General features: G+C 75.7%; 51 protein-coding genes and 1 pseudogene. 26 read left to right on the top strand and 26 right to left on the bottom strand.

The annotated features are described in order from the left end of the window. The first annotated feature begins 64 nt into the window (after positions 1-64). The 3 genes from ABT238_RS25915 (at position 65) to ABT238_RS25905 (ending at position 3,699) form a co-directional block, all read left to right on the top strand. Positions 65-808, top strand: coding sequence for an alpha/beta fold hydrolase (locus tag ABT238_RS25915; RefSeq protein ID WP_350793661.1), 744 nt, complete (start codon positions 65-67; stop codon positions 806-808). A 136-nt stretch (positions 809-944) separates the two neighbouring features. Continuing rightward, a complete protein-coding gene (locus ABT238_RS25910) occupies positions 945-2,405 on the top strand; it encodes a dihydrolipoyl dehydrogenase family protein (protein ID WP_350793654.1) in 1,461 nt (486 codons plus the stop codon). A gap of 169 nt (positions 2,406-2,574) precedes the next feature. Beyond that, the gene (locus tag ABT238_RS25905) at positions 2,575-3,699 is read left to right on the top strand and encodes a WD40/YVTN/BNR-like repeat-containing protein (RefSeq protein ID WP_350568532.1); all 1,125 of its coding nucleotides are present in this window, start codon (positions 2,575-2,577) and stop codon (positions 3,697-3,699) included. Positions 3,700-3,750: 51 nt separating this feature from the next. Here the strand turns inward: ABT238_RS25905 and ABT238_RS25900 are convergent, their stop codons facing one another. Beyond that, complete coding sequence (locus tag ABT238_RS25900; RefSeq protein ID WP_350793645.1) at positions 3,751-4,203, bottom strand: hypothetical protein; 453 nt, start codon at positions 4,201-4,203, stop codon at positions 3,751-3,753. Between the two features lie 192 nt (positions 4,204-4,395). On the opposite strand from ABT238_RS25900, the gene ABT238_RS25895 reads away from it, so the two are divergent. Next, a complete protein-coding gene (locus tag ABT238_RS25895) occupies positions 4,396-5,175 on the top strand; it encodes a GNAT family N-acetyltransferase (protein ID WP_350568535.1) in 780 nt (259 codons plus the stop codon). A 31-nt stretch (positions 5,176-5,206) separates the two neighbouring features. Here ABT238_RS25895 and ABT238_RS25890 read toward each other — a convergent pair whose 3' ends face one another. Further along, positions 5,207-6,055 carry an EamA family transporter gene (locus ABT238_RS25890; RefSeq protein WP_350568537.1) on the bottom strand — a complete coding sequence of 283 codons (849 nt, stop codon included), beginning with the start codon at positions 6,053-6,055 and terminating at the stop codon, positions 5,207-5,209. Positions 6,056-6,136: 81 nt separating this feature from the next. Here ABT238_RS25890 and ABT238_RS25885 point away from each other — a divergent pair, with 81 nt between their 5' ends. Together ABT238_RS25885 and ABT238_RS25880 are read left to right on the top strand one after the other, a co-directional pair. Next, on the top strand, positions 6,137-7,000 hold the full coding sequence (locus ABT238_RS25885; protein WP_350568538.1) for a MurR/RpiR family transcriptional regulator: 864 nt from the start codon (positions 6,137-6,139) through the stop codon (positions 6,998-7,000). Positions 7,001-7,139: 139 nt separating this feature from the next. After that, complete coding sequence (locus ABT238_RS25880) at positions 7,140-8,174, top strand: LacI family DNA-binding transcriptional regulator (protein ID WP_350568539.1); 1,035 nt, start codon at positions 7,140-7,142, stop codon at positions 8,172-8,174. A gap of 47 nt (positions 8,175-8,221) precedes the next feature. Here the strand turns inward: ABT238_RS25880 and ABT238_RS25875 are convergent, their stop codons facing one another. From ABT238_RS25875 to ABT238_RS25855, 5 genes are all read right to left on the bottom strand, one after another. Next, positions 8,222-9,523 (bottom strand): FAD-dependent oxidoreductase, encoded by a 1,302-nt coding sequence (locus tag ABT238_RS25875; protein WP_350793616.1) that lies wholly within the window; start codon positions 9,521-9,523, stop codon positions 8,222-8,224. A gap of 120 nt (positions 9,524-9,643) precedes the next feature. Beyond that, entirely contained in the window at positions 9,644-10,687 is a 1,044-nt protein-coding gene (locus ABT238_RS25870; protein WP_350793609.1) for an ABC-2 membrane transporter-related protein, read from the bottom strand. Continuing rightward, entirely contained in the window at positions 10,684-11,619 is a 936-nt protein-coding gene (locus ABT238_RS25865) for an ABC transporter ATP-binding protein (protein WP_350793599.1), read from the bottom strand. Before ABT238_RS25865 ends, ABT238_RS25870 begins: the two co-directional genes overlap by 4 nt. Positions 11,620-11,637: 18 nt before the next feature. Further along, positions 11,638-12,084 carry a GntR family transcriptional regulator gene (locus ABT238_RS25860; protein ID WP_350568543.1) on the bottom strand — a complete coding sequence of 149 codons (447 nt, stop codon included), beginning with the start codon at positions 12,082-12,084 and terminating at the stop codon, positions 11,638-11,640. 87 nt (positions 12,085-12,171) lie between these two features. Continuing rightward, positions 12,172-13,668, bottom strand: a complete 1,497-nt coding sequence (locus ABT238_RS25855; protein WP_350793584.1) for a DUF2079 domain-containing protein — start codon at positions 13,666-13,668, stop codon at positions 12,172-12,174. Positions 13,669-13,849: 181 nt separating this feature from the next. On the opposite strand from ABT238_RS25855, the gene ABT238_RS25850 reads away from it, so the two are divergent. Further along, positions 13,850-14,908, top strand: coding sequence for a fatty acid desaturase family protein (locus ABT238_RS25850; protein WP_350568546.1), 1,059 nt, complete (start codon positions 13,850-13,852; stop codon positions 14,906-14,908). 45 nt (positions 14,909-14,953) lie between these two features. Here ABT238_RS25850 and ABT238_RS25845 read toward each other — a convergent pair whose 3' ends face one another. Next, the gene (locus ABT238_RS25845) at positions 14,954-15,466 is read right to left on the bottom strand and encodes a GNAT family N-acetyltransferase (RefSeq protein ID WP_350793571.1); all 513 of its coding nucleotides are present in this window, start codon (positions 15,464-15,466) and stop codon (positions 14,954-14,956) included. A gap of 88 nt (positions 15,467-15,554) precedes the next feature. On the opposite strand from ABT238_RS25845, the gene ABT238_RS25840 reads away from it, so the two are divergent. Next, positions 15,555-16,679 (top strand): DUF4034 domain-containing protein, encoded by a 1,125-nt coding sequence (locus ABT238_RS25840; RefSeq protein ID WP_350793559.1) that lies wholly within the window; start codon positions 15,555-15,557, stop codon positions 16,677-16,679. A 67-nt stretch (positions 16,680-16,746) separates the two neighbouring features. Here ABT238_RS25840 and ABT238_RS25835 read toward each other — a convergent pair whose 3' ends face one another. Beyond that, entirely contained in the window at positions 16,747-17,073 is a 327-nt protein-coding gene (locus tag ABT238_RS25835) for a rhodanese-like domain-containing protein (RefSeq protein ID WP_350568551.1), read from the bottom strand. Positions 17,074-17,159: 86 nt separating this feature from the next. Between ABT238_RS25835 and ABT238_RS25830 the strand changes: the two genes are divergently transcribed. Then, positions 17,160-17,774, top strand: coding sequence for a TetR/AcrR family transcriptional regulator (locus ABT238_RS25830; protein WP_350568553.1), 615 nt, complete (start codon positions 17,160-17,162; stop codon positions 17,772-17,774). A 7-nt stretch (positions 17,775-17,781) separates the two neighbouring features. Here ABT238_RS25830 and ABT238_RS25825 read toward each other — a convergent pair whose 3' ends face one another. Beyond that, entirely contained in the window at positions 17,782-18,147 is a 366-nt protein-coding gene (locus ABT238_RS25825) for a YybH family protein (RefSeq protein ID WP_350793539.1), read from the bottom strand. Positions 18,148-18,339: 192 nt separating this feature from the next. On the opposite strand from ABT238_RS25825, the gene ABT238_RS25820 reads away from it, so the two are divergent. Beyond that, on the top strand, positions 18,340-18,714 hold the full coding sequence (locus ABT238_RS25820) for a YciI family protein (protein ID WP_350568556.1): 375 nt from the start codon (positions 18,340-18,342) through the stop codon (positions 18,712-18,714). Between the two features lie 95 nt (positions 18,715-18,809). Next, positions 18,810-20,084, top strand: a complete 1,275-nt coding sequence (locus ABT238_RS25815) for an RNA polymerase sigma factor (RefSeq protein WP_350793881.1) — start codon at positions 18,810-18,812, stop codon at positions 20,082-20,084. Positions 20,085-20,105: 21 nt separating this feature from the next. Here the strand turns inward: ABT238_RS25815 and ABT238_RS25810 are convergent, their stop codons facing one another. Then, complete coding sequence (locus tag ABT238_RS25810; RefSeq protein ID WP_350568557.1) at positions 20,106-20,621, bottom strand: MarR family winged helix-turn-helix transcriptional regulator; 516 nt, start codon at positions 20,619-20,621, stop codon at positions 20,106-20,108. A gap of 152 nt (positions 20,622-20,773) precedes the next feature. On the opposite strand from ABT238_RS25810, the gene ABT238_RS25805 reads away from it, so the two are divergent. Further along, the gene (locus ABT238_RS25805; protein ID WP_350568559.1) at positions 20,774-21,556 is read left to right on the top strand and encodes a dioxygenase family protein; all 783 of its coding nucleotides are present in this window, start codon (positions 20,774-20,776) and stop codon (positions 21,554-21,556) included. Positions 21,557-21,572: 16 nt separating this feature from the next. Here ABT238_RS25805 and ABT238_RS25800 read toward each other — a convergent pair whose 3' ends face one another. Continuing rightward, a complete protein-coding gene (locus tag ABT238_RS25800; protein WP_350568561.1) occupies positions 21,573-22,232 on the bottom strand; it encodes an NAD(P)-dependent oxidoreductase in 660 nt (219 codons plus the stop codon). Positions 22,233-22,371: 139 nt separating this feature from the next. Between ABT238_RS25800 and ABT238_RS25795 the strand changes: the two genes are divergently transcribed. Beyond that, positions 22,372-22,962 carry a maleylpyruvate isomerase N-terminal domain-containing protein gene (locus tag ABT238_RS25795; RefSeq protein ID WP_350568562.1) on the top strand — a complete coding sequence of 197 codons (591 nt, stop codon included), beginning with the start codon at positions 22,372-22,374 and terminating at the stop codon, positions 22,960-22,962. 30 nt (positions 22,963-22,992) lie between these two features. Here the strand turns inward: ABT238_RS25795 and ABT238_RS25790 are convergent. The 3 genes and pseudogenes from ABT238_RS25790 to ABT238_RS25780 form a co-directional block, all read right to left on the bottom strand. After that, positions 22,993-23,364, bottom strand: a pseudogene (locus ABT238_RS25790) (VOC family protein); the annotation flags it as partial. A gap of 39 nt (positions 23,365-23,403) precedes the next feature. After that, positions 23,404-23,940: a GNAT family N-acetyltransferase gene (locus ABT238_RS25785; protein ID WP_350568566.1), complete on the bottom strand. Its 537-nt coding sequence runs from the start codon at positions 23,938-23,940 to the stop codon at positions 23,404-23,406. Beyond that, positions 23,937-24,395 carry a group II truncated hemoglobin gene (locus tag ABT238_RS25780; protein ID WP_350568567.1) on the bottom strand — a complete coding sequence of 153 codons (459 nt, stop codon included), beginning with the start codon at positions 24,393-24,395 and terminating at the stop codon, positions 23,937-23,939. Before ABT238_RS25780 ends, ABT238_RS25785 begins: the two co-directional genes overlap by 4 nt. Before the next feature lie 233 nt (positions 24,396-24,628). On the opposite strand from ABT238_RS25780, the gene ABT238_RS25775 reads away from it, so the two are divergent. Further along, entirely contained in the window at positions 24,629-26,161 is a 1,533-nt protein-coding gene (locus tag ABT238_RS25775) for an AMP-binding protein (protein ID WP_350793493.1), read from the top strand. Positions 26,162-26,179: 18 nt separating this feature from the next. On the opposite strand, the gene ABT238_RS25770 is transcribed toward ABT238_RS25775, so the two are convergent. Continuing rightward, complete coding sequence (locus ABT238_RS25770) at positions 26,180-26,953, bottom strand: LuxR C-terminal-related transcriptional regulator (RefSeq protein ID WP_350568569.1); 774 nt, start codon at positions 26,951-26,953, stop codon at positions 26,180-26,182. A 231-nt stretch (positions 26,954-27,184) separates the two neighbouring features. Here ABT238_RS25770 and ABT238_RS25765 point away from each other — a divergent pair, with 231 nt between their 5' ends. Continuing rightward, a complete protein-coding gene (locus ABT238_RS25765; RefSeq protein WP_350568570.1) occupies positions 27,185-28,015 on the top strand; it encodes a TIGR03084 family metal-binding protein in 831 nt (276 codons plus the stop codon). Between the two features lie 152 nt (positions 28,016-28,167). Then, on the top strand, positions 28,168-28,638 hold the full coding sequence (locus tag ABT238_RS25760) for a hypothetical protein (protein WP_350793475.1): 471 nt from the start codon (positions 28,168-28,170) through the stop codon (positions 28,636-28,638). A 299-nt stretch (positions 28,639-28,937) separates the two neighbouring features. On the opposite strand, the gene ABT238_RS25755 is transcribed toward ABT238_RS25760, so the two are convergent. The 4 genes from ABT238_RS25755 to ABT238_RS25740 all read right to left on the bottom strand — a co-directional run bounded on the left by ABT238_RS25755 (position 28,938) and on the right by ABT238_RS25740 (position 36,373). Continuing rightward, on the bottom strand, positions 28,938-32,183 hold the full coding sequence (locus ABT238_RS25755) for an error-prone DNA polymerase (protein WP_350793466.1): 3,246 nt from the start codon (positions 32,181-32,183) through the stop codon (positions 28,938-28,940). Positions 32,184-32,242: 59 nt separating this feature from the next. Beyond that, positions 32,243-34,198: a DNA polymerase Y family protein gene (locus tag ABT238_RS25750; protein WP_350793449.1), complete on the bottom strand. Its 1,956-nt coding sequence runs from the start codon at positions 34,196-34,198 to the stop codon at positions 32,243-32,245. 1 nt (position 34,199) lies between these two features. Further along, the gene (imuA', locus tag ABT238_RS25745; protein WP_350793440.1) at positions 34,200-34,883 is read right to left on the bottom strand and encodes a DnaE2-dependent mutagenesis accessory factor ImuA'; all 684 of its coding nucleotides are present in this window, start codon (positions 34,881-34,883) and stop codon (positions 34,200-34,202) included. A 377-nt stretch (positions 34,884-35,260) separates the two neighbouring features. Next, entirely contained in the window at positions 35,261-36,373 is a 1,113-nt protein-coding gene (locus ABT238_RS25740) for a basic secretory protein-like protein (RefSeq protein WP_350568577.1), read from the bottom strand. Positions 36,374-36,623: 250 nt separating this feature from the next. Between ABT238_RS25740 and ABT238_RS25735 the strand changes: the two genes are divergently transcribed. After that, positions 36,624-38,765 carry a serine/threonine protein kinase gene (locus ABT238_RS25735; protein WP_350568579.1) on the top strand — a complete coding sequence of 714 codons (2,142 nt, stop codon included), beginning with the start codon at positions 36,624-36,626 and terminating at the stop codon, positions 38,763-38,765. Positions 38,766-38,995: 230 nt separating this feature from the next. Here ABT238_RS25735 and ABT238_RS25730 read toward each other — a convergent pair whose 3' ends face one another. Further along, entirely contained in the window at positions 38,996-42,022 is a 3,027-nt protein-coding gene (locus ABT238_RS25730) for an AfsR/SARP family transcriptional regulator (protein ID WP_350793405.1), read from the bottom strand. Between the two features lie 342 nt (positions 42,023-42,364). On the opposite strand from ABT238_RS25730, the gene ABT238_RS25725 reads away from it, so the two are divergent. Further along, a complete protein-coding gene (locus ABT238_RS25725) occupies positions 42,365-43,000 on the top strand; it encodes a DinB family protein (RefSeq protein ID WP_350568581.1) in 636 nt (211 codons plus the stop codon). Here the strand turns inward: ABT238_RS25725 and ABT238_RS25720 are convergent. Continuing rightward, positions 42,991-43,968, bottom strand: coding sequence for a helix-turn-helix transcriptional regulator (locus tag ABT238_RS25720; RefSeq protein WP_350793385.1), 978 nt, complete (start codon positions 43,966-43,968; stop codon positions 42,991-42,993). The genes ABT238_RS25725 and ABT238_RS25720 overlap by 10 nt on opposite strands. A 116-nt stretch (positions 43,969-44,084) precedes the next feature. On the opposite strand from ABT238_RS25720, the gene ABT238_RS25715 reads away from it, so the two are divergent. Then, positions 44,085-44,498, top strand: a complete 414-nt coding sequence (locus tag ABT238_RS25715) for a DUF3224 domain-containing protein (protein WP_350568583.1) — start codon at positions 44,085-44,087, stop codon at positions 44,496-44,498. Positions 44,499-44,727: 229 nt separating this feature from the next. Here the strand turns inward: ABT238_RS25715 and ABT238_RS25710 are convergent, their stop codons facing one another. Continuing rightward, the gene (locus tag ABT238_RS25710) at positions 44,728-45,582 is read right to left on the bottom strand and encodes a class I SAM-dependent methyltransferase (protein ID WP_350568584.1); all 855 of its coding nucleotides are present in this window, start codon (positions 45,580-45,582) and stop codon (positions 44,728-44,730) included. A gap of 103 nt (positions 45,583-45,685) precedes the next feature. After that, positions 45,686-46,087 (bottom strand): YciI family protein, encoded by a 402-nt coding sequence (locus ABT238_RS25705; protein ID WP_350793348.1) that lies wholly within the window; start codon positions 46,085-46,087, stop codon positions 45,686-45,688. Between the two features lie 183 nt (positions 46,088-46,270). On the opposite strand from ABT238_RS25705, the gene ABT238_RS25700 reads away from it, so the two are divergent. Continuing rightward, positions 46,271-47,206, top strand: a complete 936-nt coding sequence (locus tag ABT238_RS25700; RefSeq protein ID WP_350568587.1) for an oxygenase MpaB family protein — start codon at positions 46,271-46,273, stop codon at positions 47,204-47,206. Between the two features lie 168 nt (positions 47,207-47,374). Further along, positions 47,375-47,938 (top strand): hypothetical protein, encoded by a 564-nt coding sequence (locus ABT238_RS25695; RefSeq protein ID WP_350568588.1) that lies wholly within the window; start codon positions 47,375-47,377, stop codon positions 47,936-47,938. Positions 47,939-48,007: 69 nt separating this feature from the next. Here the strand turns inward: ABT238_RS25695 and ABT238_RS25690 are convergent, their stop codons facing one another. Beyond that, positions 48,008-48,448 (bottom strand): MarR family winged helix-turn-helix transcriptional regulator, encoded by a 441-nt coding sequence (locus ABT238_RS25690; RefSeq protein ID WP_350568590.1) that lies wholly within the window; start codon positions 48,446-48,448, stop codon positions 48,008-48,010. A gap of 94 nt (positions 48,449-48,542) precedes the next feature. On the opposite strand from ABT238_RS25690, the gene ABT238_RS25685 reads away from it, so the two are divergent. The 3 genes from ABT238_RS25685 (at position 48,543) to ABT238_RS25675 (ending at position 52,328) form a co-directional block, all read left to right on the top strand. Beyond that, positions 48,543-49,658, top strand: coding sequence for an ABC transporter substrate-binding protein (locus ABT238_RS25685; RefSeq protein WP_350568592.1), 1,116 nt, complete (start codon positions 48,543-48,545; stop codon positions 49,656-49,658). A 196-nt stretch (positions 49,659-49,854) separates the two neighbouring features. After that, positions 49,855-51,312 (top strand): APC family permease, encoded by a 1,458-nt coding sequence (locus ABT238_RS25680; RefSeq protein WP_350793295.1) that lies wholly within the window; start codon positions 49,855-49,857, stop codon positions 51,310-51,312. Next, positions 51,309-52,328: an acetamidase/formamidase family protein gene (locus ABT238_RS25675; protein WP_350568595.1), complete on the top strand. Its 1,020-nt coding sequence runs from the start codon at positions 51,309-51,311 to the stop codon at positions 52,326-52,328. The genes ABT238_RS25680 and ABT238_RS25675 overlap by 4 nt, the downstream gene beginning before the upstream one ends. A gap of 7 nt (positions 52,329-52,335) precedes the next feature. Here the strand turns inward: ABT238_RS25675 and ABT238_RS25670 are convergent, their stop codons facing one another. Then, positions 52,336-52,782 carry an SgcJ/EcaC family oxidoreductase gene (locus tag ABT238_RS25670; RefSeq protein WP_350568596.1) on the bottom strand — a complete coding sequence of 149 codons (447 nt, stop codon included), beginning with the start codon at positions 52,780-52,782 and terminating at the stop codon, positions 52,336-52,338. A gap of 139 nt (positions 52,783-52,921) precedes the next feature. Here ABT238_RS25670 and ABT238_RS25665 point away from each other — a divergent pair, with 139 nt between their 5' ends. After that, positions 52,922-53,686 carry a MerR family transcriptional regulator gene (locus tag ABT238_RS25665; protein WP_350568597.1) on the top strand — a complete coding sequence of 255 codons (765 nt, stop codon included), beginning with the start codon at positions 52,922-52,924 and terminating at the stop codon, positions 53,684-53,686. 311 nt (positions 53,687-53,997) lie between these two features. Next, positions 53,998-55,044 (top strand): isopenicillin N synthase family dioxygenase, encoded by a 1,047-nt coding sequence (locus tag ABT238_RS25660; RefSeq protein WP_502884317.1) that lies wholly within the window; start codon positions 53,998-54,000, stop codon positions 55,042-55,044. Positions 55,045-55,138: the final 94 nt, after the last annotated feature.

The raw sequence follows: 55,138 nt of genomic DNA, 5'->3' as shown, positions 1-55,138 counted from the left end.
GCCCGGCGGCGGCCGCGCGGCCCAGCACCTCAGAACACGCAATTCCAGGAGAGGACCGTCCCCCATGAGCACCTTCGTACTCGTCCCCGGTTTCTGGCTCGGTGGCTGGGCCTGGGACGCGGTGGCCGAGCCGCTGCGGGCCGCGGGCCACACCGTGCACGCGGTGACCCTGCCCGGGCTCGCCGAACGCGCCGGCGAGGCCACCTCCGACACCGGGTCCCAGGCGCACGTCGACGATCTGACCGACCTGCTGGTCCGCGAGGACCTCCGGGACGTGGTGCTGGTCGCCCACAGCGGCGGCACCATCGCCGTGAGCGGCGCGGCCGACCGGGTGCCGGAGCGGATCCGGCGGGTGGTCTGGGTCGACTCCGGGCCGCTCGCCGACGGCGTCGCGCTCGCCGATCTCTGGGACCCCGCGTACCGCGCCGGGCTGGAGGCCTCGATGGTCGACGGCTGGCGGCTGCCGCTGCCCTCCTGGGAGCTGCTCGCCTCGGGCGGCGCCAGCGTCGCGGGGATCGACGAGGACGGGCTGGCCCGGTTCCGCGCGCGGGCGACCGACCAGCCGGGCCGCACGCTCCTGGAGCCGGTGCGGCTGACCGGCGCGGCGGCGAAGCTGCCGAAGGGCCTGGTCTCGTGCTCGATCCCGCTGGCGCAGGTCCGGGAGATGATCGCCGCCGGGCATCCGTTCTTCGCCGCGCTCGGCGGGCCGGAGTGGGAGCTGCGCGAGGTGCCGACGGGGCACTGGCCGATGTTCTCCCGGCCGGCCGAAACGGCGGCGGTGCTGGCAGAGTTGGCGCAGGTCGACTAGCGGGCACGGCGGCGGGGCACCCGGTACGGTGGCGCGGACCGGTGCCCCGCCCGCGTGTTCGGCTGCGCCGGGCGGCGCGGCGGCGCAGGATGGGCACGGCACCACGGCACACGCGCGAGAGCACGGAGGAAGACGGATGACCTCTCCCCAGTCCACCGCCCCCGAGGAGTACGACGTCATCGTGGTCGGCGCCGGGCCGACCGGCGAGAACGTCGCGGACCGGACGGCCGCCGCCGGGCTGCGCACCGTGATCGTGGAGAGCGAGCTGGTCGGCGGCGAGTGCTCGTACTGGGCCTGCATGCCGAGCAAGGCGCTGCTGCGCCCGGTGGCCGCGCTGGCCGACGCCCGCGCGGTGGCCGGCTCCCGGGAGGCGGTCGGCGGCACGCTGGACCCGGCCGCGGTGCTCGCCCGGCGCGACTCGTTCACCTCCGACTGGCAGGACGACGGCCAGGTGCGGTGGCTCCGCGACACCGGCATCGACCTGGTCCGCGGCCACGGCCGGCTGGCCGGCGAGCGGCAGGTGACGGTGGAGGCGGAGGACGGCAGCGAGCGGCTGCTGGTGGCCCGGCACGCGGTGGCGATCTGCACCGGCAGCCGGCCGGTGCTGCCGCAGGGCGTCCCCGGGCTGGCCGACGCGCACCCGTGGACCAACCGGGAGGCGACCGGCGCGAAGAGCGTCCCCGGCCGGCTGGCGGTGGTCGGCGGCGGCGTGGTCGGCGTGGAGCTGGCCACCGCCTGGCGGGCGCTGGGCTCGGAGGTGGTGCTGCTGGTCCGCGGCGGCGCTCTGCTGCCGCGGATGGAGCCGTTCGCCGGTGAGCTGGTCGCGGACGGCCTGCGGGCGGCCGGGGTGGACGTCCGGTTCCGGACGGAGGTCGCCGCGCTGGAGCGGCGGACGGCGGACGGCGGTGCCTCCGAGGTCGCGCTGGTGCTGGGCGACGGCGGGCGGCTGACCGTGGACGAGGTGCTGTACGCGACCGGCCGGGCCCCGCGCACCGCGGACGTCGGCCTGGAGCAGGTCGGTCTGCACCCCGGCGGCTGGCTCGACGTGGACGACAGCTGCACGGTGCTCGGGGTCGACGGCGACTGGCTGTACGCGGCCGGGGACGTCAACCACCGGGCGCTGCTCACCCATCAGGGCAAGTACCAGGCGCGGATCACCGGCGCGGCCATCGTCGCGCGCGCCCAGGGGCGCCCGTTGGACACCGCGCGCTGGGGCGCGCACGCCGCGTCCGCCGACAGCGCGGGCGCGCCGCAGGTGGTCTTCACGCACCCGGAGGTCGCGGCCGTCGGCCTGACCCTGGACGCCGCCGAGCGGGCCGGGCTGCGGGTCAAGGCCATCGACCACGACCTCGGCGCGGTCGCCGGCGCCTCGCTCTACGGCGACGACTACACCGGCCGCGCCCGGGTGGTCTTCGACCTGGACCGGGAGGTGCTGGTCGGCGCGTCGTTCGTCGGGCCGGGCGTCTCCGAGCTGCTCCACTCGGCGACCGTCGCGGTGGTCGGCGAGGTGCCCATCGACCGGCTCTGGCACGCGGTGCCCGCCTACCCGACGATCAGCGAGGTCTGGCTGCGGCTGCTGGAGGGCTGCCGGGGCTGACCGCACCCGCGTCCGCCCGTGCCGCCCCCGCCGGTGAACGGTCCGGGCGGTCCGGGCGGCCCGGAGCCGGCCCGGCGCGGCGAGATGTGGCGGGCCTTCGACAGCGGGACACTGGCCCGGGGAGGGGTGTCCGGGCGGGGCCGTTTCACCGAGCGGGTGGTGTGTGGCGATGAGTGAAGTGCTGTTGGCCGTCGGAACCGAGAAGGGCCTCTTCCTCGGACGCAGCCGCGACCGGTTGAACTGGACGTTCGACGGGCCGCACTTCCGGATGAACGCGATCTACTCCGTGGCGATCGACCGCCGGGACCGCGGCGACGGCGGGCCCCGGCACGACGGCGGTGTCCGGCTGCTGGTGGGTGCCGACAGCAGCCACTGGGGTCCGTCCGTCTGGCGCTCGGACGACCTCGGCGCCAGCTGGTTCGAGCCGCCCGTCCCGGCGATCCGCTTCCCCGAGCACACCGGCGCCTCGCTCACCCGGGTCTGGCAGCTCCAGCCGGCCGGTCCCGAGGCGCCCGGCGTGGTCTACGCGGGCACCGAACCCGCCGCACTGTTCCGCTCCGTCGACGGCGGCGAGAGCTTCACGCTGATCGAGCCGCTCTGGAACCACCCGCAGCGCAGCGAGTGGGGCGCCGGCTACGGCGGCCAGGGGCTGCACACGATCCTCACCGACCCGCGCGACCCGGAGCGGCTGCTGATCGCCGTCTCCAGCGGCGGCGTCTACCGCAGCAAGGACGGCGGCGGCAGCTGGGCGCCGTCCAACTCCGGCCTGCGGGCCGAGTTCCTGCCGGAGGAGAGCCAGTACCCCGAGTTCGGCCAGTGCGTGCACAAGATCGCCCGGGACGCCGTGAACCCGGACCGGCTGTACCTGCAGAACCACGGCGGCGTCTACCGCAGCGACGACGGCGGCGAGAACTGGCGCTCGATCGCCGACGGGCTGCCCGCCGACTTCGGCTTCGCGATCGCCGCCCATCCGCGCCGCGCCGACACCGCGTACGTGTTCCCGCTCGGCGGCGCCGACGACCGGATCCCGCCCGGCCGGCGCTGCCGGGTCTTCCGGACCACGGACGCCGGGGACAGCTGGCAGGCGCTCGCCGACGGCCTGCCGGGCGAGGACCACTACGGCATCGTGCTGCGCGACGCGCTGCGCACCGACGACGTCGAACCGGCCGGCATCTACTTCGGCAACCGGACCGGCGACGTCTACGCCAGCCACGACGAGGGCGAGCACTGGTCGCTGCTGGTCTCCCACCTGCCGGACGTGCTGTGCGTCCGGGCGGCGGTGATCGCGGACTGACCCGCCGACCGGCACGCGGACCGGCACGCGGCCGGGACCGGGGCGGCGGGCTCAGGTGTCGTACGTGCCGTCCCACGGGGCGTGGAAGCCGAGGCGGTCGGGGTAGAGCTCGGCCCAGTCGTCCTCCGTCGCACCCTCGTGGTGCCGTTCGAGGACCAGGCCGAAGAGCACGCCGTCGACGTGCACGGCGAAGGGCGCGATCGCGACGTCCCCGAACTCCCGCTCCGGCAGGGCGTCCAGCCACCGCTCCAGCAGCCGGCCGGCGCTCTTCGCGACCTCGGCGCCGAAGGCACCGGGCACCGCCTCGATCCGGGAGTCGAGGTGGCGCCCGCCCTCGTCGAAGCGGTGCAGGACCGCGAAGCAGGGCGGCACCCGCGGGTCCGCCGCGCCCTCCGGGAGGGCGAAGGTGACGGAGGCCAGGAACTGGCCGCCCCGGAAGCGGCCGATGGTGTCGGTGCGGTAGTCGGGCTCGTAGGCGATCGGGACGACCTCGGGGACGCTCATGCCCGAACGGTAGACCCCGGCACCGACAGTCCCGGCCCGCCCCCGGCCGGCTCGACGGTGGGCGCGGAGCAGGACAGGGCGCGGCCCACTCGGCGGGGCCGATCGGTTGATCCGGAGGGGACCGTTCACCGAGCATGGCGGGAACGGGCGCGCCGAGGGGTGCGCCGAAGCGGCGAGGATCGGACGAACGGCGTGTCGCAGACGGAAGTTGACTGGCAGTACGGCTACGGACCCGACGGCGCCGCCCTCCTGCGGTACGGGCTCGGGGAGCGGGAGGGACGGCCCTGGGCGGACCAGCTGGAGGTGCTCGACCCGCGCGCCGACCTGGCCACCGCGGTCGCGTACGTGCGGACCGAGCTGGCGGGCTGGGTGGTCTCCGGCCCGGTCGAGCTCGGCGAGGAGCTGGTGCGGCAGGGCGCGACGGTGCTGCGCCACGGCCACACCATGCGGCGCGAGCTCGCCGACGCGCCGCCGCCTGCGGAGGGCTGGGAGGCCTGGGCGCGGACCCCGCTGCGGGACGGGTTCCGTGCCGTCGCGTGCGACCGCGGCGCCGCCGCGCTCGTCCCGGCCACGCTGGCCGCCTTCGGGCCCGGTCACCCCGACCACCGCCCGGAGGAGGCGGGGGACGACCAGCCCGCGGTGCAGCGGCTCGCCGAACTGCTCGCCGGGGAGATCATAGGGCCGCTGCTGCCGTCCAGCGCCCTGGTCGTGGACGACACCGACCGGGTGGTGGCCGGAGCCGTCCTGACCGACTGGGACGGACTGCCCTGGATCGCGAGCGTGTTCCGCGACCCGGCGCTCGGCTACCCCGGCCTCGGCCGCGACCTGCTGCGCCGCGCCGTCGGGGAGGTCGCGCTCGCGGGCGGGAACGCGGTCGGGCTGGCGGTGACCGAGGGCAACCGGGCCCGGCGGCTGTACGAGGAGATGGGTTTCACGGCGACCGGCACGTCGCTGACGGTCGTCGTCCCCTGAGCACCGGGCACCGCCGTCCTGGAGCCGGCCCTCAGGGGTGGGCCAGCTCCAGGACGGCTATCCCGGCCAGCACGGCCGCGCTCGCCGCCATCCGCAGCCGCCCGAGGCGCTCGCGGAAGACCAGGGCCGCGATCAGCGCGGCGATCACGATGCTGGTCTCGCGCAGCGCGGCGATCGTCGCGAGGTTCCCCCGGGACTGCGCCCAGACCACCAGCCCGTAGGCGGTCAGCGACAGCACGCCGCCGAGCACCCCGAAGGGGACCGCAGGGCCGGCCCCGGTCAGCAGGCCGCGCCCCCGGCGCGCCCAGGCGATCAGCGCCAGCACCGGCCCCTGGAGCAGGAACAGCCAGGCGACGTAGCCGCCGACCGTGCCCGCGTGCCGCACGCCGCCGCCGTCCGCGACGGTGTACGCGGCGATCATGACCCCGGTGCCGGCCGCCGCCGCGAGCGCGGGCAGTTGGGCCCGGCCCGGTATCCCGTGGGCCAGGGCCAGCCCGGCCAGGCCGCAGGAGATGACGGCCACGCCGAGCAGTTCCCCGCCGCCGGGCCGGTCACCGAGCAGGGTGACCGACAGCACCGCCACCAGCAGCGGCGCCGAACCGCGCGCGATCGGGTACATCTGCCCGAAGTCCCCCAGCTGGTAGGCGCGCAGCAGGAGCAGCTGGGAGGTCACCTGCAGCACCGCGGAGGTGATCAGGTACGGCCAGGCGGCGGCCGCCGGGAGGGGGTTGAGCACCACCAGGACCAGCGCGCAGGCGGTGTACGCGAGGTTGATCAGGGCGAAGCCGACCAGCTTGTCCCGGATCCGGTGTGCCAGCCCGTTCCAGACCGCGTGCAGCACGGCGGCGCTCAGGACGGCCACGGGGACGGCGGCGGACATGACGGGGCTCCCCTCCGACGGTCGGCCGAGGGGCCGGCGGACCACCGCCCTCGGAATCGTGTTCCACGCTACACTGCCGCCATGGAAGAGCGTTCCGAATTTTCTCCGCTGGAGTCCCAGCTGGCCGCGCACGTCCGCGCCCACCTCGGCGACCTGCGCGGCAGCGAGGCCCGGGTCGCCCAGGTGGTCCTCACCCGGGGCGCCGATCTGGTCCGCCTCAGCGTGAGCGACGTCGCCGAGCTGGCCGGGACGGCGCCCTCCTCGGTGGTCCGCGCCTGCCAGCGGCTCGGCTTCCGGGGCTACCAGGAGCTGAAGATCGCCGCCGTCCGGCAGGCCCCGGCCCCCGCCGCCGACCCCGCCGACGCCCGGGACCCGGCCGCCCGGGCGCTCGCCGACACCGTCCGCGCCGCCCGCGAGGCGCTCGACGGGATCGCCACCACGCTGCCCGCCGACCGGCTGCGGGCGGCGGCCGGGGCTCTGGACGCCGCCGACCACGTGCTGGTCCTCGGCGAGGGCCTGTCCGGCGCGGTGGTCCTGGACGCCGCGTACCGGCTGCGCGCGCTGGGCCTGCGCACCGACGCCCCCGCCGACCCGATCACCGCCCAGCTGGCCGCCGCGCAGCTGCCGGCCGGTGCCGCCTGCCTGGCCGTCAGCCACACCGGCGCCACCCGCACCGTGGTCGACGCCGCCCGCCTCGCCCGCGACAACGGCGCCACCGTGGTCGCGCTCACCAGCTACGCCCGCTCGCCGCTCGCCGACACCGCCACCCACACCCTGGTCGCCGGCGGCCAGGACCTCGTCTTCGGCCTGGAGACCACCGCCAGCCGGATCGCCCACCTGACGGTGCTGGACGCGCTCGCCCTGACCCTGCTCGCCCTGCGCGGCGAACCGGCCGAGCGGGCCCTGCGGCTGTCCGCGGACGTGACGGCCGAGCACGCGTACTGACCACGGACCCGGACGGCCGAAAGCGCCCTTCCCTTCCACCGCGGCACGCCATCGCACCCCCGCCGCAGCGCCGCCGCCCGGCGGTCCAGCCGGTGAAACGGCCGCGAGGGCGGCCGGTGGCGTGTGTAGGCTCGCGGGCATGGCAAGGGTGACGCGGGACGACGTGGCGAGGGCGGCGGGGACGTCGACCGCGGTCGTGAGTTATGTGATCAACGACGGACCGCGACCGGTGGCGGCCGCGACCCGGGCACGGGTGCTCGCCGCCGTCGAGGAGCTGGGGTACCGGCCCAACCGGGTCGCGCAGGCGATGGCCCGGCGGCGCACCGACCTCATCGGCATGGTCGTGCCGGACGCCCGCCAGCCCTTCTTCGCCGAACTCGCGCACACCGTGGAACGCGCGGCCGCCGAGCGCGGGCGGCTGCTGCTGATCGGCAACTCCGACTACGCGGACGAGCGCGAGGCCCACTACATCCGCGCCTTCCTGGGCATGCAGGTGGACGGCCTGATCCTGGTGACCCAGGACCCGTCCGCCCCCGGTGTCACCGGCGTGGACGCCCCCGACGGGACGCCGGTCGTCCTGCTGCACCACCGCGCCGAGACCGAGCGCGGGATCGCGGTGGTCGCGGACGACGAGGGCGGCGCCCGCGAGGTGGTCCGCCACCTGCTCGGCCACGGCCACGCCGAGGTGCACTGCTTCGGCGGCACCTTCTCGCTCAGCCCGAGCGACCCGGTGACGGTCCGCACCGCCGGCTGGGCCGCCGCCCTCGCCGAGGCCGGCCTGCCCACCGAGGGCCGGCTGACCCCGGCGCCGTTCGACCGCGTGCGGGCGCACCGGGAGGCGCTCGCGCTGCTGGCGCGCGCCGACCGGCCGTCAGCCGTCTTCTGCGCGACCGACGACCAGGCGATCGGCCTGCTGCGGGCCGCCGACGACCTGGGCATCCGGGTGCCGGAGGACCTCGCGGTGGCCGGGTTCGACGACATCGCCGAGGCGGTGATCGCCGGACCGCCGCTGACCAGCGTGGCCACCGCCCAGGCGGACATGGCGCGCGCCGCCGTCGACCTGGTGCTCACCGCGGGCACGGGCGCGGACGGCGAGCCGGCCCCGGCCGCCGGCGCCCGGATGTTCCCGGCCCGGATGGTGGTCCGCCGCTCCTGCGGCTGCACCGGAGCCTGAAGCCGCCGACCGGAGCGGACCGCCCGGCGTGATCCGGAGGGGAGGACCTACGCGCCGTCCGCCGCTCCGGGCGGCGGGCCCGCCATGAGGTGCAGGTTCTCGTGCCCGTCGGGCGCCAGCACCCGGTCGTGGTTGAACGCGGAGATCCCGGCCCAGAACGCGCTCCGCTCGAACATCGCCTTCTCGTAGCCGGCGACGGCGGCGTCGAGGGCCTCCGCGTCCCGGGAGCCGTCGGCCCGGGCGAGCACCGGGGCGACGGCGAGGGCGAGTTCGGCGGCGTCCCACATCGCGAGGTTGACGCCCTGGCCCGCGAACGGGGACATCAGGTGCGCCGCGTCCCCGACCAGCGTGACGCCCGGGCGGCGCGGCCAGCTCAGGCCGACCGGCAGCTTCTCCAGCCGCTGGGTGCGCAGCGTGTCGTCGCAGGCGGCCAGGGCGGCGCGGAACTCCGGTGCCCAGTCGGCGAAGTGACGGGCCACGGTGGCCCGGGTGCGGTCCGGGTCCTGGGCGGAGAGACCGGCCTCGGTCAGCCAGTCCTCGGGGCACCGGAAGAAGGCGTAGATCCGGATCCGGCCGTCGCTGTTGCGCTGGAGGACCAGGCCCTTGTTGTCGTGGAAGGCGAACAGGCTGCCGTGGCCGACGGCGGCGGCCGGCCCGGGGGCGGTGCGGTCGGCGTCGGGGATGCCGAGTTCGACCAGGCTGACGCCGGTGTAGTGGGGTTCGGCGGCGGTGAGCAGCGGGCGCACCCGCGAGTGGGCGCCCTCGGCGCCGACGAGCAGGTCGCAGGTCTCCACCGCGCCGTCGGCGAAGTGCAGCCGGTGCCGGCCGGCGCCGAGCGGTTCGGCGCGCTCCAGGCGGTGACCCCAGCGCACGGCGGCCGGGTCGAGCGAGTCGAGCAGGAGGTCGCGCAGGTCGCCCCGGTCGATCTCGGGGCTCCCGGGAGGGCCGTCGGCCCCGTCCGCGCCGCCCGTTCCGGGGGGAGGTCCGGCCTCGAAGGCGACGTGCGCGGTGCCGTGCTTGTCGACGACCCGGAAGGCCTCCCCCTCCGGCCGGGACTTCGCCCGGAACTCCTGGGTCAGCCGCGCCTCCTGGAGAGCGCGCTGACCGGTGTCCCCGTGCAGGTCCAGGGTGCCGCCCTGGCCCCGGACGTCCCGGGCGGGCTCGCGCTCGTACACGGTGGCGGCGATGCCGTGCACCCGCAGGATCCGGGCGAGGGTGAGACCGGCGGGGCCGGCGCCGATGACCGCGATCCGCGGGGTGTCCGGGGCGGCGTCCTGCGTGGGGTCCGTATGGTCCGTGGGGTCCGTGGGGTCCGTGGGGTCCGTGGGGTCCGTCGTCGCTTCGGTCATGCTGCGCCGTGCTCCTTCCGGGACGGGGGAGACGCGTCGGGCCGTGACGCCGTCCCAGTCTGGTCGGCCGGACCCACCGGCAGTAGACCGGAACCGGACGGCGCGCGGCGGACCGTCCGGTCAGATCCCGGCCCGGGTGAGCCGGCGGAACACGACGACCACGACGACGGCGGTGAGCGCCAGCAGCAGCCCGGCCTCGACGAGTTGGATCGGAACGAGGTGCGAGACCGGGTGGTACTGCCCCCAGGAGGTGGGCGCCGCCGAACAGACCTCGGACGACGCCATGCATGCGTCGGACGTCATCCTGGTGCCGTCCGCGAGCACCACCCCGTGCTCCACCAGCCAGGCGTTGGTGGGCTGACGGAAGCCGCCCAGGGTGTCGTTGTACGGCTGCTCCCGCTCGACGACCGGCCAGAGGTGGGGCCGCAGCATGATCATCGCGGTGTGGGCGAGCGCCACCGCCGCGCCGCTCACCAGCACGGCGGCGACGGTGCGCCGCAGCAGCTGTCCGACCAGCACGCCCAGCGCCAGGCCGAACAGCGACCAGGCGACGGGGGCCACGCCGAGCACGGGGTAGGTGAACCCCTGGAACGGCGGGTCGAAGGCCCCGAAGGCCCCCTGGCTGTGCACGATGTCCGACCACCACACCCAACTGGTCAGCGCGGCCACCACGGTGGACAGCAGCAGCACGGCGGCGGCCGGGACGGCGAGCCGGGCCGCCAGCCAGCGGCCCGGGCCCACGGACTGCGCCAGCACCATCCGCAGGGTGCCGCGCTCGTACTCCTGGGCGAGCAGCGGCCCGCCGAGGAACGTGCCGAGCAGGATCGGGACGGCCGTGATGGCCGGTTGCAGGATGTCCGTGAACATCCGGAGCAGCATCTCCAGCCGGCCGTACTGCACCCGGCACTCCAGGGTCCATTCCCCCGAGGGTTCGCAGCCGGTCCGTGCCATCAGCTCGGCCCGGTCCTGGATGAGGAAGTGCAGCGCGACCAGGATCAGCGCGGTGAGGACCGCCGGAATGGCCATCGTCCGTACCGCCACCCGGCTCTGCTGCCACGACAGCCAGAACACGCCGCGCGGACCTCGGGAGCGGCGGGCCGCCGCGGGTCGTCCGGCCGTACGGCCCGCGGGGGCGGGCGGGCCGGTCAGGGTGCTGGTGCTCATGCGGCGGCCTCGCGATCGGGGGCGGTGGCGGGGATCCGGGGCGGGGTGCGGAGGTAGGCCAGCAGCAGTTCCTCCAGGCTCGGCCGGCTCGACTCCCACGGCCCGTCGACCGGCTCGCCGGTGTGCAGCAGCGCGGTGACCTGGCGGCCCCGGACCCGCCGCTCCACCGCCATGCCGGCGGGCAGTTCGACGCCGCCGGCACCGTCGGCGACACCGGTGAGCAGCTGGTGGCCGTCGAGGATCACCTCGAGGTCCCCGGCCAGCCGGATCCGGCCCGCCTGGACCAGCAGCAAGTGGTCGATGACGCCGTCGAGTTCGGGCAGGATGTGCGAGGAGACCAGGATCGTGGTGCCGCGTTCGGCGGCCTCGGCCATCAGCAGGCCCATCAGCTCGTGGCGGGCCAGCGGGTCGAGGTCGGCCATCGGCTCGTCGAGCAGCAGCAGTTCGGCGCGCTTGCCGAGGGCGAGGGCGAGCGCGACCCGGGTCCGCTGGCCGCCGGAGAGCGCGCCGATCCGCGAGCGGGGATGCAGCTCCCCCAGGTCGACGACGCGCCGGGCCGCCTCCTCGTCCCAGCCGGGATTGAGCTCGCGCCCCATGCGCAGCGTCTCCGCCACCGTGAAGGAGGGGTAGAGCGGCTTCTCCTGGGTGACGTAGGCGACCCGGGCGCGGGACTCCGGGGTGCTCGACGTCCCTCCGAACACCCGCAGTTCGCCCTCGGTCGGCCGGATCAGGCGGGCGACCAGGGTCAGCAGGGTGCTCTTGCCCGCCCCGTTGGCACCGACCACGCCGCAGATCCGGCCGGCCGGGACGGTGAAGTGGCAGTCGCGCAGGGCCCATTGGTCGCCCCGGTAGCGCTTGCCCAGTCCCACGGCCTCGACGGCCGGCCGCCCCTCCCCCGGTGTCCCGTCCGGTACGGATGTCGCGTCCGTCATGCGGTCCCCCCGCCCTCCCTAGTTCGGTCCGGCCGGATCCACCGGGCCGGTTGACGTGTGCGCCGCCGGGGCGACGGTGACGCCGGTCTCGAAGCGCTGCTCCAGCACCGAGGCCATCAGCGCGGCGATGTCCTCCCGGTCGAGTCCGGCGGCGCGGGCCTCGTCGACCCACCCCACCAGTCCCGCCCGCAGCGGGCCGTCGGCGGCCGCCCCGGGCCGGGCGAGCGAGCGGCGGACGAACGTGCCGAGCCCCGGGCGGGGCTCGACCAGCCCCTCGCGCTCCAGTTCGCGGTAGGCCTTCAGCACGGTGTTCGGGTTGATCGCGGTCTGCTCGACCACCTCCCGCGCGGTCGGCAGCTTGTCCCCGGGCCGGAGCACACCGAGCCGCAGCGCCTGCTTGGTCTGCTGCACGATCTGCTGGTAGGTGGAGACGCCGCTGCGCCGCTCGATGCGGTACTCGATCACACCCGGCTCACCCTTTCACTAGTTCATTAGTGGAATCGTGGCGGACCACGGCATGCCGGTCAAGTCGGACCAGGGGGGTCGGGCGGGTCAGGGGCGCCGCAGGAGGCGCAGGTCCCCGTCGTCCACGACCCGCCGGTAGCCGAGCCCCTCGTAGCGGCCGAGCATCCGGAGGGTGTCGGCGATCGCGCAGGGCGCGTGCACGCTCGGATCGGCGAGGTCGACCACCACCCACTGCGGCCCGTCCTGCAGCGCGTCGGCCAGTGGCGGCGCCGGCTCGCGGCAGACCAGGCCGACCGTGGTGCGCCCGGCCAGTTGGGCGGCGAGGCGGTTGGACGCGGCGACGGTGGCGCCGTCGGGTATCCGGGCCAGCATCTCCCTGCTCCGGGCGAGGCGGGGCGAGGTGTCCCAGGCGCCGGGGGCGGCGAGTTCGCGCAGCGGGTAGAGCGGCAACGTGACCGCGCCGACCAGGCCGGCGACCGCCAGCGCACGGCGGGTCCGGCGGGCGGCGCGGCCGTCCGCACCGGTCGGCCCGTCCAGGGAGTCCACCCCCGCGCCCGGGTCGGCGGCCGGTCCGGAGAACGCGCCCGAGCGGCGCACGGTGTCCACCAGGGCCGCCAGCAGCAGGGGCATCAGCACCGCGCTGTAGTGGTACCCCACGCCCCAGTAGTGCGGGTTGTCGGCGAGCAACCGCCAGGCCAGGGTGGGCACGCAGAGCAGCGCCAGCGGCGAGCGCAGCCCCAGGAACCCGGCGGTCGCGGCGGCCAGGGCGAGCAGCAGCCACTTCAGCGGCGGCCAGAACAGCCGGGCCGCCGCCTCCCACGGCGCGCCGACGGCGTCCCCGGCGCCCATCTGCCCCCAGTAGTCGAAGTCGCCCCGCGGGTTGAACGAGGGCAGCACCACCAGCATGGTCAGGGCCGTCGCGGCGAGGCCGAACAGCGCGGTGCCGAAGCCCAGCGCCCGGATCCCGCTGCCGCGCGGGGCGCGCACGCACACCAGGGCGCCGACCACGGCCACCGTCAGCCCGAGGTCCTCCTTCACCAGCACCAGCGGCAGCGCCCAGAGCACCGCCGCGACCGGCCGCCCCCGCCCCAGCGCGGTGGCCGCGAACGCCAGCAGCGGCACGGCGAACGCGATCTCGTGGACGTCGTCGGCCACCGCCTCGACGATCCCCCAGGACGCCCCGGTCAGGCAGCCGACGAGGGCGGCCAACCGCCAACCGCCGATGTCGTGGGCCCAGCGGCTGAGCGGCACCACGGCCAGCGCCATCAGCACGGCCTGCGCGAGGAGCAGCGTCACGGCGCCCGGGAACACCCGGTACAGCGGGGCCAGGGTGGCGAGCAGCGGGTGGAAGTGGTCCCCGAGCAGGTGGTAGCCGGGGCCCTTGAGCAGCACCTCCGGCGCCCGCCCCTGCGCGTAGGCGCGCACCGCCTGCTCGAAGATGCCCAGGTCGTAGGCCTGGGTCAGCATGCGCCGGTGCCGGTTGACGGCGACACAGGAGTAGAGCACGGCGAACAGCCCGGCCAGCCCCCAGGACAGGACCCGGGGGCGCCGGAGGGAGCGGAGCACCGCGCGGAGCACCCACATGACCAAACCACCCTTCCACTATTGAATTAGTGAAAGGGTGGTGGAACCCTGGAGCTGCCGTCAACCCCGTCCACACCGCCCCCGGGGGGCTTCCCCGCCCCGCGAAGGGGGGTTAACTCCCCCACCGGAAAGGGGGTTTCTCCCGTTCTCCGATCCCGCCGCGATCAGCAGACTTCCTGTCATGAGCCCAGAGCCCACCACCCTCCCGCCCCCGGTCGCGGCCGCACCTGCGCGCCGTGCCCCGGACGGCAGCGACTTCGCCCAGCTCACCCGCCGGATAGTCGAGGAGGGGCTGCTCGCCCGCCGTCCCGGCTACTACGCGGCCCGCTTCGGCGTCACGCTGGCCGCGTTCGCGGGCGGCTGGTACGCCCTGTTCGCGCTGGGCGACACCTGGCTGCAGCTCGCCCTGGCCGCCGCGATGGCCGTCGTCTTCGCCCATCTCGGGCTCCTGGCACACGATCTGGCGCACCGTCAGGTGTTCGCCGGGCGGCGCGCCGGCGAGATCGGCGGGCGGATCGTCGCCAACCTGCTGATGGGCATGAGCTACGGCTGGTGGATGAACAAGCACACCCGCCACCACGCCAACCCCAACCACGAGGGCCGGGACCCGGACGTCGCCCCGGACATCGTGGTGTGGTCGCAGGACCAGGCCCGGCGGGCGCGCGGGATCCCCCGGTTCATCGGCCGGCGGCTGGCGTTCCTGTTCCTGCCGCTGCTCCTCCTGGAGGGCCTCAACCTCAGCTACAACAGCTTCCGGGCACTGCGCGGCCCGTACCTGAAGCGCCCCCGGCTGGAGGGCACCCTGCTCGTGCTCCACTTCGCGGCCTACTTCGGGGCGGTGTTCACCGCGCTCCCGGCCGGCCGGGCGGTCGCCTTCCTCGCCGTCCACCAGGCCCTGCTCGGCGTCTACCTGGGCTGCGTCTTCGCGCCCAACCACAAGGGCATGCCGATGGTGACGCCGGAGATGCGGCTGGACTTCCTGCGCCGCCAGGTGCTGACCTCGCGCAACGTCCGCGGCAACCCCGTCCTGGACACGCTGATGGGCGGCCTCAACTACCAGGTGGAGCACCACCTCTTCCCGAGCATGCCGACGCCGGCACTCCCCCGGGCCGCCCGGATCACCCGGCGCTTCTGCGCGGAGAAGGGCATCCCGTACCACGAGACCGGCCTGCTCCGCTCCTACCGCGAGATCCTCGCCCACCTCCACCGCACCGGCGAGCCGCTGCGCGCGGACCACTGACCGCCGACACCGACCGCCGGCCGGGGAAGCGAACGCCCGGGCCCGCTAGCGGAGTTCGGTGGCGAGCAGGTCCATCAGGAGGTTGTCGTGCCACGTCCCGTCGGGGCCGCGCTCGTACTGGCGCATCACCCCCACCGGGCGGAAGCCGACCTTCTCGTAGCAGCGGATCGCCGCCGCGTTGTCGACCGCCGGGTCGATGATCAGCCGGTGGTGGCGGTGGTGGCCGACGAGGTGGCGGGCCAGGGTGCGGACGGTGTCGGTGCCGAGGCCGCGGCCGTGCACGGCCGGGTCGAGGTAGAGGTCCATGCCGGCGTGGCGGTACTCGTCGTCGTCGTTGGCGTACCACTGGACGGCGCCGACGACCCGGCCCTCGGCCTCGATCACGAAGCTCTCGGTGTCCGGCTCGGCGAGGTCGGTGGTGACGGCGTCGGTGAGGTCGTCACCACCGCGCCAGCGGGCGTAGACCTCGGGAGTGCGGCGGATCGCGACCAGGGCCGGGATGTCGCCGGCGGCGGCCGGGCGGAGCGTGACGTGCGCGCCGTGCAGGATCGTCCCCATACCAGCGGATGCTGCCACGGACCGCCGCGTTCGGCGAACCGTTTTCGGCTTTGCGCGCGCCGCCTCCCAGCGGGGATGATTCGCCGTCGTGATACGTCTGTCGATCTTCGTTCTCGCCGTGGTGGTCTACATCGTCTACCGGATCGTCCGCCGGCGGCGCCATCTTCGGTGGGCCCGCGACGGCTTCGACCCGGCCGCGTACGGCATGCCCCCGCGCGAGCGCCTCGACCCGGCCCGCCCCGGTCCGCCGACCCCGCTGGAGCAGCGGCAGCGCTCGCAGGCGGTCGCCGACGCCGCCTGGGCCGGGGACTGGCGCCCGGCGGCCGCGTACGTCGCCGAGCCCGGGGACCACTGGGACGAGCGGTGGTCGCGACTGGAGCTGCTCGGCGCGATCGCCGAGGAGGGCGACGGCTGGCTGAGCGCCTGGCGCTCCGCCGAGCCGGGCAACTGCGACGCCGCCACCCTGGAGGCGAAGCTGATGGTGCGCCGGGCCTGGGAGGTGCGCGGCTCCGGCTACCGGCACGAGGTCGGCGACGACGCGATCAACGCGTTCCGCGAGCTGCTGCCGGCCGCCGTCGAGGCGGCCCGCCGGGCGGCCCTGCTGGACCCGGCGAACCCGGGCCCGTGGGTGGTGATCGTGACGGCGGCGCGCGGCGCGCAGTTCACGCCGGAGCAGTTCCAGGAGGCCTGGGACGAGCTGGTCAAGCGCGCCTGGTACCACTACGAGGGCCACTGGCAGGGCATGCAGTACTGGTGCGAGAAGTGGTTCGGCTCGAACAAGCAGATGATGGCCTTCGCCGAGCGCGCCATGGACGCGGCCCCGCCCGGGAGCCCGCTCGGCGGGCTCTACCTGCACGCGCTCGCGGAGCTGGAGAGCCGCAGGAGCATCGCGTCGACACTGGCGGCCGACAGGACGAAGTGGCGGATCGAGAACCTCGCCGCCCAGCTGCGGCAGGTCCGGCCGGACGACGAGCACCTGCCCCGGCTGCGGCACCTGCTGGCGCACTTCGCCGGCGAGGTGGAGGCGTACGACGTCGCGCTGGAGCAGTTCCGGGCGATCGGGCCGTGGTGCGGGGCGTACCCGTGGACCGAGCAGGAGGACCCGGCGGCGGCGTTCGACCTGGCCCGCGCGCTGGCGGTGAAGCGGGCCAAGGCCGAGCCGCCGGCGGACGAGCTGCGGCCGCGGAAGAACGCGGGGGCGCAGCAGCGCTGACCGCCGTACCGCACGGGAGGGGCGTTCCCCGCGCACCGCCCCTCCCCCGCGGATCCTCCGGCCGGGATCAGACGGTCTCGACCGGGAGGCCGGACTCGGCCCAGTCCTGGATGCCCTCGCGGTACTTGCGGACGTTGGTGTAGCCCAGGGAGGTCAGCCGGTCGGCGACCTGGCCGCTGTTGGGGCAGGCCTCGTTGGAGCAGTAGGTGACGATGGCGGCGGCGCGGTCCGGGAGCAGCTCGGGGGCGAGCCGGTCGACGTCGGCGCGGACCAGCTCGATCGCGCCGGGCAGGTGCTGCTGGGCGTAGTAGTCGCCGCCGAGGGTGTCGACGACGGTGACGGAACCGGTCTCGATGGCGCGGGCCAGCTCGTCCCGGGTGATGAGTGCGGTCATGCTGCGGCCTCCTGGGGCAACGCGGCGATTCGGACTATAGTCCGCTTATGACTCAGGACAGTACCGGACCGCAGTCCGCTTACGCAATGCCCACGGATGCCGTGCCGCTGGAACTGCTGCGCACCCCGCCGCCCGTGGAGCGCGCGGACGCCGCCCGCAACCGGGCCGCCGTGCTGGAGGCGGCGGCGCGGCTGTTCGCCGAGCACGGGGTGGAGTCGGTCTCGATGGACCAGGTGGCCGCCGCGGCCGGCGTCGGCAAGGGCACGCTGTTCCGCCGCTTCGGCGACAAGGCCGGGCTCGGCGCGGCCCTGCTGGACGCGCGCGAACGCGCGCTCCAGGACGCGGTGCTGCGCGGGCCGGCGCCGCTGGGCCCGGGCGAGGAGGGCGCCGGGGCGCCGGCCGGCGAGCGGCTGGCGGCGTTCGTCACCGCCTACCTGGACTACCTGCTGGACCACCTCGACCTGGTCCGGATGTCCGAGACGGCCGGCCGGGGGTCGCGCTACCGCATCGGCGCGTACCGGTTCTGGCACCGGCACGTCGCGCTGCTGCTCGGCGCGGGCGGGCACAGCGCGGACCCGGAGCACGACGCGCACGCCCTGCTGGCGCCGCTGGCGGCCGAGCACGTGGCCGCGCTGCTGCCGGAGCTGGGCGAGGAGCGGATCCGGGCGGGAGCCCTGCGGCTCGCCGCCCGGCTGGGGTGAGCCCGGCTCAGCTCTCGGGCCCGTACGCGCCGAAGCCGCGGCAGACCAGGCCGTCCCGGAAGGTCAGCGCCTCCGCGACGGCCACCCCGCGCTCGTTGCGGTAGTCGATCACGATCGTGTCGACCGCCACCCGCACCGAGTCCAGGGTGAAGTGCAGGCCGGGCAGCAGCGCCAGCGCCTTGCCCCAGTACGCCCGCAGCGCGTCCTTGCCGCGCACCTCCCCCGACGGCTCCCCGAGGACGCTGACGGCCCGGGGCGAGACGAACACGACGTCGTCCGTGTAGTGCGCGAGAACACCCTCCAGGTCGCGGGAGTTCCAGGTCGCCACCCACTCCTCGGCGAACCGCCGCGCGAAAGCATGATCGATGGTCATACCGCCATCCTGCCCGCCACGGGGCGCGCCGGGGAGGGGAACGGACACCGCCGGGGTCGCGGGCCCCGGTGGCCGGGCCGGGAATCCCCCGCGAGAATGTCCGGGCCGGCTGTCGAAACGGCCTCCGCCCGTTCGACGCAGGGGTGAGCGGCGGGGAGAGGCCCCGCCCGCACCGACGAGGAGTGAGCCATCATGCCGCGCTTCATGACGCTGATCCGCATCGACGAGCAGCAGGCCTCCGAGTTCCAGCCCGACCCCGGCTTCGAGGAGCGGATGGGAGCCCTGTTCGCGGAGATCACCAAGGCCGGGGTGATGCTGGACACCGCCGGGCTGCTGCCCACCGAGGAGGGCACCCGGCTGCTCTGGGAGGGCGGGAAGGTGAGCTGCACCGACGGCCCGTTCACCGAGACCAAGGAGGTCGTGGGCGGCTACGCCCTCCTGCAGTGCAAGGACAAGGAGGAGGCCGTCGAGTGGACCAGGCGCTTCCTGGAGACGCACCCGGCGCACTGGACGGTCGGCGCCGAGCTGCGGCAGATCGACGAGAGCACCACGCCGCCGGAGGCGTGAGCGGCGGGGCGGCGGTTTGCCCCGGTGGGTGGCGGCTGCTCTGATGGGTGATCGTGACGGAGCGCAGCGCGGGGGCGGCGGAGACGGCCGGCAGGGTGGAGACGGCCAGGACGGTCGAGACCGTCTTCCGGATCGAGTCCGCCCGGATCATCGCGGGCGTCGCCCGCATCGTGCGTGACGTCGGCATCGCCGAGGAGCTGGCGCAGGACGCGCTGGTCGCCGCCCTGGAGCGGTGGCCCGAGTCGGGCGTCCCGGACCGTCCGGGCGCCTGGCTCATGGCCACCGCCAAGCACCGCGCGATCGACCTGGTCCGCCGCCGCGAGACGTACGCCCGCAAGCTCGCCGAGGTCGGGCGGACGCTGGAGGACGTCCCGCCGCCGGAGCCCTCCGGGCCGGACGACATCGACGACGACCTGCTGCGGCTGATCTTCACCGTCTGCCACCCGGTGCTGTCGGCGCGGGCCAGGATCGCGCTCACGCTGCGGCTGCTCGGCGGGCTGACCACGGCGGAGATCGCCCGGGCCACCCTCTCCACCGAGCCGGCGGTGGCCCAGCGGATCGTGCGCGCCAAGCGGACGCTGGCGCGGGCCGGGATACCGTTCGAGGTCCCGTACGGGCGGGAGCGGGCGGAGCGGCTCTCCTCCGTGCTGGAGGTCATCTACCTGATCTTCAACGAGGGGTACGCGGCGACCGCCGGCGACGACCTGCTGCGGCCCGCGCTCTGCGAGGACGCGCTGCGCCTGGCCCGGGTGCTGGCCGCGCTGATGCCCGAAGAACCGGAGGCGCACGGGCTGGCGGCGCTGCTGGAGTTCCAGGCCTCCCGGACGGCCGCGCGCACCGGGCCGGGCGGCGAGCCGGTCCTGCTCGCCGAGCAGAACCGCGCCCGCTGGGACCGGCTGCTGATCCGGCGCGGGTTCGCCGCCCTGCCGCGGGCGGGTGCCGGGCCGTACGCCGTCCAGGCCGCGATCGCCGCCTGCCACGCGCGGGCCGCGCGTTACGAGGACACCGACTGGGCCACCATCGCGGCGCTCTACGGCCGGCTGATGGCGCTGACGCCCTCCCCCGTGGTGGAGCTGAACCGGGCCGTGGCGCTGTCGATGGCGGAGGGGCCGGAGGTGGCGCTGGAGGTGGTGGACGCGCTGGCGGCCGAGCCGGCGCTGCGCGGTTACCACCTGCTGCCCGGCGTCCGGGGCGACCTGCTGGCGCGGCTGGGGCGGGGCGCCGAGGCGCGGGCGGAGTTCGAGCGGGCGGCGGGGCTCACCCGCAACGTCCGGGAGCGGGAGCTGCTGCTCGCCAAGGCGGCGGAGGCGGCCGAGGCGGCAGCAGCCCGGGCGGACGAGGGTCGAGGGGTGGAGGGTCGAGGGGTGTGAGGGTCGTCGGGGGTCGGGGACTCAGAGCGCGTCGTCGAGGCGCAGCCGGGCGCTGACCTGGCCGAGGCCGTCGGCGAGCACGGCCAGCTGCTCCCGGGTGAGCACGTCGATGAGCAGCTCGCGGACCAGCGCGACGTGGCCGGGGGCCGCCTCGCGCAGCATCTCGTCGCCCTGCTCGGTGAGCTCGGCGAAGACGCCGCGCACGTCGCTGGGGCAGGAGCGGCGGCCGACCAGGCCCATCTTCTCCAGCTGGGTGACCTGGTAGGTCAGCCCGCTCTTGGAGGTGACCAGTCTGTCCGCCAGCTCGGTCATGCGCAGCGAGCCGGCCGGGGCGGCGGAGAGGTGGACGAGGATCTCGTACTGGGTGTGGGAGAGGCCCGATTCCTCCTTGAGCTGGCGTTCCAGGCGGCGGTTGAGGAGGTTGCTCGCGGTGACGAAACTCCGCCAGGCGGCCATCTCCTCCTCGTCGAGCCAGCGGGGCTCGCGCGAGGAGGCGGCGGAGGGGGGCGCCGAGGGTGCGGACGAGGTGGAGGGCATGGGGTGATCGTACTCCTATTGTTCAAATTCGAACGAAGGTGTACGGTCTAAGTGTCGGTGTTCAAATTTGAACTACCGTCCCGTAGGCCCGCCGCCGCCACAAGCCGGGGCCCAGGACAGGCCGAACCGAGGGCCAGAGGAGAAGAGCCGCCATGAGCACCACCGCACCCGAGCGCATGCCCGCCCTCTACCTGTCGCACGGCGCGCCGCCGCTCGCCGACGACCCCGTCTGGCCCGGTGAGCTGGCCGCCTGGTCCGCCGACCTGCCCCGCCCCAAGGCCATCCTGATGGTCTCCGCGCACTGGGAGGAGGCCCCGCTCGCGCTCGGCGCCGTCACCACCGTGCCGCTGGTCTACGACTTCTGGGGCTTCCCCGAGCACTACTACGGCGTCCAGTACGCCGCCCCCGGCGCACCGCAGCTCGCCGAGCGCGTGCGCAAGCTGCTGCGCGCCCCCGGCACGCCCGTCCAGGACATCCCCGACCGCGGCCTCGACCACGGCGCGTACGTCCCGCTGGTGGAGATGTTCCCGGAGGCGGACATCCCGGTCCTCCAGGTCTCCATGCCGACCCTGGACCCGCAGCGGCTGCTGGAGATCGGCCGCCGGCTCGCCCCGCTGCGCGACGAGGGCGTGCTGATCGTCGGCAGCGGCTTCTTCACCCACAACCTGCGGGCACTCAGCCGCGACGGCCGGGTCACCTCGGTGATGGCCGAGTTCGACGACTGGGGCCGGCGCGCCCTGGCGGCCCAGGACCTCGACGCGCTGCTCGACTTCGAGCGGAAGGCCCCGGCCGGCCGGCTCGCCCACCCGCGCACCGAGCACTTCGCTCCGCTGTTCGTCACGCTCGGCGCGGCGGAGGGCGAGCTGGGCAGCCAGCGCACGGTGATCGACGGGTTCTGGATGGGCCTCGCGAAGCGCTCGATCCAGGTCGGCTGACGGCCGCGCGCTCCGTTCAGAGCGCGCAGCAGGTGAAGCGCTCGCCGATGTGCTCGGGCTGCTCGATCTCGTCGACCAGCGCCGCGGCGTAGTCGGGCACCGAGATCCGGCTCTCGCCCTCGGCGTCGGTGAGCAGCTGCTCCAGCGCGGTGCGGTAGCGGCCGGTGCGCTCGCCCGGGCCGATGTGGGCGGCCGGGCTGAGCACCGTCCAGCGCACGTCGGCGACCGTCCGGTAGTACTCCAGGGCGTCGCCGTGGGCGTGCATGATCTGCAGCACCGCCTCCGGCAGGCCCGGGGTGTCCCAGACCCGGATGCCGGGCGCGGTCTCCAGGCTGCCCGCGCCGCCGACCGCGACCAGCCGCGGCGCCTCGCCGCCGAGCCGGCGCAGCCCCTCGACCAGCGACCGGGCCGCCGGTTCGATCAGCGCCAGATGGCCCGGGCCGTCACCGCCGCCGACCGCGCTCACCAGGGCGTCCCGGCCGGCCGCGACCCGGGCCACGTCCGCCGGGTCCAGCACGTCCCCGGCCTCGACGGACACCTCCCCCGGATGGCGCGCGGCGTCGAAGCGGGACGGGGTGCGGACGACCGCCGTCACCCGGTGACCGCGCGCGGCGGCCTCCGCGACGACGGCGCTGCCGATGGTGCCGTTGGCGCCGAACACGGCGATCCTGGCCATGGGGTACCTGCCTGTTCTCCGGAGGGCCGGTGAGGTGGGGGCCGGTGGGGTGGGGCCGGCGGGGATCCGGAGCCAGCAGTAGCACCCGGGGCGGCCCGCACCCTGGCGGACACGCGGAGGCGGATGAGACGGTGGGCCGATGACTGATCGTCCGTTGAACGGTGATGACGTCCGGGCCGCGCTGGGCGAGCTGACGGCCGCCGTGGGGCCCGCGGCCGAGGAGGGCGGCGCCCGCTGGGAGGCGCCCGCCGGGCCGCTGGAGTGGAGCTGCCGGGAGACCGCCGCGCACATCGCGCACGATCTGCTCGCCTACGCCGGCCAGCTCGCCGCCCGGCCCGGGGACCGCTATCTGCCGCTGGACCTGACCGTGCGCCCGGAGGCCGGACCGGCCGAGGTGCTCACCGTCGTGACGGCCTGCGCCCAGCTGCTGGCCACCGCCCTGGACGCGGCGCCGCCCGAGCTGCGGGCCTACCACTACGGGCCGTGCGACCCGGCCGGCTTCGCGGCGATGGGCGTCACCGAGACCCTGGTGCACACCCACGACATCACCCTCGGGCTCGGCCTGGAGTGGCGGCTGCCGGAGCGGCTCGCCTCGGCCGCGCTGGCCCGGCTCTTCCCCGACGCGCCCGGCGGCGACCCGGCGGACGTACTGCTCTGGTGCACCGGGCGCGCAGAGCTCGACGGCCGCCCGCGCCGGACCTCGTGGAGCTGGCGGGCGGCCGTCGGGTGAGCCCCGGCGTCAGGCGGTCGCGGTCTCGGTGGCGATCCGCTCGGCGGCGCTGCGCTCGACGCAGAACTCGTTGCCCTCGATGTCGGTGAGGGTCGCCCAGCCCTTGCCGTCCGGGGTGCGGTGGTCCTCGAAGAGCGTCGCCCCCAGGGCGAGGAGGCGCTCCACCTCCTCGTCCCGGGTGCGGTCCTGCGGCTGGACGTCCAGGTGGACGCGGTTCTTGACGCTCTTGCCGTCGGGCACCCGGATGAAGAGCAGCGCGGCGCCCGCCGACTCGACCAGCGCCTCCGGGTCACCGGGGTTGTCGTCCTCGGACAGGGTGGCGTCCAGCACCTGCGCCCAGAACCGGGCCAGGGTGTAGGGGTCGGCGCAGTCGATCGTCACATGTCGTACCAGAGAAGCCATGGGGTCACTCTGACCTCGATCGTCCCGCCGGTCCAGTCGTTATCGGACCGGCCGGCTGTGCCAGTGGCCGTCGCCCGGGTAGCGCGGCGGGGCGGCCGGGACGAGGGCCTCGAAGGGGTATCCGGCCTTCTCGGCCACCCGGCAGGAGGCCTGGTTGTCCCCCTCGTGGAAGAGGTCGAGGCGGACCAGCCCGTCGGCGGCGAAGGTCTCCCCCGCCCAGGCGGTGAGCGCCGCCAGCGCCCGCGGGGCCACGCCCCGGCCGCGCGCGGCGGCGGCCGTCCAGTAGCCCACCTCGGAGCCGGCGCTGCCCGGGGCGCCGCGCTTGAGCACGACGTTGCCGACCAGCGCGCCCTCCTCCAGGACGGCGAAGGCGTACCGGCTGCCCTCCGCCCGGCCCCGCTCCTGGTCCTCCAGCCAGCGGGCGGCGTCGGCGGGCTCGTTCACCTGGTTGCGGATGAAGCGGCGCAGCGTCGGGTCGCGGTGGATCTCCAGCAGGGCGGGCGCGTCCCGCGGGAGGAAGGGGCGCAGCAGCAGCCCCTCGGCGCGCGGCGCGGCGGCGGCGAGCACGGCCGTCACCGCAGACCCTCCCAGCCCCAGCGCGGGGTGGGTCCCGGTTCTCCGAGGTCGGTGCCGGCCGGGGAGGCGGAGACGTCCTCGGCGATCCTGGTGCCCCAGTCGAAGTACTCCAGGACGCGGCGGCGCAGCAGCTCGTCCCCGGGCAGCTCCGCGCGCACCGCCTCGGCCATCAGCTCCATCCAGCGCAGGCGCTGCTCCTCGGTGATGGCGAGGCCGAGGTGGGCGCGGAGCAGGGCCTGGTGGCCGCCGAGTTCGGCGGTGAAGCGGTCCGGTCCGTCGAACACCTCGGCCAGCCAGACGGCGACGTGCTCGACGTGGGCGGGCGTGAATCGGGCGAAGACCGGCGCGAGCAGCGGATCGGCGAGCACGCCCCGGTAGAACGTGTCGCTCAGCCGCCGCAGGGCGTCGAGGCCTCCGATCGCCTCGTACAGGCTGCCGGAGCGGTGGTCGGTCATCGGTGTCTCCCCCGTGCGCGGATGTCCTGTGCTCTTCCTATCACTGGCGGCAGGGTCGCGGGCTCGCGGAGGTGAACGGGACGACGGCGCGCGCGGACGAGGCGGTGGGGCGGCGGCCCCGGGTGGCGGCCGTCGGACGCCGGCCGGGCGCCCGGCCGGCCCGAGGGCCCCGTCCGGGTGACACCCCCGATCGGGGGTGTGCAGGGGGCGGCGGGCGGAGGACAGTGGGGCCCATGCAGATTCCACTCTCCGTGATGGACTTCCTCGACCGGGCCGAGCTGGTCTACGGCGACCGGGTCGGCATCGTCGACGAGCCGGTCCAACCGGCCGAACCCTGGACCGATCTGACGTACCGTCGGATCGCGCAGCTGGCGCGGGCGCAGGCGGCCGGGCTGGACCGGCTGGGGGTCGGCCCCGGCGAACGGGTGGCGGTCGTGTCGCACAACTCGGCCCGGCTGCTGACCTCGCTGTTCGGCGTGAGCGGGCACGGCCGGGTGCTGGTGCCGGTGAACTTCCGCCTCAAGGCGGAGGAGGTGTCGTACATCGTCGAGCAGAGCGGCGCCTCCGTGCTGCTGGTCGACCCGGAGCTGGCCGAGCCGCTGGCCGGGGTGGTCGCCAAGCACAAGTTCGTCATCGGGGCGGACAGCGACGCACTGCTGTACGACTTCGGGAACGCTCCGCGCCGGTACGCGATCGACGAGAACGATACCGCGACCATCAACTACACCAGCGGAACCACCGCCCGCCCCAAGGGCGTTCAGCTCACCCACCGCAACATCTGGCTGAACGCGACGCTGATGGCCCTGCACTTCGGGGCGGGCGACCGCGACGTCTACCTGCACACCCTGCCGATGTTCCACGCCAACGGCTGGGGGCTGCCGTTCTCGCTCACCGGACTGGGCGCCCGGCACGTGGTGCTGCGGAAGGTGGACGGCGCCGAGATCCTGCGCCGGGTCGAGCGGCACGGGGTGACCTTCCTGTGCGGCGCCCCGGCGGTGGTGCAGATGGTGCTGGACGCGGCCGCCGAGTGGGACGGCCCCGTTCCCGGCCGGGACCGGGTGCGGATGGTGGTGGCCGGCGCGCCGCCGCCGACCTCGGTGGTGCAGCGGGTGGAGTCCGAACTCGGCTGGGAGTTCATGCAGATCTACGGCCTGACCGAGACCTCCCCGGTGGTGACGGTCAACCGCACCCGCGCCGAGTGGGACGAACTGCCCGCCGAGCGGCGGGCGGAGAAGCTGGTGCAGGCGGGCGCGCCGGCGATCGGCAACCAGGTGCGGGTCGACGAGCAGGGCGAGGTGCTGGTCCGCTCCAACGTCGTGCTGGACGGCTACTGGCAGCAGCCGGAGGCCACCGCGGAGGCGCTGCGGGACGGCTGGTTCCACACCGGCGACGGCGGCGTGCTGGAGGACGGCTACCTGACCATCTCGGACCGGAAGAAGGACGTCATCATCAGCGGCGGGGAGAACGTCTCCTCGATCGAGGTGGAGGACTGCCTCTACGACCACCCGGCGGTGGCCGAGGTCGCGGTGATCGGCGTGCCGGACGCCAAGTGGGGCGAAACGGTCAAGGCGCTGGTGGTGGCGAAGCCGGGCGCGGAAGTCACCGAGGCGGACCTCATCGCGCACTGCAAGCAGCGGCTGGCCGGCTACAAGTCGCCCACCTCGGTGGAGTTCCGGGACGCGCTGCCGCGGACGACCACCGGGAAGCTGCAGAAGTTCCGGCTCCGCGAGCCCTACTGGTCGGGCCGGGAGCGGAAGGTCAACTGACCCGGCCCGCCCGGGGGTTCAGTCGAGCAGTCCGGACTCCCGTGCGGCGAGGGCGAGTTCGGTGCGGTTGCGGACGCCGAGCTTGTGCATGGCGCTCTTCAGGTAGCCGGTCACCGTGTTGCAGGTGAGGCCGAGCTGGGCGGCGATCTCCGGGTTGGTCCGGCCGGTCGCCGCCCAGCGGAGCACCTCGTGCTCGCGCCGGGTCAGCGGAGGTCTTCGCACCGCGCCGGCGGCCGGGGCCGTCTCCGCCGGCGGGGTCTCGCGCCAGGCCTGGGCCCCGGCGAGCGCCCGGGTGGCGGCCTGGGCGAGCCTGGCCACGGCGGCGATCCGGACGTCCCCGAACGGGACCACGGCGCGCAGCGAGGCGTACACCACGCCGTGCACGGTGCCGCCGTGCAGCAGCGGCACGGTGAGCATCGCGTAGAGGTCCTCGGCGGTGACGGCGGCGTCGTAGTGGTGCGAGATGGTGGTGGCGGCGCGGTAGTCGGGCACCCAGGTGGGCTCCCGTTCGGCGAGCGCCCGGCCGCCGAGGCCGGTGCCGGCCGGCACCGGGAGGTCGTGCAGCAGCTCCGCCCGGGTGCCGGCCCAGTGCCGCAGCACCATGCCCTCGCCGCCGGCCCCGGTCACGCCCGGCTCGGGCACGCCGACCAGGCCGACGTCGGCACCGCAGTCGGCGACCACCCGGCGGGCGAGATCACCGAGCACGGCGTCCCGGACCAGCTCGGCGGCCCGGGCGGCGAGGTCGTCCGGGGCCTCGGCGCTGCTCTTCGGCGCGGTCGGGGCGGTCGTCATCGCGCGATTGTCACACGCCCTCCCGGCGGTGGGGAGGGGTCGCGAACGGGTTCGGCGTGCGTGTCGTGTGGAGTTGCGCGGAGTTCCGGGTGGGCGCGGGCCCGGCGGCGTAGGGTGCGGGCGCGAGGTTACCGGCGGGTCACCCCGGGCGGGTCACCCCAGGGTCCCGCCGCCGCCTTCCGGTGTTTCCGTGGTTTCCAAGGTGTTCCGATGCTTGCGAAGGGGAGATCCATGGCGGATCCGAACGTTCCCGGGGCTTCGCCCGTGCTGGCCGGGCTGCTCGCCGATCTGCGGGCCGAGAGCGGGGTGCTGGACGGGCTGGTCGCCGGACTGGAGCCGGACGACTGGGCGCTGGACACGCCCGCGCCGGGGTGGACGGTGGCGCACCAGATCGCCCACCTGGCGTGGACGGACGACTGGTCGGAGCTGGCCGCACGCGATCCGGAGGCCTTCGTCGCGGAGTCCGGCCGGGTGTTCGGCGAACTGGTGGCGGCCGGGGCGGACCCGGTGGAGGAGGGCGCGGCGCGCGGGGCGGGCGAGCCGCCGGCCGCGCTGCTGGCCCGCTGGCGCTCCGGCCGGGAGCGGCTCGCGGCCGCGCTCGCGGCGGTGCCGGCCGATGCCAGGCTGCCCTGGCTGGGCCCGCCGATGAAGGCCGCGTCGATGGCCACCGCGCGGCTGATGGAGACCTGGGCGCACGGGCAGGACGTGGCGGACGCGCTCGGCGTCCGCCGGGAGCCGACGGCGCGCCTGCGGCACGTCGCACACCTGGGGGTGCGGACCATGGGGTTCGCGTTCACGGTGCACGGACTGCCCGCCCCGCAGGCCCCGGTGCGGGTGGAACTGACCGCGCCGGACGGCGGATCGTGGGCCTGGGGGCCGGCGGACGCGGCGGACCGGGTGACCGGCCCGGCGCTGGACTTCTGCCTGCTGGTCACCCGGCGCCGGCACCGGGACGACCTCGCGCTGAACGCCGCCGGCGAGGTCGCGACGGCCTGGCTGCCGATCGCCCAGGCCTTCGCCGGACCGCCCGGAGCGGGCCGGGAGGCGGGGTCGTCGCTTTAGCCGATGAATCGTCAAATAGGCCAGGTCGCGCGGTAAACCACACGTTTCGGCGATATACAGAGTTCGTCGGCGAATGATGGACTTCGGGCATGACGCGAATGAAGCTGACGCGAACGAGCCCGGCGCGAACGAACCCGGCGCGAGTGCCCTCGATGCGCACCGTCCTCGCCGGGGCCGCCGCCCTGCTCGCCGCCGGTGGCCTCATGGCCGCCCCCGCCCAGGCCGCGTTCGCGCTGCCCGCCGCCCCGGCCGCGGCCGCCGCGCCGGCGCAGGTCCGGGCGGGGACGCCGGCCGCGCACCAGGTGTTCACCTTCTTCGAGGCGTACCGGGGGGCGGTGCTCGGCGAGACCGGCGAGACCCCGCGCGCCGTCCGCGAGCGCTACCTCTCCCCGCACCTCAACGTCCGCCTGGACGCCTGGGCGCAGCAGCACGACGCCGATCCGGTGTTCCGGGCCCAGAACGTCCCGGTGGACTGGTCGGTCCAGCAGGTGAAGGCCGAGTACGGCTTCGCCTCGGTACGGCTCACCGAGCTCTGGGACGGCGGCGGCAGCCAGGACGTCTGGTACACGGTGCGCCTGAGCGACCTGCGGATCGTCGAGCTGAACGACCGGCCCGCCTTCTGACCGGCCCTCGGGCGGCCGGTCACCACGGACCCCGGCGCGGCGCAGGCATCCCCCCACGACTGCGCCGCGCCGGTCGCACAGCACTGAATCCCGCCGCTTGCCGCCTACTTCCCGCCGTCCCGCAGGAGCAGCAGCCCGCGGCCCCGCTCCAGGGCGCCCGCCGCCCAGGCCGGGAGGAGTTCGCCGAGAAGCCACTCGGCCTCCTCCGCCGCGTCCTCGTCGCCGCCCGGCAGGTGTTCGGGCTCCCGGTGGATCCGCTCGGTGTCGAACCCGGCCAGGACGCCGCCGCCGCGGTGCCGTCACAGCCCGATCCGCAGCGGGGTGAGCCGGGTGGCGACCAGGTTGGTGGCACCCCGGTCCCGTTCGACGTGCCCGTGCACCAGGAGCCCGGCCCGGTCCAGGGCGGTGCGGCGCTGGGACTCCCAGACCGGCCGGCCGCAGATCACGTTGATCAGCCCGGTCTCGTCCTCCAGGCTGAGGAAGAGCACCCCGCCCGCCGTCGGCGGCCGCTGCCGGTGGGTGACCAGGCCGCCGACCACCACCGCCGTGCCGGCCGGCACGTCCGGGAGTTCGGCGGCCGAGAGCGCGCCGCCGCGCTCCAGGTGGGCGCGCAGGTGCTGGAGCGGGTGGCTGGTCGCGGACGTCCCGGTGGCCCAGAGGTCGGCGATGGTCTCCTCGATCGGGGTCATCGCGGGCAGGTCCGGCGCCTCGGTGCCGGGCGTCGTGCCCGGGATGAGGTCCGCCGTGACGCCCGCGAAGGCGCCCGCCGCCCAGAGCGCCTGCCGCCGGCCGAGCCCGAAGCAGCCGAACGCGCCCGCCGCGGCCAGCGCCTCCAGGGCCGGCGCGGGCAGCCCGGTGCGGCGGGCGAAGTCCTCCAGGTCCGCGTACGGCTGCCCGGCCGCGATCGCCCCGGCCTGCGCGGTGCCGATGCCGCGCACGGTGTCCAGCCCGAGCCGGATCGCGGGCTGCGGCTTCCCGGCGGTGAGCGGCGGTTTCGGCGTCGGCCCCCGGTACGGCTCCAGGGTGGGCCCGGGCCCGCTGGCGTTGACGTCCACCCCGCGTACCCGCACGCCGTGCCGCCGGGCGTCCGAGATCAGGCTGAGCGGCGAGTAGAAGCCCATCGGCTGGTTGGCCAGCAGGGCGCAGGTGAAGGCCGCCGGGTAGTGGTACTTGAGCCAGGCACTGGCGTACACCAGATAGGCGAAGCTGATCGCGTGGCTCTCCGGGAAGCCGTAGTTGGAGAAGGCCTCGATCTTGGTGTAGACGTCCTGCGCCACCTCCTCCGGGATGCCGCGCTCGGTCATGCCGCCGAGCAGCCGCTCGCGCAGCCGGGCGACCCGCTCGTGCGAGCGCTTGGCGCCCATCGCCTGGCGCAGCCGGTCCGCCTCGGCGGGGGTGAACCCGGCGCAGTCGATGGCGAGTTGCATCATCTGCTCCTGGAACAGCGGCACTCCGAGGGTCTTGCCGAGCGCGTTCTCCATCAGCGGGTGCGGGCAGCCGGCCGGCTCCAGCCCGGCGCGGCGGCGCAGGTAGGGGTGGACGGAGCCGCCCTGGATCGGGCCGGGCCGGATCAGCGCGACCTCCACCACCAGGTCGTAGAAGTGGTCCGGCTTGAGCCGGGGCAGGGTGGCCATCTGGGCGCGCGACTCGACCTGGAAGACGCCGACGGTGTCGGCCCGCCGCAGCATCGTGTACACGCCCGCGTCGTCGTCCGGGATGGTCGCCAGGTCGTAGTGCTCGCCGTGGTGCCGGGCGACCAGGTCGCAGGTGTCGTGCAGCGCGGCGAGCATGCCGAGGCCGAGCAGGTCGATCTTGACCAGCCCGGCGCCGGCCACCGATTCCTTGTCCCACTGCAGTACGGAGCGCCCCGGCATCCGCGCCCACTCGGTCGGGCAGATCTCGGCGATCGGCTCCCGGGTGAGCACCATGCCGCCCGAGTGGATGCCCAGGTGGCGCGGCAGGCCGTGGAGCTGCCCGGCGAGCGCGAGCACGTCGGCGGGGATGACGGCGTCCGCGCCGGGCGGTGAGCGGAAGTCGGCCTGCCGGCTGAACGCGTCCACCTGCCCCTGCGGGTAGCCGAGCACCCGGGCGGCGTCGCGCAGGGCCAGCCGGGGCCGGTAGGTGATCACATTGGCGACCTGGGCGGCGTGCTCGCGCCCGTACCGGCGGTAGACGTACTGGATGACCTCCTCGCGGCGGCGGTTCTCGATGTCCAGGTCGATGTCCGGCGGCCCGTCCCGGGCGGTGGAGAGGAAGCGTTCGAAGAGCAGCTTGTAGTGCACCGGGTCGACGGCGGTGATCCCGAGCGCGTAGCAGACCGCGGAGTTGGCCGCCGAACCGCGCCCCTGGCACCAGATGGACTCCCGGCGGCAGAAGTCGACGATGTCGTGGACGATCAGGAAGTAGCCGGCCAGGTCGAGTCGTTCGATGACGTCCAGCTCGCGGGCGAGCTGGCGGCGGGCCGGGCCGTTGCCGGGCCCGAACCGGGCCGGGCCGCCCTCGGCGACCAGGGCGCGCAGGTGGCTGATCTCGGTGTGGCCGGGCGGGACGGGATAGCCGGGCAGCTCCGGGTCCAGGGTGGCGAAGTCGAAGGCGCAGGCCCGGGCGAGGTCCACGGTGGCCTCGCGCACGCCCGGGAAGCGGGCCAGCCGGGCCGCCATCTCCCGGCCGGAGCGCAGGTGGGCGGTGCCGGCGGCCTGCGTCCAGCCCACCGCCTCGGGGAGGGTGCGGCGCTCGTGCAGGGCGGCCAGGCTCTGGGCGAGACGGCCCTCGGCGGGGCTCGCGTGGTGGGCGTTGGTGGAGGCGACGGTGGTCAGGCGCAGCCGGCCGGCGAGGGCCGCGAGCACGTCGTTGCGCTGGTCGTCGCCGGGGAGCCACTGGTCGATCAGCTCGACGTGGACGTTCTCGCGCCCGAACGCCTCGGTGAGGGTGCGCAGTTGGACCTCGGGTTCGGCCGGTCCGCCGCCGGCGGCGGCCAGCGCGGCGGGGACGCGGCCGAGGCGGCAGCCGGTGAGGACCGCCCAGTGGCCGCCGTGCGCTTCGGCGAGGGCCTCGACGTCGTAGATCGGGTTCCCCTTGGCCCCGCCGGCGAGTTGGGCCGCGCCGATGACGGCGGAGAGGCGGCGGTAGCCCTCCGGGTCGCGGGCCAGCACGAGCAGGTGCTCGACGCCGCCCTTCTCCTGGCGAAGTGTCAGTTCCGCACCGAAGACGGTGGACACGCCCGTTCCGCGGGCCGCCCCGGCGAGGCGGACCGCGCCGTAGAGGCCGTCGTGGTCGGTGAGCGCGAGGGCCTCGACGCCCAGCCGGGCGGCCTCGGCGACCAGCGCCTCGGGGTCGCTGGCGCCGTCGAGGAAGCTGAAGGCGGAGTGGACGTGCAGTTCGGCCCAGGCCGGTCCGGCGGGCGGCCTCCCGGCGGGCCGCTCGGCGGGCCCGTCCGGGGTGTCGCCGGCGTGCGGGCGCAGCGGGACGACGTCGCCGCCGCCGTCGCCGGTCAGGCGCCGGTGCAGTTCGCTCCAGGGGAGGAGGGGATGGCTGGTGAATCCCATCGGGGGTGGTGCCTTCGGTCTCTCGCTCGTCTTCTCGGGCCCCCTCGGCGTGTCGGCCGTCAGTCGTACCCGGCCTCCACGAACCAGGCACCCCCCTCCACCGTGAGCAGCAGCGCCCGCCCGTCCGCCACCGTCACCTGGAACCGGGCCCGGCGGCGGGCGCGCGCCTGGTCCCACCAGTACTCGACCGCCGGCCAGGGGCCGGTCCAGCCGTCCACCGCCAGTTCCCGCCCGCGCACCGCCACGGTGGCCGGGCGGGCCGACACCCCCGCCCGGCCGTCCACCGTCACCGGCCGCCCGGCCGCGTCCAGCACCGCCGCCGGCACCGGGACGCGGTGCACCACGGCCGGCCAGACGTCCCGCGGGCCGCCCAGCCGCCCGGGCCAGGGCGCGTCGGCGGGCGCCGCCGGGTCGTACGGCTCGCCCCAGGGCACCCGGACCGCCTGGTCGTCCGGCCCCCGGCCGCCGGCCTGCTCGATCCGGCGCAGCCCGGCGTGCCCGAGCACCGCCTGTACCCGGGCCACCGCGCGCTCCACCCGGTCGTCCGCCACCGCCTGCCCCCAGAGGGCGAGTTGGCGGCCCTGGTCGGGGGTGAGGTCGTCGGGGACGAGCCGCAGCGCGGTGAACCCGCCCGGTTCGGGGGCGTGGGGGCCGTCGGGGGCGTGGGGGCCGTCGGCGCGGTCGAACGTGCCGGTGCTCTGCCAGGCCTGGAGCTGCCAGCGGACGCGCTCGGCGAGCGCCGTCGCGGAGAGCCGGCCCTCGTGGCGCCAGAGCCGCGCGACCGTCCGGCCGTCGGCGCACACCACCTCGACGGCGACCCGCTGGCAGGTCAACCCCGCCCCGGCGAGCCGCTGGTGCAGCCGCTCGGCCAGGGTACGGGCGACGAACACCAGCGGTTCGGCGAGCGGCTCGGGCGGGTCGAAGCGCTGCTCGACGGAGAGGTCCGGGCCCTCGGCGCGCGGCACCAGCGGGCGCGGCTGCAGCCCGCGGGCCAGCCGGTGCGCCACCGTGCCGGCCGGGCCGAAGCGGTCGGCCACCGATTCGGCGGGCAGCGCGGCGAACGCCCCGACCGTGGGCAGGCCCAGCCGCTCCAGCAGTTCGGCCAGCTCGGCGTCGCCGAGCGCGGCCACCGGGTAGGGCGCGAGGAACTCCGCCGTCCGCCCGGCGGGGACCAGCACGCCGGCCCGGGCGGCGAGCACGGCGGCGAACAGGCCGTCGGCCACGCCGACCCGGCCGAGCGGCGGCGCCGCCTCGGCGGGGGTCCCGGCGCCGGGGGTCGCGCCCCCCGGGGCGGGGGCCGGCGGGTAGGCGGGCGGGCGGGCGAAGCCGCCCCGGGCGCCGTCCCGGGCTGCGGGCGCGGCGGCGAACAGCTCGTCCGTCCCGGCGACCGGCCGCCGGGACGCGGGCGGCCGCTCGGCGTCGGCGGGGTGCAGCGGGACGACCTCGGCGAGGCCGCCGTCGTTCCCGGCGCCGACGGCGCCGGGGCTCCCGGACGGCTCCGCGTCCGCCGGGTGCGCCTGGGGACCGGCGGTGTCCGCGGCCGTGTCCTGTTCACCCGCGGCGGCCGTCGTCGACGCCGCGAGGGCGGCCGTGACCGCCCCCTGGACCTTCGCCGCCAGGGCCTCCTCCCCGCCGAAGTAGCGGGCCGGCCCCTTCACCGGGATCGCGCACAGCCCCGGGCGCAGCACCTCCACCCGGGGGGTGAACGCCTCCACCGCCGCGACCACCGGCTCGAACCGCCGGGCCTCCGCCTCCGGGTCGCGCTCGCGCAGCTCCAGCGCCGGGCAGAGCCGCTGGGCCAGCTTGAGCCGCTGCCCCTGCCGCACCCCGGCCGCCCGGGCCTCCGCCGAGCAGGCCAGCACCCGGCCGCCCTCGACCACCGCCACCGGGACGTCCCGGTCCTCCCCCGGACGTTTGGCGGCCACCACCGGCCAGTCCGGACACCACACCACCAGCACCCGGGGGGTGACCGCACCACCCGCCCCGGTGGACCCGGCCATCTCTCCGCCGGTCATCTCACACCACCGCCATACGGTCGAGGCCCGCTCCGGCCCCCGACACCGCGTCCTCCCCCACCTCGTCCACGATCCCGGCGCCGACCGTCTCCTCCACGGTCCGCACCGCGCCCTGCGCGTCCGGCAGCCAGAGCCGGGCCGTCCGCCCGCGCCCCGCCGATCCGCGCCCCTCGGCCACCACCTCCACCTGCCGTCCGGTGAGCCGGCCGTGCCCGTCCCCCAGCCCGAACCAGCGCCCGGAGCGCACGCCCAGCCGCAGTCCGGCCCCCGGCCAGGGCCCGGCCACCAGCAGCACGCAGCCGCTGCGGCGCAGCACGGCGGCCAGGCGGGCGGCCAGGTTCGGCGGGACCGGGCCGTCCGGGCGCAGCATGATCAGTTCGACGGCGCCGGCCAGCACGGACACCACCTCGGCCCAGTGCGGGCCGGGGTCGTCGGCCACCAGCAGCCGCCGCAGGTCGAGCCCGTACCCGGCGGCCGCGGCCAGCCCGAGGTCCGGCAGCCCGACCGCCGCGGCCCAGCCGCCGTCGGTCTCCCGCACCCCGGCGGCCAGCGCCAGCAGCAGCCCGGCGTCCCCGCCCGCGACCGACACCGCCGTGCCCCGCCGCAGCCCGCCCTCCGGCAGCAGCCCGCTCAGGGCGGGCACCACCGGCAGCAGCCCCCGGCCGGGGGCAGCGGTCGACGCCACCGGTCGGAGCGCGGGCTTCCGCTCGACGGTGGATTCGAAAACAGATTCGAAAACGGGCACACCCCCAGGATCGAACATTCGTTCGCAAAGATTCAAGTCCGAATCGCCCGCCCCACCCGTCACCCTCCGTTCCCGCCCCGTCCTGCGGACGGTCGGCGGGGGGGGGGAGGGGTGGGTCACCGACGGGGGGGGAGTCCGACGGGCGGTGGGCGGCGGGGCCGGGCGGCGGGCGGGCGGGCAGTCGGGGGCCGAACCGCGGACGGGGCGGAGCCCGGCAGACGGCGACGGGGGGCGGACGGCCGGGGCCCGGGGGCGCGCAGGACGGCCGCCGCCGGTGGGGCGGCCGTCCTCGGGGTGTCGGCCCGGCCGTACGTGGCCTACTTGGGCATCTCGTTCCAGAGCTGGTCGGCGGTCTTGCCGGTGAGCTGGACCCAGATCTGGCCGGTGTTGTCGTAGTCCCTGGTGTTCAGCAGGTACGGCAGGTCGGGCCGCTGGTAGGCCCTCATGACGTAGTCGATGAACCGCGCGGTGGCGCTGTAGCCGCTGTTGTACCGGTCCCCCGGGGCGAGCGGGTGGACGGTGCCGGGCTGGAAGTTGTAGTAGCGCACCCAGTCCGCCAGCCCCTCCTCCAGCCATCCCGGGCGGTACGGGTGGCCGAAGAACGCCACGTGCGCGGCCTCGTGCAGCAGGAAGCCGGTGTCGCCCCGGTTGTTCCGGGTGTAGTTGATGTTGACGTGGATCTCGGGCACGGCGCCGGACCGCGCCTCGGCGGGGTAGTTGACGATCTGCGGGTCGAGGACGATCCGGAACCGGGGGGCGGCGGTCCACGCACCCTTGGTGACCAGGTTCGAGATCGTCGGGTAGTAGTTCGCGACGGTCTGCTTCTGCTGCTCCAGCCACGGGCCGAGGTCCGGGGCCTGCGAGTAGTCCAGGTCGATGACCGGGCGACCGGGGTTCGGCGGGGTGGTGCCGGTGTTCCGGTCGAGGTTCCAGTTCTGCGCCGGGTCGCCGGCGTCGCAGGCGGCCACCTTCGCGTTCAGGTCCGCGCCGCGGGTGAGGCAGAGGCTCGGGTCCGAGACGTTGCGCAGCAGCCACCCCCTGCCGTCGCCCAGCGAGGTGTTGTGCAGGCTCCACCGCTGGTTGTCCGCGCCCACGTAGTTCCAGGCGCCGACGGTGTTCCGGCCCATGTCGCGGTCGATCGCGTTGTTGGTGCCGGGCACCTTGACCGACCAGGTGCCGGCGCCCTCGTCCTTGATCGTCCAGACTTGCTGGGCGGACGTCTCGTTCCAGTCGCGGACCACCACGTTGGACCCGGTGGTGCGGCTGTCCCACTGCAGGGCTCCGCCCGCCTTGCTGGAGAGGCGGTACTCGGCGCCGCTGACCGGCAGCGGCAGGTCGGTCGCGCTCGCGGTCCCGGCCCCCAGGGCCGTCCCTGACACCGCGGTCGCGGCGACCAGGACCGCGGCGGCGGCCGTACGACGGTTGATCATCTCGGGTTCCCCCTTCCGGCCGGCTCCCCGGTGGAGTCGACCTGTCGCCATGTCACCGCTCCGCCGCACACAGCGAGTCGACGGACCGTCCACGGACGCGTTGACAGGAGGGCCGGACGGCCCGACCCGGGGGTTTCGGTGCCCACGCCAAGTCGGCGTTTATTTCCACCCGGCAGGATTCGCCGGTGCGACCGAGGGCCGGCCCGGCCCCGGCGGCGGTCGCGGCGACGAAACGAGGTCGAGGAGAATCATGCGTGGCACCACGCTCGGTGACCGCTACCGGCTGGACGACTGGCTCGGCGGCGGTTCGATGGGCGATGTCTGGCTCGCCAGGGACCAGGTGCTCGACCGCCGGGTGGCCGTCAAGGTCCTCAAACCCGCCCTGCTGGACGAGCCCGGCTTCGCGGAACGGTTCCACGACGAGGCCCGGGTGATGGCCCGGGTGCAGCACCCGGGCATCGTCGGCGTGTACGACTTCGGCCCCGGCCGCACCGCCGAGAACGTCCCCTCCTGGGGCGCGCCGCCGGAACCCGCCGCCCGCCCGGTCGCCTACCTGGTGATGGAGCTGATCGACGGCGAGCCGCTGAGCGCCGTGATGGAACGGCGCGGACCGCTGACCGTCCCGCAGGCCCTCGGCCTGGCGCTGGAGGTGCTGGCCGGGCTCCAGGCGGCGCACGAGGCCGGCATCGTCCACCGGGACATCAAGCCGGCCAACCTGATGGTGCGTGACGGCCACGTGGTCATCACCGACTTCGGCATCGCCCGCCCGGGCTGCGACCCCCGGCTCACCGTGCCCGGGATGGTGCTCGGCACCGCCGCCTACCAGGCACCCGAACAGGCCTCCACCGGCACGGTCACCGCCTCGGCGGACCTGTACGCGCTCGGGGTGGTGCTCTACGAGTGCCTGACCGGGCGGCTGCCGTTCGAGGGCGAGACCGCCCTGGAGCTGATCCTCAAGCACCTGACCGATCCGGTGCCCCCGCTGCCGGACGACGTCCCGGCCCCGGTCCGGGCCCTGATCGAACGGGCGCTGGCGAAGGACCCGGCCCTGCGCTGGCCGGACGCCGCCGCCATGACCACGGCCGTCCTGGCGGCCCTCGCCGGCGCACCGGCCGAGGGCCCGGCGGCCGGGCCGTCCTGGGCGGCGGTGGTCCGGTCGACCGGCGCGCTGGCGGCGCTCCGGGCCACCGGGTCGGCGGTCCGCCCGGCGGTCGCGACCGAGGCCGCCGCCGCGACGCCCTCGCGCGCGGCCCGGTGGCGGGCGGCGCTGTTCGGCAGCCGGCGCCGGACCCTGCTCGTGACCGGCGCCGCCGCGCTCTGCTGCGCCGTCACCGCCACGACGGCCGTCGTCCTGCACCGGGCCGCGGGGCCGGCCGAGCTCCGGGCGGGCGACGCGGCGGCGGCCTCCGCCCCGTCGGGCCTCCCGCTGTCGGCGCCCGTCGGCCTGCTTCCCGACCAGGGCGCGCCGTCCCCCTCCCCCGGTGCGCCGGCCCCGTCCGGGGAACCCTCACCGACCGGGCCGGCCGTCCCGGGCGCGCCGCTCCCCGAGGCGGGCGTCACGGGCGGCGCGGCTCCGGGCGGGACGGCGGGCGGAGTCCCGGGCGGAACGGCCGGCGCGGCGGTGGGCGGGAACGGTGTCGCGCCGAACGCCTCCGCGAACCTCCCTGGCACGCCGGGGACACCGGGCGGGGCGGCCGGCTCCGGGACCGCGGGCGGCGCGCCGAACGCCCCCTCCTCCGCACCCGGGCAGCCGTCCGCCCCGGGCAGCCCCGGGTACACGGCCGCGCCGCCGAGCGCCCCGGCCTACACGGCCACCCCGCCGCGGACCACCTCCCCCGCCTACACGCCCGCCCCGGGGTACACCACGCCCCCGCCGGCGTACACCACTCCCCCGCCGTACACCGCCTCCCCGTCGCCCCCGCCGCCCGGGACCGTGCCGACCGATCCACCCGTCAAGCCGCCGGTCCAGCCGGGCGGCCCGCTGCCGCACCTCGCCCGGCTGTCCAACGGCGGGTCCGTGCTGTACGACCAGGCCTCTCTCGACGTCGACGGCAACCCGGTGGTCCTCACCTCCGACGACGGCGGCCCGGGCGGCGTCTGGCAGCTGACCCCGCGCACCGACGGCGGGTACTCCCTCACCAACGCCGCCAGCCGGTCCGGCCGGGTCCTGGACCTGGAGGGGACCCGCTCGCAGACCCGGCTGCTGTACCCGCCGATCCCCAGCACCCCGAACCAGATCTGGTCGTTCACCCCGACGCGCGGCGGCTATCTGGTGACCGTCGCCCGGGATTCGCAGCGCTGCCTGTCGGCCGCCGGGCCCGACGCGCCCGCCACGGTCCGCGCCTGCACGGGCTCCCCCGACCAGGTGTGGACGGTCTCGGCGGCGGCCTGACCCGGGGGCCCGCCGTCGAACCCCCGCCGTCCGCCCGGAGGGCGGCCCGGGCAGTTCCCCCGGCCGTCCGCGACCGAGGACAACGCCGCGCGGAGCGGACCCCCCGCCCGCCGGGCCGGAGGCACATCGCCCGGCGGGCGGGGGGGCGAAGACAGGCCCCGCACCCGCGCGGACGGCCGGGGCCGGTCGCCCACGCGGGCCAGGAGCACGAGACGGACCGGCAGCCGGGGTCAGGCCGGGAGCCAGGAGGGCCAGGACCGCCGGGGCGGTCCGGCCGGGCGGTCCTCGCCGAGCAGCGGCAGCAGGCGCTCGGCCTCCGGCGAGCCGATCGGGGCCAGGATGCCGTGCGCCTCGGCCCAGCAGGCGCGGGCCCGGGCCAGGTCACCGGGGCGCTCCAGGTCACCGGGCCGCTCCGGGTCGCCCGGGCGGGGGTCCGCCAGGGCGTCGCCGAGGGCGGCCAGGGCGAGGCCCCGGCCCCGGTGGTCGCCGTCCAGGGTCAGGACGTCGACCGCCCGCTCGGCCGCCTCGACCGCCTCCGGCACGCGCCCGGCCGCGCGCAGCGACTCGCCGAGCCGCAGCAGGATCCGGCCGGTCCGCCGGTGGTCGTCCGGGTCGGTCAGGGCGAGGGCGGCCCGGCGGTGGGCGACCGCCTGGTCGGGCCGGCCGAGGTCGTGGGCGATCGAGCCGAGCGAGTCCCGGGCGCGGGCCTCCAGTTCGCGGTCGGCCAGGTCGTGGCCGATCATCAGGGACTGGTCGACCACCCGGCTCGCCGCGCCGAACCGGCCCTGGCGGGCGAACGCCCCCGCCAGTTCGAGCAGTTCGACGGCCAGCGCGCGCCGGTCGCCGAGCTGCCGGCGGACCGCCACCGCGGCCGAGAAGCCGGCCACCGCCTCGTCCGCGCGGCCGAGCTGGAGGAAGCAGGCGGCGAGCGAGCCGTGCGCGAGGGCCAGCAGCGGCTGCGGCAGTCCGTGCGCGGTGCACAGATCGCGGACCCGGAGCAGCTCGGCGAGGGCCGAGGAGGCGGAGCCGACCTCGGCCAGCAGCCGGCCGAGCACCAGGCGGGCCCGGGCCTCCGCGGTCCGCTCGCCCTCCTCCAGGGCGGCGCGCAGCAGGGCGTTCGCGGCGTGGCCGAGCGGCCGGACGGCGTGCCCGGAGTCCGCCGACAGGCAGACGCCCAGCAGGAGTTCGGCGAGCCGGCCGAGGCCGGGCGCCGCGCCCGGGGGCCGGCCCGGGAGCTGCGCGCACTGGCGCACCAGCGCCCCGACGGCCACGTAGTCCGCGACGGCCGGGGAGGCGCTCCGGGCCGTCGGTGCCCGGAGCGCGGCCGTCACCCGCGCGTGGTGGTGGTCCACCAGCCGGGCCAGCGCGGCCACCCGCTCGCCGTCGACCTCCGCCTGATCGCTCGGGCCGCCCGGGCAGAACCGGTCGACCCGCTGGGCGAAGTCCCGCAGCAGATCGTGGTAGCGGTAGCGGTCGGGGCTCGCCGAGACCTCCAGCATCGAGCAGTCCACCAGCGACTCGGCCAGCTCCTCGGCGAACGCCTCCGGCCGGTCCAGGACCGCCGCCGCCTCCGCCGCCGACAGGTCCGGCACCTCGGGAACGGCCAGCATCCGGAAGGCGCGCGCCTGTTCGGCGTCCAGCTGGTCGAAGCCGAAGCGGAACGAGGAGTCGACGGCGAGGTCCCCGCTGCGCAGCGCGTCCAACCGGTAGCGGCTGCCGCCCAGTTGCTCCACCAGCCGGGTCACGCTCCAGCCGGGGCGGCAGGCCAGGCGGGCCGCGAGGATCCGCACCGCCAGCGGCAACTGCCCGCACAACCGGACGAGTTCACCGGCCGGACCGGCCTCGGCCGCCACCCGCTCGGCGCCCACCACCCGGGTCAGCAGGGTGACCGCCTCCTCGGCGGGCAGCACCGGCAGTTCGGTGAAGCGGGCGTTGGGCAGCGCCCCGATCCTGGTCCGACTGGTGACCAGGACGGCGCAGCCCGCGGCGCCGGGGAGCAGCGGGCGGACCTGCTCGGCGTCACGCGCGTTGTCGAGCAGGACGAGCACCCGCCGCCCGGCGAGCAACGACCGGTAGCGGGCGGCCCGTTCGGCCGCGCCCGCCGGGATCGCCTCGACGGGGACGCCGAAGGAACGCAGGAAGACCGCCAGCGCCTCCTCGGGGCGGGTCGGGCGGCCGTCCGCGCCGTGCAGGTCGAGGTAGAGCCGGCCGTCCGGGAACTCGTCGGCGAGGCTGTGCGCGACGTGCAGGGCGAGCGCGGTCTTGCCGACCCCGCCCATGCCCGCGACCGCCGCCACGGGCACGCAGCCCGGCTCCCGCAGGGCGGCCCGCACCGCCGCCACCTCCGCCGCCCGGCCGGTGAAGTCGGCGACGGCGGCCGGGAGTTGGTCGGGCCGCAGGGCCGTGGCCGGATCCGGCCCGGCCGCGGGCCCGGCGCCGGCCGGGGTCCGGTCCTCCTCCGGGAGCTCCGTCCCGGACGGCGGCCCGGCGGGCGCCGCCAGCGACGCGTCCGCCGCCAGGATCCGCCCGTGCAGGTCGCGCAGCCCCGGGCCGGGGGCGACGCCCAGCTCGGTGCGCAGCCGGCGGTCCGCCGCCCGGTACACCTCCAGCGCGTCCGCCTGCCGTCCGGAGCGGTACAGCGCGAGCATCAGCAGCTCCGAGAGCCGCTCGCGCAGCGGGTGCTCCTCGGCCAGGGCCGCCAGTTCGGCGACCGACTCCGCCGACCGGCCGCCCTCGACCTCCGCCTCCAGACAGGACTCCAGGACGGCGAGCCGGCGCTCCTCCCACTCCCGGCGCTGGCGCTGCACGTACGGACCGGGCACCCCGGACATCGGCTCGCCCCGCCAGAGCGCCAGCGCCGCCCGCAGGACGGCCGCCGCCTCGGCGTGCCGCCCCTCGGCGCGCAGCGTCCGCGCCCGGGCCAGCCGCGCCTCGCAGCGCGCGGTGTCCAGGGCCTCGGGGTCGGCCACGAGCAGGTACCCGCCGCCGAGCGAGGTCAGCACGTCGGGCCCGAGGACCCGGCGCAGCCGGTGCACGTACGTACGGATGACGCCGTGCGCGCTGGCCGGCGGGTCCTCGCCCCACAGGTCGTCGATCAGCTGGGTGCCCGAAACCTGCCGGCCCGCCCGGAACAGCAGGGCGAGCAGCAGCCCCTGCTGCTGCGGCGAGCCGAGCGCCAGCTCCACCCCGTCGCTCAGGCCGCGCACCGGCCCGAGCACTTCGAACCGCAGTCCGCCCGGCCGTGTCCCCTGGTCCACTCGATCGACTCCCCCCGTGCCGTACGACTCCCCCGTCCGCATGATAACCATCGGCATTCCCCCTGCTCAGATCGGACGGAGCGGCTCCGGCGGCGATGCTTGACTTCGAGTCACCCCCGGCGAACGGCCTCGGCGGAACGGACGACCGGGAGGGGAGACACCCCCGTGAGCACCGGCAGCGGCGACCACCGCGGCTTCCCGGGGCCCCGAACGCCGCCTCCGTCACGAGGAAGGTCTTCGGCGGGCACGGCCTGCCGCCCGTGGGCGGGCCCTGACTCCCGCGAACTCCCGCGCCGGGAAAACCCGGTGAAGGACGGGAACCGCGGCGGCAGACTGGCCGGCATGACCGAGGAGACGCTGGAAGCGTTCAAGAAGGACCTGCTCACCTATCTGCAGGACGCCCGGGACGCCCTGCTGTGGAAGCTCGAAGGACTGTCCGAGTACGACGTCCGCCGGCCGCTGACGCCGACCGGGACCAATCTGCTGGGGCTGGTCAAGCACGCGACGGCGGCGGAGGCCCTGTACTTCGGGGAGACCTTCGGGCGGCCGTTCGACGCGCCGCGGCCGTGGATCGTCGGGGACGCCGAGCCGAACTCCGACTTCTGGGCGACCCCGGAGGAGAGCCGGGAGGAGATCGTCGAGCGGTACCGCGCGGCCTGCGCGCACGCCGACGCGACGATCGCCGCACTGCCGCTGGACGCGGTCGGCCGGGTGCCCTGGGGCCGGCGCGCCGAGGTGACGCTGCACCACGGCCTCGCCCACATGACCGCCGAGACCCAGCGGCACGCCGGTCACGCCGACATCGTCCGCGAGCTCGTCGACGGCGCGACCGGCCAGCGGCGGGGCGGGGAGAACACGGCTCCCGGCGACGCGGCCTGGTGGGCCGGGCACCGGGACCGCGTGGAGCGCGCCGCCCGGGAGGCCGCCCGGGCGCGGGCCGGGGAGCCGGCGGGGAGGCGGGCGCCGGTTCAGGCGTAGCGGCGGGCGACGGCGGTGGCGGCGTCCGCGACGGCCGCGCGCAGGCCGGGCGGGCCGAGCACGACGGCCTCCGGCCCCAGCCGCAGCAGGTCACCGACGGCCACCGGCGTGCTCTCGACGGCGAGCTCCACCTCCACCCAGCCGTCGGCGTCGGGCGGGCCCGCGGTGTCCAGGGCCCGGGCGCCGGCGGCGCCGAACTGCATCGGCAGCAGCCTGCGGGCCTGCGGGGAGATCCGCAGCCGGGCGGTCTGCCGGTGGAGGGCGGCGGTCAGCCGGCGGGCGGTCTCCGTCCAGTGGGCGGCCAGGTCGAAGCCGGCGGGGCGCTCGAAGGTGCGGTCGGCGACCTCGACGGCGAGCAGCCGGGAGACCCGGTAGGTGCGGACGGCGGCGTCGTCGGACCCACCGGCGGCCCGCGCGACCAGGTACCAGATGCCGCCCTTGAGCACGAGGCCCAGCGGGTGCAGCTCCCGGTGCACCTCGCCGCGCCAGCGGCGGTAGTGCACGCCCAGCACCCGCTGCTCCCAGACCGCCCGGGCGACCGGGGCCAGGTGGGCGACCGGGTCGGCGTCGCGGAACCAGGCCGGGGCGTCCAGGTGGAAGCGGTCCTGGACGCGGCGGGTGCGGTCGGCGAGTTCGGCGGGCAGCGCCGCCTGGAGCTTGAGCTGCGCGGTGGTCAGCACGGCGCCGAGGCCGAGGTCGCGGGCCGGCCCGGGGGCGCCGGTGAGGAACAGCGCGTCGGCCTCGGCGTCGGTGAGCCCGGTGAGCCTGGTCCGGTAGCCGTCCATCAGCCGGTAGCCGCCCTCGGGCCCGCGGTCGGCGGTCACCGGGACACCGGACGCCGCCAGCGCCTCGACGTCCCGGTAGACGGTGCGGACCGACACCTCCAGCTCGGCGGCGAGCTCGCCGGCCGTCATCCGGCCGCGGTTCTGGAGCAGGAGCAGCAGGGCGAGGAGCCGGTCGGCGCGCATGCCCCCATTCTGCCGCCCGTACCTGACAGAAGGTGTCAGGTACGGGCGGCAGGGTGATCACCGAGCGCGCGGCACATCCGCCGCCCGCCGCCCCGAGCACCATCCGAAGGACGACCATGAGCACTTCCACCACCGTCACCGGCAGCTTCGGCTACGCCGACTGGGCGGAGACCGCGATCGGGCCGACGCAGACCCTGCCCCGGCTGGCCCGGGCCTCCGTCGTCAACGCCTTCACCGGCGGCATCGAGGCGGCGGCGACCGTCTGCGAGTACGTCTTCGTCTACGCCACCGAGAAGACCGGCACCTTCACCGGCCTCCAGCAGCTCACCGGCCGGCTGGACGGCCGCGCCGGCGGCTTCACGGTGGAGGAGCGCGGCACCTTCGAGGAGGACGGCACCGTCCGCTGCACCTTCGAGGTGGTCCCCGGCACCGCCACCGGCGCCCTCACCGGCCTGCGCGGCACCGGCAGCTACCTCTACCGCCCCGGCGAGTCGCCCGTCCCCTACACCTTCGCCTACGAGCTCGCCTGAGCCGGCGCCGGTGAGCGCGGGAGGCGCTGTCCGAGCCGCCTGCCGGGGCCGGCGGCCTGGACCTCCCCGACGCGCCCGCCCGGGCGGCGGCGGCCCTGACCGCGCCGTGGGGGCGCCCCGGTGGCCTGCCCGCGCGGTGGGACAGGCCGATCCGGAGCTGCCGGTCCAGCTCTTCCGCGCGGTCGGCGAGGCCGCCGCGCTGCCCGGGTGAGCCGGACCGGCGCCCGGGCTACCGCCGGCCGGTGAGGAGGGAGATCCGGACGTGTTCCGGGTAGCCGGCGGGGGTGGGCGGGGCGGGGAGGGCGGCGCGCAGGCGGGCGGCGAAGGCCGGTCGCTCGGCCTCGGCGGGGAGGGAGGGGGCGGGGATGGCGGAGTAGAGGGTGCCCAGGAGCTGATCGGCGGTCAGGGCGTCCTCGTACGCGATCACCGTCTCCCGCACGTCCGTGAAGCCGGCGGCGGTCAGCGCGGCGGCGTAGCGCTCGCGCTCGGCGGTGTCGGTGCCGCAGGAGGCGGTGACCGGGCGGCCGAAGTGCTCCTCCAGCGCGGCGCGCAGGGCGCGCGACCAGTCGGTGTCCTGGGCCCAGACCGGCGCGCCGTTGGCGATCACGGCGACGCCGCCGCCCGGGCGGGTGAGCGGGTGCAGGGCGCCGAACAGCTCCGCGGGCCGCATCCAGTGCAGGGCGTTGCCGATCACGGTGACGCCGAGCGGCCGGTCGCCGGGCAGCAGGGCCGCGAGGGCGGGGACGTCGGTGTCGGTGCCGAGCAGCCACAGGGCGTTGCGCACACCCGCCCGGTCGGCGGCGGCGCGGGCCTGGCGGAGCATGTCCGGTTCCGGGTCCATGCCGATGACGCTCCGGACTCGGGCGGCGAGCGGGAGGGCGAGCCGGCCGGTGCCGCAGCCCAGGTCGAGCGCGAGGTCGCCGATGCCGGAGTGGGCGTCCAGGCCGAAGGTGCGGTCGAGGGCGTCGAGGACGGCGGGCGGGTAGCCGCGGCGGTACTCGGCGTAGAAGGCGGCCACATCGCCGGAGAAGTCCGGGAGGGCGGGGCCGGTGGGACCGGTGGGGCTGATGGAGGAGGCGGTCATGACCGCGTACCTGCCCACCGGCGCCGGACGCAGTCGGCCGATCGCTGTCGGCGGACAGCCGACGGCCCGCGGCGGGCGGGTCCGCCGCGGGCCGCGGGTGCCCTCAGACCTCGACGGGCGACTCGGACATGATCCGGCGCACCTCGACCGGCATGTCGAGCGGCCTGCCCCGCGGGCCGGGGGCGGCGGAGACCCTGGCCGCGATCTCGACGGCGCGCGGCTCGCCGTCGCAGTCGACGATCCACCAGCCGGCCAGCCACTCCTTGGTCTCCGCGAACGGGCCGTCGGAGACCACCGGCGCGCCGTCGCCGTGCGAGCGCACGATCCGGGCGGTGTCCGGCCGGTCCAGGCCCTGGGCGTCGACGAGTTCGCCGGTCGCGGTGAGCTCGGCGTTCAGGTCCCGCATGTACCGCACGTGGATCCGGACGTCCTCGACCGGCCACTCCTCGACCTTCGGGACGTCGACGTCCTTCGCGCTGAACTGCATCAGCAGCATGTACTTCATCGTTCCGCTCCTCGTTCGTCCGCGGGCTCTCACCGGAGGGTCGGAGCTCGCCGCGCGTTCTCGACATCCCTTCGGCATCCCGGCGGGCGGGATTCCGGGAGGAGACGGTAGCGGCTCCCCCGCCCGGCTCCTGGGAGCGAGGCCGTTGACCGGGCGCTGAACAGGCCCCTAGGGTCGGGATCCGTGCAGCGATACGACTGGCTGAAGAAGATTCAGCGCATGGACCCGGAGACCGAGTTCACCGAGATCTACCGGATCAGCAGTTGGTACGAGTTCCCCTGGGACTACACCCAGTCGCTCGGCTTCGCGCTCTACCGCACCTACGCCGTCCCGAGCATCGGCCGGCTGCTGGCGCGGACCGGCGAGTTCACCCGGCGCACGCAGAAGCGCTACGACGACACCCTGCTGATCCTGGAGGCGGTGGTCGAGCACGGCTTCGACTCCTCCCGGGGGCGCGAGGCGATCCGCCGGATGAACCAGATGCACCGCCGGTACGACATCCCGAACGACGACTTCCGGTACGTGCTCGCCACCTTCGTGGTGACACCCAAGCGCTGGATGGACGACTACGGCTGGCGCCGCCTCTCCCCGCACGAGATCCGGGCGGGCGTCAACTACTACCGCGAGCTGGGCCGGCACATGGGCATCGGCGGAATCCCGGAGACCTACGAGGAGTTCGAGCGGCTGCTCGACGACTACGAGCGCGAGCACTTCGCCTTCGACCCGGGCAGCCGGGCGGTCTCCGACGCCACGCTCGGCCTGATGGCCTCCTGGTACCCGGTGCCGCTGCGGCCGTCGATGCGGTTCTCCTCGGTCTGCCTGCTCGACGACCCGCTGCGCGAGGCCTTCGGCTACCCGGCCCCGCCGGCCGCGCTGCGGCACGCCGTGCGCGCGGGGATGCGGATGCGCGGGCGCTTCGTGCGGCTGCTGCCCCCGCGCCGGCGGCCGCACCTGGGACGGGACGGCTGGCAGGTGCGCAGCTACCCCGGGTACCCGTACGGCTATCGGATCAGCGACCTGGGCACCTTCGAGGAGAAGGACGGCGCCCGGCCCTCCTCCGGCGGCTGCCCGTTCCCGCACCCCCCGGCGGCCGCGGACGGGGGCCGCGACCGCGGCTGAGGTGCAACCGGCCACCCCCATTCCTTCGTATACGCAGTCGTGCGAAGGCGCACAGGGCGGATCACCCGCCCCGGAGCCGGCGCGGATCGCGCGCCGGCCGGGCGACATCGAGGTGGCATGCGGCAGGAGAAGAGCAGGTGGGGGCGGGCGCCGGGCCGAGGAGCGGCCGTGCGCCCGGCCGGGGCGGGGCCGGACGGGGTTCGGCGGGCGGTGCGGCGCGCGCTCGCGGGCGCCGCGGTGGCCGTACTCGCCGTGGCGGTGCTCGGGGGCTGTTCATCGACCGGCGCCGACCAGCCGGCACCCCCGGGAAGTCCCGGTGCCAGGAAGCTGGAACCCGTGCTGAACGCCTTCGGGCTCGTGCTTCCGGACTGCCGGGTCGAGGACCTCCGGTTCGCGGGCACGGCGAGGCGGGGGGAGGAGAGGCTCGCCCTGAGGTTCCGGGCGCCGCACGACTGTGTCCAGGACTTCCTCAAGGCACAGCGGGCGGACGTCGCCCGCCCGCTGCACTGGACGCCGGGGCGGGAGAGGGAGACCAACGACGCCGGACTCCCCCCGATCCTCACGTCGCGGACCGACGAACTGGGGTGGACCTTCGACCCGGCGGTGGCGTACGAGGAGTACGTCGACACCGAGACGCCCAACGGGAGCCTGTTCCTCGTCCTGGTCGGACCGGGCGGCCCGACCGATCAGGTGTTCATGGACTCCGCGCGGGCGGGCCGCACGGTGGACTGACGCCGCGGCCCCGGGGGCCCGTCACCGGTCACCACCGGTGGCGGCCCCCCGGCGCTCCCGGGGCGGGAGCTACACCCCGGTGAGGTGGCGCAGCAGCGGGCCGGGGTCGTGGCTGCCGCACGCGGTGCGGACGGCGGCGTCGTGGGCGGCGGCCAGGGCGTCGAGGCGGGCGAGGCGGGTGTGGCCGAGCCGGGAGAGGTGGGCGGTGACGCGGCGGCGGTCCTGCTCGTCCTGGCGGCGGTAGACCCAGCCGGCCTCGGTGAGGGCGTCGACGATGCGGCTGAGGCTGGCCTGCGGGATGAGCAGGGCCTGCGCGAGGTCGCCCATCGAGCGGCCGGTGCCCTCGGTGAGCGCGCGCATGACGCGCCACTGGTCCAGGGTGCAGCCCTCGGCCTCCAGGCGGGCGGCGAGGTCACGGGCGAGGCGGCGCTGGGCGACGGTGAGGAGCTCGATCAGCAGGGGCTGGTCGGTGGCGACGGCGTCCGGGGCGGTGGTGGCTGGTGGTGTCATGGCCGTGTCTCGTTTCCCCGTCAGTGGTCCCGGTGGTTCCGGTCGTTCCGCCCTCGTTTGGCCGGATCGGCTGCCATGACGATACTCGCAAGCGATGAGCGCCGACGTGAAGCTGCTGGAGCCGCTCGACGCGCGGTTCCTCCCCCGGGAGGCGCCCGCGCTGCGGGTGGGCCTGGTCGTGCCGCAGTCCGGGCCGCTCGGCCTCACCGGGCCGTCGGCGCTGGACGGCGCCCTGCTGGCCGCGCACGAGGTGAACGCGGGCGGCGGCGTGCGCGGGCTGCCGCTGGAGCTGGTACTGGTGGACGGCGGCGGCGCCCCGGCGGCGGTGGCCCGGGAGGTGGCGCTGCTGCTGGACGCCGGGGCGGTGGACGCGGTGGCCGGCTGTCACTCCAGCGACGTGCACCGGGCCGTGGAGGCGGTGACCACCGGGCGGACCGCGTACGTGTTCACGCCGCCGCACGAGGGCGGCAACCGGCTGCCGGGAGTGCTCTGCACCGGGGCGACCCCGGCGCGCCAGCTGGAGGGGGTGGTGGAGCGGCTCACCGAGCGGCACCGGCTGCGGCGGTGGGCGCTGGTCGGCAACGACTACATCTGGCCGCACTCCGTGCACCGCGCGGCCGGGGCGGCGGTGGTCCGGGCCGGGGCGCGGGTGGTGCTGGAGCGGTACCTGCCGTTCGGGACGGCGGAGCGGGCGCTGGAGCCGCTGCTGGACGCGCTGCGCGCGGAGCGGGCGGACGCGCTGCTGCTGAGCCTGATCGGCGCCGACCTGGTGCGGTTCAAGCGGGCGCTGCGGCGCAGCGGACTGGACCGCCGGCTGGTGCGGCTGTCCGGCGCGCTGGAGGAGAACAGCCTGCTGGCGTACGGCGGGGACGGCACCGGCACGCTGTACGCCGCGATGCCCTCGTTCGCCTCCCTCCCGGAGGAGCGGCGGGTGCGGCTGGCGGAGCGGCACCGGGCGGTGTTCGGACCGTACGCGCCGGTGCTGGACGCCTACGCGGTCGGGTTGTACGACGGGCTGCACCTGCTGGCGGCGCTGGCGGCGCGCGGGGAGCTGGTCGCCGACGGCGGGCTGGGCCGGGCGGCGGCGCGGCTGCTGCGCGGGGACGGCGCGGCGGTGCGGCGGGCGTGGGCGCGGGCGCCGCTGGGGCCGGCCCGCGACGGGGTGCACCTGGCGCGGGCGGAGGGGCTGGGGTTCACGGTCCTGTCGTAGCGCGCGCCCGTGGCGTGCGCGGGGTGCCGGGGCACGGGCGCGCGGGGCACAGGGGTGCAGGGGCGCAGGGGCGCAGGGGCGCCCGCCATGTGGACGACACTCCCCAATACCCTTCCATTTGGAAATAACTGCCTCTAGGGTCTCCCCACCACCTCGGGTCGCCCCGCCACGGGTCGTCACGGAAGAGAGCCCCCACATGTCCGAAGCACCCGCCTCCCCCGCCGGCATCGAGAGCTACGGCTACGAACAGGAACTGCGCCGCAGTCTGCGCTTCACCGACCTGCTGGTCTACGGCCTGGTCTTCATGGTGCCGATCGCCCCCTTCGGCATCTTCGGCAGCGTCTTCCAGGGCTCGGGCGGCATGGTCGCCCTGGCCTACGCGCTCGGCATGGTCGCGATGATGTTCACCGCGCTCTCCTACGCGCAGATGTCCCGCGCCTTCCCGATGGCCGGCTCGGTGTACACCTACGCCGGACGCGGCATCGCGGCGCCGGTCGGCTTCCTGTCCGGCTGGATGATCCTGCTGGACTACGTGCTCGTCCCCGGCCTGCTCTACCTGATCGCCGGCGTGGCGATGAACTCGCTGGTGCCGGCGGTGCCGGTCTGGCTGTGGCTGGTCGGCTTCGTGCTGCTGAACACCGCCGTCAACTACCTCGGCGTGGAGATGACCTCGAAGGTCAACAAGGCCATGCTGATCGGCGAACTCGTCGTGCTGCTGGTGTTCGTCGGCTTCGGCCTGGCGGCGCTGGCCTCCGGCAAGGGCCGCGGCTTCGACTTCACACCGGTCTACAACTCCCAGACCTTCTCCTGGAGCCTGGTGTTCGGCGCGGTCTCGGTGGCGGTGCTGAGCTTCCTCGGCTTCGACGGCATCTCCACCCTCTCCGAGGAAAACCGGGACTCCGCCGAGGCCATCGGCCGCTCGATGATCGCCGCGCTGCTGCTGGCCGGCTCGCTGTTCATCGCGCAGACCTGGATCGCCTCGCTGCTCGTCCCGGACCCGGACGCGCTGGTCGCCGACGGCGACCCGGACGGCACCGCCTTCTACGACGCGGCGCGCGTCGCCGCCGGCGGCTGGCTCGCCACGGTGACCGCCGCCGCGACCGCCGTGGCCTGGGGCTTCGCCAACTCGCTGGTCGCCCAGGCGGCCACCTCGCGGCTGCTGTTCGCGATGGCCCGCGACCGGCAGCTGCCCGCGTTCCTCGCCAAGGTCCACCCGCGCCACCGCGTCCCGGTGAACGCCACCCTGCTGACGGCCGGCGTCTCGCTCGTGCTCGGCCTCTACACCGCCTCGCGCGAGGACGGCATCACGCTGCTGTCCACGCTGGTCAACTTCGGCGCGCTGACCACCTTCCTCGTCCTGCACGTGTCCGTGGTGGTGCACTACGTGTTCCGCCGCCGCAGCCGCGACTGGTGGCGCCATCTGATCGCCCCGGTCCTCGGCTTCGCCATCCTGGCGTACGTGGTCGTGAACGCCGACATCGCCGCCCAGCGGCTCGGCTTCGTCTGGCTGGCGATCGGCGGGCTCGTCCTGGCCGGGCTGCTGGCCTCCGGCCGCCGCCCGAACCTGGCCGCGGTGGCCACCGACGCCACCCCCGACCCCGCACCCGCCGCACCCGCCGCACCCGCCGCACCCGCCCGCAAGGAGAACCCGTGAGCCTGCCCGACGTCGTCACCCTCAACCCCACACCCGACGACTACGCCTACACCTTCGGCGGACGCGCCCCGCTGGTGACCGTCCGGCCCGGCACGGTGGTCGAGCTGACCACCGAGGACTGCTTCGGCGGCCGGGTCCGCGACTTCGCCGACCTGCCGAGCGCGGTCTGCGAGTTCCCCTACCTCAACCCGGTCACCGGGCCGATCGCGGTGGCCGGCGCCGAGCCCGGCGACACCCTGGCCGTGCACTTCGTGGAGATCACCCCGGCCCGCGACTGGGGCGTCTCCAGCACCTTCCCGCACTTCGGCGCGCTCACCGCCACCCACACCACCGCGATGCTGCACGCGCCGCTGGAGGAGCGGGTCTGGGTGTACGAGCTGGACACGGCGGCCGGCGTCTGCCGGTTCCGGGCCCGCAACAGCGACTTCACCGCCGAGCTCCCGCTGGACCCGATGCACGGCACGGTCGGCGTCGCCCCCGCGGGCGGCGAGACCCTGATGTCGATCACCCCGGGCGCGCACGGAGGCAACCTCGACACCCCCGAGATGCGGGCCGGCACCACCGCCTACTTCGGCGTCAACGTGCCCGGCGGCCTGCTCGCCATCGGCGACGGCCACGCCCGCCAGGGCGAGGGCGAGGTGTGCGGGACGGCGGTCGAGACGGCGATGCGCACCACCGTGGTGGTCGACCTCATCAAGGGCGGCGGCCCGGCCTGGCCCCGGCTGGAGAACGACCGGTACCTGATCTCCACCGGCTCGGCCCGGCCGCTGGAGGACGCCTTCCGGATCAGCCAGCACGATCTCGTCCGCTGGAGCGGCGAGTTGCTCGGCCTGGACCTGCTGGACGCCTACCAGCTGGTCAGCCAGGCCGGCCGGGCCCCGGCGGCCAACGTCTGCGACACCAACTACACGATGGCCGCCAAGCTGCCCAAGTCCCTCCTGGGCCGCACCCGGGCGTACGACGGCCTGCACGACCGGCTCCGGGAGACCGCCGCCACCTACCTGCGCGACCGTTGAAGAGGCGTCAGGTTCCCTGCACAACGGTGTTCTGATTGGCGGTGAGCAGCCACCGGCCGTTCTCCTTCGCCATGACGTACAGCGGGCTGCCCTCCTCCCCGATCTGCCCGCCGTCGCCGTCGAGGTAGCGCTGGCGCACCTTGACGGCGGCGACGTCGGGGCGGAGGAAGAGCACGTGCACCACCTCGTAGGTGGCGGTGCTGCCGCTCTCCGCGAAGGTCCCGGGCAGTACCTTGCGGGTGAACTCGGCGATCTCCTCCCGCCCGCGCAGCAGCAGGCCGTGGCCGGTGGTCCAGATCGCGTCGGCCCGGAACAGGCCGACGAACTCCTCGGTGAGCTCGTTGACCTGCGCGTGCTGCACGGTGGCGACGACCTGCTGGATGGCGGCGATCTCGGCCTCGGCGGAACCGGCGTTCATGAGGGCGTTCGTGGTGGCGCTCGTGGTCGCGTTCATGGAGACCATGATGGAATCTCAAGTCGGCTTGAGGTCAAGGCCGGACGCCTTCCGGCTTGCGGTTGCCGCAACGGCAGCCTCTACCGTCCTGACCAGGGCCGGACGGACCGGCCCGGTGGGACACGTGAGGGAGAGCGGGATGGCTGCCTGGCCGATCGAGGAGGTCGCCCGGATGTCCGGGGTGACGGCCCGGACGCTGCGGCACTACGACGAGATCGCGCTGCTGCCACCCGCCCGGACGGGCGCCAACGGGCACCGCTACTACGGGGAGCCGGAGCTGCTGCGGCTCCAGCAGATCCTCGTGCTGCGGGCGCTCGGCCTGGGGCTGTCCGAGATCGGCCGCGTCCTGGCCACCCAGGTGGACGAGCTGGAGGCGCTGCGCGGCCACCACCGCCGGCTGCTCACCGAGCGCGACCGCCTGGACGAGCTGGCCGCGACGGTCGCCCGCACGATCACCGATCTGGAGCGATCCAGGAAGGACGGTACGCCGATGACCGCGATCAACCGGCCGGAGAACCTCTTCGAAGGGGTCCGGCCCGCCGACTACGAGGCGGGCATGCGCGCGTTCCCGGAGCTGGCCGAGGCCGCCGGGCGGGCCGTGGCGGCGATGACGCCGGAGGAGGTCGAGGCCGGGCAGCGCGAGCGCACCGCGCTGATGATCAGGCTCGCCGAGCTGATGGCGGCCGGGCTGCCGGTCGACGCCGAGGAGGTGCGGGCCGAGATCGCCGGACAGTACCGCGCGCTCACCGCCGTCCGGCCGGTCTCCGCCGCGGACTTCCGGGCGATGGGGCGGGCCTGCGTGGAGAACGAGCCGTGGCGGGCCGCCTACGAGTCGATCGCGCCGGGGCTGGCCGGCTACCAGCGGGACGCGATCGAGGCGTACGCGGCGACGCTGCCGGCCTGACCGACTCCGCCCGGGGGACGGGGTCCCGGGCGGAACGGGGGAAACAGGGGGAGGGGGAACGGGGGCGCCGCCACCATCCGAACGGGTGATCTAGGCTGGTGGGGTGCCCCTTCTCGTTCGCCGCCGCCACGTGGACCTGCTCCGCGTGACCAGCATGTCCTGTCGACGCTCCGGCTGAACCTCGTACCCCTCCCCTCAGCGCGGCCCGCAGCGGCCGTGTCCCCCTCCCGGCCCCGGGCACCCCCGCCGCACCAGGCGCGTCCCCGGCGTTCCCGGTCACCACCGGAGCCGGCCGGGACGAGACCCAGCGGATGTCACCCATGACGCAGCAGCACCAGTCCACCAGCCCCGCCGGGGCCCGCGTCGACGCCCTTCCGGTGATCGACCTCTCGCTCGCCGGCGGCAGCCCGGCGGACCGCACCCGCCTGCACGACGAGCTGCGGACCGCGGCCACCGGCGTCGGCTTCTTCCAGCTCGTCGGCCACGGGGTCACCCCGGCCGAGACGGCCGCCCTCACCGGCGCCATGCGGGCTTTCTTCGCCCTCCCCGAGGCCGAGCGCCTCGCCGTCGCCAACCTGCACTCCCCGCACTACCGCGGCTACACCCGCACCGGCGACGAGCGCACCGGCGGCAGCCGGGACTGGCGCGACCAGCTCGACATCGGCGCCGAGCTGCCCCCGCACGTGCCCGCCCCCGGCGAGCCCCCGTACTGGTGGCTGGAGGGCCCCAACCAGTGGCCCGCCGCGCTCCCGGAGCTGCGCACCGCCGCCCTGGCCTGGATCGACCGGCTCGGCGCGGTCGCCCGCACGCTGCTGCACGAACTCCTCGCCGCGATCGGCGCCCGCCCCGACTTCTACGACCCCGCCTTCGCCGGCCACCCCCACCTGCGGCTCAAGCTGGTCCGCTACCCCGGCACCGCACCCGACGGCGCCGCCCAGGGCGTCGGCGCGCACAAGGACTACGGCTTCATCACCCTGCTCCTCCAGGACACCGTCGGCGGCCTCCAGGTGCAGCGCCCGGACGGCTCCTTCCTGGACGTGCCGCCGCTGGAGGGAGCCTTCGTCGTCAACCTCGGCGAACTGCTGGAGGTCGCCACCGACGGTTACCTCAAGGCCACCAGCCACCGCGTGGTCAGCCCGCCCGGCGCCCGCGAGCGCTTCTCCGTCCCGTTCTTCTACAACCCCCGCCTGGACGCCCACATCGAGCCGCTGGACTTCCCGCTCGCCCACCACGCCCCCGGCGTCACCCAGGACCCGGCCAACCCCCTCCACGCCGATTTCGGCTTCAACGAGTGGAAGGGCTACACCCGCGCCCACCCCGAGGTCACCCGCCGCCACCACCCCGACCTCGCCGCCTGAGAAAGTGTTGGGTAATCGGGTGATCACTCGTTCTTGAGGTCGTCGGCGAGGCGGCGGGCTGCTTCGGTCTCGATGGGGCCGCGCGGTTCGATCT

The sequence above is a fragment of the Kitasatospora sp. NPDC001527 genome (genome assembly GCF_040298605.1).
Lineage (GTDB): Bacteria > Actinomycetota > Actinomycetes > Streptomycetales > Streptomycetaceae > Kitasatospora.
This window is presented reverse-complemented; position numbering and strand designations above follow the sequence as displayed.

Coding starts and splice junctions, on each gene's coding strand:
- ABT238_RS25690 (WP_350568590.1), bottom strand. CDS start 48,448: ATGACACCACCAGCCACCACCGCCCCGGACGCCGTCGCCACCGACCAG.
- ABT238_RS25670 (WP_350568596.1), bottom strand. CDS start 52,782: ATGAACGCGACCACGAGCGCCACCACGAACGCCCTCATGAACGCCGGT.
- ABT238_RS25870 (WP_350793609.1), bottom strand. CDS start 10,687: ATGAGCACCAGCACCCTGACCGGCCCGCCCGCCCCCGCGGGCCGTACG.
- ABT238_RS25820 (WP_350568556.1), top strand. CDS start 18,340: ATGCCGCGCTTCATGACGCTGATCCGCATCGACGAGCAGCAGGCCTCC.
- ABT238_RS25800 (WP_350568561.1), bottom strand. CDS start 22,232: ATGGCCAGGATCGCCGTGTTCGGCGCCAACGGCACCATCGGCAGCGCC.
- ABT238_RS25750 (WP_350793449.1), bottom strand. CDS start 34,198: ATGACCGGCGGAGAGATGGCCGGGTCCACCGGGGCGGGTGGTGCGGTC.
- ABT238_RS25915 (WP_350793661.1), top strand. CDS start 65: ATGAGCACCTTCGTACTCGTCCCCGGTTTCTGGCTCGGTGGCTGGGCC.
- ABT238_RS25755 (WP_350793466.1), bottom strand. CDS start 32,183: ATGGGATTCACCAGCCATCCCCTCCTCCCCTGGAGCGAACTGCACCGG.
- ABT238_RS25850 (WP_350568546.1), top strand. CDS start 13,850: ATGAGCCCAGAGCCCACCACCCTCCCGCCCCCGGTCGCGGCCGCACCT.
- ABT238_RS25740 (WP_350568577.1), bottom strand. CDS start 36,373: ATGATCAACCGTCGTACGGCCGCCGCCGCGGTCCTGGTCGCCGCGACC.
- ABT238_RS25775 (WP_350793493.1), top strand. CDS start 24,629: ATGCAGATTCCACTCTCCGTGATGGACTTCCTCGACCGGGCCGAGCTG.
- ABT238_RS25910 (WP_350793654.1), top strand. CDS start 945: ATGACCTCTCCCCAGTCCACCGCCCCCGAGGAGTACGACGTCATCGTG.
- ABT238_RS25720 (WP_350793385.1), bottom strand. CDS start 43,968: ATGCGCGCCGACCGGCTCCTCGCCCTGCTGCTCCTGCTCCAGAACCGC.
- ABT238_RS25885 (WP_350568538.1), top strand. CDS start 6,137: ATGGAAGAGCGTTCCGAATTTTCTCCGCTGGAGTCCCAGCTGGCCGCG.
- ABT238_RS25715 (WP_350568583.1), top strand. CDS start 44,085: ATGAGCACTTCCACCACCGTCACCGGCAGCTTCGGCTACGCCGACTGG.
- ABT238_RS25685 (WP_350568592.1), top strand. CDS start 48,543: ATGAGCGCCGACGTGAAGCTGCTGGAGCCGCTCGACGCGCGGTTCCTC.
- ABT238_RS25905 (WP_350568532.1), top strand. CDS start 2,575: ATGAGTGAAGTGCTGTTGGCCGTCGGAACCGAGAAGGGCCTCTTCCTC.
- ABT238_RS25710 (WP_350568584.1), bottom strand. CDS start 45,582: ATGACCGCCTCCTCCATCAGCCCCACCGGTCCCACCGGCCCCGCCCTC.
- ABT238_RS25835 (WP_350568551.1), bottom strand. CDS start 17,073: ATGACCGCACTCATCACCCGGGACGAGCTGGCCCGCGCCATCGAGACC.
- ABT238_RS25805 (WP_350568559.1), top strand. CDS start 20,774: ATGAGCACCACCGCACCCGAGCGCATGCCCGCCCTCTACCTGTCGCAC.
- ABT238_RS25795 (WP_350568562.1), top strand. CDS start 22,372: ATGACTGATCGTCCGTTGAACGGTGATGACGTCCGGGCCGCGCTGGGC.
- ABT238_RS25810 (WP_350568557.1), bottom strand. CDS start 20,621: ATGCCCTCCACCTCGTCCGCACCCTCGGCGCCCCCCTCCGCCGCCTCC.
- ABT238_RS25660 (WP_502884317.1), top strand. CDS start 53,998: ATGTCACCCATGACGCAGCAGCACCAGTCCACCAGCCCCGCCGGGGCC.
- ABT238_RS25890 (WP_350568537.1), bottom strand. CDS start 6,055: ATGTCCGCCGCCGTCCCCGTGGCCGTCCTGAGCGCCGCCGTGCTGCAC.
- ABT238_RS25875 (WP_350793616.1), bottom strand. CDS start 9,523: ATGACCGAAGCGACGACGGACCCCACGGACCCCACGGACCCCACGGAC.
- ABT238_RS25865 (WP_350793599.1), bottom strand. CDS start 11,619: ATGACGGACGCGACATCCGTACCGGACGGGACACCGGGGGAGGGGCGG.
- ABT238_RS25760 (WP_350793475.1), top strand. CDS start 28,168: ATGCGCACCGTCCTCGCCGGGGCCGCCGCCCTGCTCGCCGCCGGTGGC.
- ABT238_RS25765 (WP_350568570.1), top strand. CDS start 27,185: ATGGCGGATCCGAACGTTCCCGGGGCTTCGCCCGTGCTGGCCGGGCTG.
- ABT238_RS25735 (WP_350568579.1), top strand. CDS start 36,624: ATGCGTGGCACCACGCTCGGTGACCGCTACCGGCTGGACGACTGGCTC.
- ABT238_RS25665 (WP_350568597.1), top strand. CDS start 52,922: ATGGCTGCCTGGCCGATCGAGGAGGTCGCCCGGATGTCCGGGGTGACG.
- ABT238_RS25770 (WP_350568569.1), bottom strand. CDS start 26,953: ATGACGACCGCCCCGACCGCGCCGAAGAGCAGCGCCGAGGCCCCGGAC.
- ABT238_RS25780 (WP_350568567.1), bottom strand. CDS start 24,395: ATGACCGACCACCGCTCCGGCAGCCTGTACGAGGCGATCGGAGGCCTC.
- ABT238_RS25830 (WP_350568553.1), top strand. CDS start 17,160: ATGCCCACGGATGCCGTGCCGCTGGAACTGCTGCGCACCCCGCCGCCC.
- ABT238_RS25855 (WP_350793584.1), bottom strand. CDS start 13,668: ATGTGGGTGCTCCGCGCGGTGCTCCGCTCCCTCCGGCGCCCCCGGGTC.
- ABT238_RS25680 (WP_350793295.1), top strand. CDS start 49,855: ATGTCCGAAGCACCCGCCTCCCCCGCCGGCATCGAGAGCTACGGCTAC.
- ABT238_RS25880 (WP_350568539.1), top strand. CDS start 7,140: ATGGCAAGGGTGACGCGGGACGACGTGGCGAGGGCGGCGGGGACGTCG.
- ABT238_RS25705 (WP_350793348.1), bottom strand. CDS start 46,087: ATGAAGTACATGCTGCTGATGCAGTTCAGCGCGAAGGACGTCGACGTC.
- ABT238_RS25825 (WP_350793539.1), bottom strand. CDS start 18,147: ATGACCATCGATCATGCTTTCGCGCGGCGGTTCGCCGAGGAGTGGGTG.
- ABT238_RS25900 (WP_350793645.1), bottom strand. CDS start 4,203: ATGAGCGTCCCCGAGGTCGTCCCGATCGCCTACGAGCCCGACTACCGC.
- ABT238_RS25725 (WP_350568581.1), top strand. CDS start 42,365: ATGACCGAGGAGACGCTGGAAGCGTTCAAGAAGGACCTGCTCACCTAT.
- ABT238_RS25845 (WP_350793571.1), bottom strand. CDS start 15,466: ATGGGGACGATCCTGCACGGCGCGCACGTCACGCTCCGCCCGGCCGCC.